Raw genomic sequence first — 55,859 nt, 5'->3', positions numbered from 1 at the left:
TCAACATTGCTGGACTTCGATATCGTGTATTTGAACGGCGGGCGGCGCGGCTATCTGATCAGCGTGGCGGCCGACGTGCTGACGGGCGCGCTGGGTGCCAGACCTGTCCAGGTGGCGCTCGATCATGAGCACTGACGTCTGACAGCCGAATTATGCGGCCCCCCATGTTCGCTGCCAGGCTCCGCTCGCTACGGGTAAAACTGGTTTTGCCCTATGTGCTGCTGGTGGCTCTGGTGTCGGTCGTGCTGGGGGCGACGTACTACTGGTCGGCCAGCCAGACCATCGGATCATTCTCGGATCAGTACATCCGCGAAGTCGCGGCGCGCATCGCGCAGGCCGTGCATTTTCATGTTCGTGGCTCTGCTGCGGTCCTCGAGGCTGCCTTCCCCGACGGGATGCCGGCCACTGCCGACATCAGCTCGGAATTGACCGCCTTGCGGCAGCGCTTCTGGGTGGCAACTTCCGTCTATTCAAATCCGAACGACTATGTGTATTACGGCAACCGGGCTGGCCAGAGCCTGGCGCTCAAGCGTCTGAGCGACGACGAGGCTGAACTGCGACTCAAGCTTCGCCCCACCGAGCATCGTGCGTATTACCGCTATACGGGCATCGCGGGCATGCCGCATTACCTCAGGCGGGAAAGTGGCCTTTTCGACCCGCGCACGCGCATCTGGTTCGAGACGGGTAAGCATACTGAAGGGCACTTCTGGACGTCGGTGTACATCGATTTCACCACCCACGACCTGGTCGTGACCCGTGCCCGCCGAGTCCTGGCGGCTGACGGTACCTTCGAGGGCGTGGTGGCGACCGACGTGCCGCTGAAGGAAATCAACCATTTCATTGCGACGCTGAAGGTTGGTGAGCATGGCCGCGCCATCGTGGTGGAACGCGATGGCAACCTGCTCGCAGGGACTGGGCTCCAGAACCTGGAGAAAAGTAGCGGCGGGCGGGTGACGCGCATCAACGCGCTGGAGACTGGGGATCCGGTGATCCGCGCGGCGTACGCCAGTGTGGCCCCGCTGCTTCACCAGGCGAAGCCGGTGGGCGATGCCAGTCGGGAACAGGCCTATTGGACGACTGCAGTGGACCAGGACGGACAGACGATCGCGGTGGCGGCCCAGCGCGTCATCGACGATGCGGGGCTGGATTGGACGGCGATCGTGGCCATGCCGCGCGACGAGATCTTCCTGGGGATCGAGCGACAGCTCTGGATCGCGCTCGGGGTGGGGCTGCTGGCCGTGGCCCTGACGATTCTGTTCGGCATGCGACTGTTCGGGCGCATTGCGCAGGACATCATTTCTTTGTCCCACGCCGTCACACGCATTCGCCAGGGTGCGACCGATGCCGTGATCGACGTCCGCCGGCGCGACGAGGTGGGGGATCTCGCGCGCAACTTCAAGGCCATGCGTACCGAGTTGTTCACGGACCGGCTGACCGGGGTGGCCAGCCGCACGGCCCTGGAAAGTCTGCTGGGTGCCGCCACACGCACCCGGGCAGGATCACCGTTTACGCTGTTCTTTCTGGACTTGAACGACTTCAAGCCGCTCAACGACCGCTACGGGCATGACAATGGTGACCGTGCGCTGATCGAGATCGCTCACCGGCTGCAGGCATGCCTGCGCCCGAGTGACCTGGTGGCCCGGCTGGGCGGCGACGAATTCGTCGTGTTCGTGTCGGGCGCCACCGCGCCGGCAGCTATCGCCACGCTGACGGCCAAGCTGACAGACGCCGTCCAGGCGCCGCTGCATACCCTGCACGATGTCCCGACCGGCACAGAGGTCAGGCTGGGGGTGGCTATTGGCCACGCCATCTGGCCGGACCACGGGGTTACGCCCGGCGAACTGATGCAGCGCGCCGATGCGGACATGTACCAGCACAAATCGTCTCGTTTCCGGTCGCCATAATGTCTCCGCACTCCGACTTTCCAACGGTAGACACATTCCTGGATGCCCTGTGGCTGGAAGACGGCCTGGCTGCCAATACGCTGGCGGCCTATCGGCGTGATCTGACCGCTTTCGGGCATTGGCTGCAGAAGGAATGCGCGCGCGAGCTCGAATCGGCCCAGCGCGCCGATGTCCAGTCCTGGCTGGCTGCGCAGCACCTGCAGACCAAGGCGAGCACGGCCAATCGGCGCCTGGCGGCGCTGCGGCGTTATTACCTGTGGGCCATGCGTCATGGCCGGTGTACCGAAGACCCGTGTCTGGGTGTACACAGTGCTCGCCAGCCCGCACGCTTTCCCCACACACTGTCGGAGGCCCAGGTGGATGCGCTGCTCTCGGCGCCGGACGTCGAGACAACGTTGGGGCTGCGTGATCGGGCGATGCTGGAAACGCTGTACGCCACCGGCCTGCGGGTGAGTGAACTGGTGCATCTCGCAGTTTCGGATACCAGCCTGAATGACGGCGTGGTGCGGGTGGTGATGGGCAAGGGCGCAAAGGACCGCCTGGTCCCGCTCGGAGAAGAAGCCCTGCACTGGATTACGCGCTATTTGGCCGAGAGCCGGCCGGCCATCCTGGGGCCGCGCACATGCGACGCTTTGTTCGTGACCGCGCGGGCAGCAGCGATGACACGCCAGGCCTTCTGGCTGTTGATTCGCAAGTACGCAGAACTGGCGGACATCCGCGTTCCGTTGTCGCCGCACGTGTTGCGTCATGCCTTTGCCACGCACTTGCTCAACCATGGCGCCGATTTGCGCGTGGTGCAGATGCTGCTGGGACATGCGGACATCTCAACGACGCAGATTTACACCCACGTCGCCCGGGAACGGCTCAAGACCTTGCATGCGCACCATCATCCGCGAGCCTGAGTCTAGGGATTCGGGGTGCTGGCCTGCCGTGCAGAATGTCTCGGCAAGGCCAGCATGGCTGTGGTGTGGTGTCCTTTATAATTGCATCTGGGGCCTCCGGTACGGGCGCCCTCAGGTCTCCTTGGTCTCCTTAGTTAAATGGATATAACTTTCCCCTCCTAAGGGAAGATTGTGGGTTCGATTCCCGCAGGAGACGCCATCTCACCCGAACACACCCCTTCATCCTGTGCCTCTTCGGTGAGGCCCTAGGGGATGACCCTCGTGCCGAAATCGCCACGCACGGATTTCCGGTTGTGTTGCAATCGATTACAAAGGATAAACTGACGCCGCCGCTGCTGTGTCGGATCGACACCTTACCGGCAAGCTGAGGACGGATCGTGCCTTGTTCAGTCTGCGTGAGGGGGTGGTGAACGTGGTGGATTGGAATTTCCCGGTGCTGGATCTCCCGGTAGAGGTATTTGAGCCTCAGGTCTATGCGGCCTGGGATGCGTCGATGTGGGGCCGCAAGCGCCACCTCAGCAGGATGGGCGGGCTGAGTTTCCGGAAGATCCCGCTGGATGTCATCGTCACCTGGGTGGAAGAGTCGTTCAATGATCCGGGTGCCCGGCCGGGGATGATGGCAGGAGTCGCCTATTCCAGGCTGAGTCCCCATGCGATCGACGATCTGTACGAGCAGAGCGACATTGTGCACATCATGCCGAGACTGCGACGGGTCAGGCAGGTTGGCGACGCTTATTCAAGGATGACGGGTGGAACCATGGTTCCCGAGCCAGCCTTCAATCCCGAGGGTATCCGCCGGGTGAATGCTGCCTCCAGCCCGTTCAACATGGGCCGCGCCATCGGGAGAATGGTGGTGGATGCCGAGATCGCATCGATGCGGCGCCAGAGGTGAGCACGGCTTGGCCTGGCCCGGGCCGTCGAAGATTGTTTGGTTCCGGGATTCGCCAGGGTTATGGCTGCATGGCCTTTTCCAGCGCCTGCGCCAGATCCGCCTTCAGGTCCTCGATATGCTCCACGCCTACCGACATACGGACGAAATTCGGCTCGATACCGGCCGCCTGCATTTCCGCTTCCGTCATGGAGCTGGCCCACATGGATGCCGTGTGGACGGCCAGCGTCTCCACGCCGCCCAGGCTGACGGCTTGCGTGGCCAGGCGCAACGCCGAGACAAAGCGCTGGGTGGCTGCGTAGCCGCCGCGCAGCGAGTACGCCACGATCGCACCGAAACCGCGCATCTGGCGCGCAGCCAGCGCGTGCTGCGGGTGACTGTCCAGTCCCGGATACAGGACTTTTGTGATCTCCGGGCGGCCTTCCAGCCACCGGGCCAGCGCCAGCGCGTTGGCATTGATGCGTTCCATGCGCAGCGACAGCGTGCGCAGGCCGCGCAGCAGCAGCCAGGCATCCATGGGCGAGAGCACTGCGCCCAGCGTCACATGCATCTTCCAGATACGTTCGGCCAGTTCGTTGCTGCAGCAGATGGCGCCTGCCACGATATCGGAGTGTCCGCCCAGGTACTTGGTGGCACTGTGCACCACGATATCGATGCCATAGTCGTGTGGACGCTGGTTCAGGGGCGACGCGAACGTGTTGTCCGCCACCGTCAGAATGCCCCGGCTGCGTGCAAGCTTGCCCACGGCGGCCAGATCCGTGATCGACAGGCTGGGGTTGACGGGCGTTTCCACCATGATGAGCCGCGTGTCCGGACGCAGGACCGCTTCCAGGCTGCCCAGGTCGGTCTGGTCGAAGAAGCTGACCTGCACCCCGTAATTCGTGAGCACTTCGGAGAACAGCTTGGAGGTGCTCATGTAGTGGCGCTGCTGGACGGCCACGTGGTCGCCTGCTTTCAGAAGCGCCAGGATGGTGGTGCTGATGGCGCCCATGCCCGAGCCCGTGAGCAGCGCCGATTCCGTTCCCTCCAGCTTGGCCAGGATGGCCTCGACGTGCTTGTTGACCGGGTTACCGTGGCGCGTATAGAACGTGGCCGGGCGGCTGGTGGTTGCCATGGCCGAGAATTCCTGGGCGTTTCGGGCCTTGAAGGTCGCGCTGTAGTAGATGGGCGGCACCACGGACGATTCCTGCCCGCAGCCTTCGTCGCCATGCAGGACCAGCGACTCCTCGCGCCAGTCTGATGTGTCGGGGAAGGGTGACTCGGGCGTGGTCATGAAAAAGGCTCCTGCTGGCTGTCGTGAAAGAGAAGGATTCATCATACGCCGGCGTCCGTGCCGGCCAGTGGCGCTCCCGCGCATAAGCTTCTGCAGCGGATGGGGCGGCGGTTGCTTCGGTGGCTGCGCCGTTCCCTCTCTGGGGGTGGTCCGTTACAATGGAACCCACTTCTTCCGGATCCTTCCGGACCGCTGGGGACGACCCCGGCCGCAAATCGCGAACGCGGTGACGGCACCGCTCTTCACGAATTCCCAATGTCGAATTTCGATCGATCGCCAGCCGAGCGCATGTTCCATGCGCTGGCCTTTGAAGTCGTGGCCATTGTCATTTCTGCGCCGCTGGCCGCCTGGATCACCGGACAATCGGTGGTCAGCATGGGGGTGCTCACCGCCATCATCGCCACCATCGCGGTTGCCTGGAACATGCTCTACAACTGGGCCTTCGACCGCCTGCAGATGTCCCGTGGCTTCGCGCGGACCTATTGGGTCCGGGCTGCGCACGCCGTGGGGTTCGAAGTCGGTCTCATCCTGATCGTCATCCCGCTGATCGCGGTCTGGCTGGACGTGTCGCTTTGGCGGGCGCTGGTCCTGGATATCGGCCTGGTCCTGTTTTATCTGCCCTACGGCTTCCTGTTCAATCTGGGCTACGACAAGATTCGAGAAGGCTTGATGACGGACCGCTAGCGCGTGGGGATGGTTCCGAACGGGCTGCGGTCGAAACAGGGGGTATTCCGGTGCGCCGGTTCGCACACGGGCTCCTGGTTTGGTTATTCTATTCAGGCGCCAGGTATCGGCGCGCAAATGGACGGACTGGACGCTGACTCATGGGAAACTCGATGGATGTCACCACTGTGGCCGCGGGCGGGCCGGACTGGTCGCTGGCGCCGCCGGGCTGGGACTGGACCGCCCAGGATGCGGATGGCAAGTGGTATTGGTATCGCGTCGAGCCCGTGTTGGGAATCGGCGGCGGCATCTGGCGCTCCAATTCGCGCAACCAGCAGTTCGCCACCCAGGGCGAACCCAATCCCGACTGGCTGGATTCGCTGCTGCAGCGGCCCGGCCCGGGCGCGTAGGCCGCGACGTGGGGGCGGTCACCGCGTTCCTGACGCACTACTGGCCCCACATGGTGGCCCTGACGTCGCTCGTCGTGGGCGCGGTGGCCGCTGCCCACGCGGCGATGAACAAGAATGACGTGCGTGCCGCCATTGCCTGGGTGGGCGTCATCCTGGCCTCGCCGCTGCTCGGGCCCTTTCTGTACCTGATTGCCGGGATCAATCGCGTTCGCCGCGATCAGCTTTCCACTCAGCGCAGCCGGCTCATCAAGGATTACGTCCACAGTGCCGGCGAACCCGTCCCCGACGTCAGTCCCATGGCGGGCCCGCAATTTGCCTCCCTGCGGGTGCTGTGCGACCAGATCAGCCGCTTTCCGCTGCACAACGGCAACCACATCACGCTGCTCGACAGCGGCGATGCCGCCTACCCCGCCATGCTGGAGGCGATTGCCTCGGCCAATCATTGTGTGGCGCTGCAAAGCTACATCTTCGACCACGACCGTATCGGATTGCAGTTTGCCGAGGCGTTGCGCCAGGCCCAGGACCGGGGCGTAATGCTGCGTGTCCTGATCGACTCAGTCGGTTCCAAGTACTCGCGGCCTCCTATCGTCCGCATGCTGCGCGAGCACGGAATTCGCGTGGAACTTTTCATGACCAACCCTATGGGCCTGCGCATGGCTTATGCCAATCTGCGCAGCCACCGCAAGGTACTCTTCGTCGACGGTCACCTGGGGTTCATGGGGGGTATGAACATCCGGGAAAATTTCATGCGGTCGCTCGCCGGGCGGCGCGCCAATACGGATACGCATTTTCGGATTGAGGGGCCGTTGGCCACCCAGCTTTTTGCAGTCTTTGCCAACGACTGGGAATTCACGACGCGTGAACGCTTGCGTATCGAGGACTGGTGCAAGACCACGCCACAGGCGCCGCAGCCGCATGTGCCAGCGCGCTGCATCCGCACGGGGCCAGACCGTTTCATCGCGGCCACGCATAATGTGCTGCTCGGGGCGTTGGCTGTGGCCCAGCACCACGTGCGCATCCAGTCGCCGTACTTCTTGCCGGATCAGACGCTGCTGGGAGCGCTCAACACTGCGGCGCGGCGCGGTATTCAGGTCGATATCCTGATTCCCGGGCGCAACAACCTGCGGCTGGTGAATTACGCCATGATGGCGCAGCTCGCGCAGGTGATCCGGGGCGGCTGCCGTGTCTGGCGCAGCCGGGGGTCCTTTGATCATTCCAAGTTATGCACGGTGGACGGCGGCTGGTCTTATGTGGGTTCGTCCAATCTGGATCCGCGTAGCCTGCGGCTGAATTTTGAACTAGACATGGAGGTCTATGACCGGGGGCTGGCGACGCAGATTGCCGATCGCATCGACCGTGAGATTGCACAGTCGGATCCGGTCACCATCCAGTCGCTGGACGCCATCCCGTACCCGAAGCGCCTGCGCAACCGTATCATCTGGCTGGCGAGTCCGTATTTGTAGGGTGGGGGGATAAGGCGCTTGGTGTGCCAAGCTTCACCGGCAAGCGTTTGCTGGCGATATGAAGACGAAGGAATTTTGGGGTGACCGATGGGGCTCGAACCCACGACAACCGGAATCACAATCCGGGACTCTACCAACTGAGCTACGGTCACCGTTGAAGAACCGCGATTCTAACATGTCTGCCGTGTACTTGCAGGCACTGACGGGCCCATCCGGGTCCCCTTGATTGTCGTCCTGTTTTCGTTCATGTTATGGATACGGCCCCGTGTCAATGCTGGGGCTCGTGGTTGCGATCCGGACCTTTTCATAGGAAACGCTCATGGCTCAGATATTCGTCGTTCACCCTGAAAATCCACAATCACGGCTCCTGCACCAGGCGGGGGAGCTGCTTGCCGGGGGGGGGCTGGTGGCCATTCCGACCGATTCCAGCTATGCCGTGGTAGCGCGGCTGGACGACAAGGATGCGTCCGAGCGGCTACGGCGGCTGCGGGGCCTCGATGAGCGGCACCATCTCACGCTGCTGTGCCGCGATCTGGCCGAGATCAGCCATTTCGCCAAGGTCGAAAACACCCAGTACCGGCTGCTCAAGCTGGCCACTCCGGGGCCCTTCACGTTCATTCTCGAAGCCACCAAGGAAGTTCCCCGCCGGGTTTCGCACCCCTCGCGCAAGACCATCGGTATTCGGGTGCCTGATCATCGTGTGGCCCGTGCGCTGATCGATGCGGTGGGCTCGCCGCTACTGTCCACCACGCTGATCCCCGAGGGTGAGGACCTGCCGTTGAATGATGCGCAGGACATTTTTGCGCGTTATGAGCACGACCTGGCGGCGGTGGTCGACGGCGGTGCGTGCCCCTTCGAGCCCACGACGGTCATCGACTTGACGCGAGCCGTACCACAGGTCGTGCGACGCGGGCGCGGGGATCCGGCCAGTCTGGGCCTGTAGCCCGGTACGCCCGCCCCCCGGTTCATCTCGTCCGGTGGGGGTCCCAGACTTCAAATTCAGCGCTCCTGGGCCCCTGCGCGGCGCCGTCAGCGGTTATGCTTGACGTTTACGCCGACGCGGGTCGGCTTCTGATGCCCATTCATGGACAATCTCATCCAGACCATTACGGTCTACGCGCTGCCGGTGCTGTTTGCCATTACGTTGCACGAGGCGGCGCATGGCTATGTCGCGCGCCACTTCGGTGATCTGACCGCTCAAGAGGCCGGGCGGATCAGCCTCAATCCGCTGCGCCACGTGGACCCCATCGGCACCATCGTGGTTCCCCTGGCGCTGCTGCTGGTGACGCGCCTCATGGGCGGCGGCCTGCTGTTTGGCTGGGCCAAACCCGTGCCAGTGAACTGGAGCCGCCTGCGCAAGCCCAAGCAGGACATGCTGTGGGTGGCGCTGGCGGGCCCGGCATCCAATCTGCTGCAGGCCATTGTTTGGGTGCTGATCTGGCGCGCATTGCTGGAAACCGGCACGGTGGCCGGAGGCAGCTTCTGGGAGCTCATGGCGCACGCCGGGGTACAGGTCAACCTGATCCTGATGGCGCTCAATCTGATCCCCTTGCCGCCGCTCGATGGCGGGCGTGTCGTGTTCAGCCTTTTGCCTGCCCGGGCGGCCTGGCAGTACGGCAAGATTGAGCCCTACGGCATTGTGATCCTGCTGGTGCTCATGATGACGGGGTGGCTCTGGCCCATCATGCAACCGTTGCTGGCCTTCGGCGAATGGGTCGTCAGAGCTTTTTTGTAAATTGACGCTCCGAATCCGTTAAACTTGGCTTTTTATTCTGCCCGGCCAGAACCGGGTGACTCTCGGAGCGCGTCTTATCATGTCCGGCTCGGATTCCCGTTTTCCAGTCTTCCAGGGCAGCATGGTGGCCTTGGTCACGCCCATGCACCCGGATGGGCAGTTGGACCTGGAAGCCTATCGAAAACTGATCGACTGGCATATCGAGCAGGGGACTGACGTACTCACCGTGGTGGGTACGACGGGCGAATCCCCCACGGTGACGGTCCAGGAGCAAGCCGAGCTCATCGAACTGGCCGTGCGCCATGTGAATGGCCGCATCCCCGTTGTTGCCGGTACCGGCGGCAACTCGACGGCCGAGGCGATCGAACTCCAGCGCCATGCCTATGCGGCGGGTGCGGATGCCGGCCTGACGGTGGTGCCCTACTACAACAAGCCCACCCAGGAAGGTCTCTATCAACACTTCAAGGCGATCGCCGAATCGGTGGAGCTGCCCAGCATTCTTTACAACGTGCCGGGCCGTACGGTGGCTGACCTGTCCAACGAAACCGTTGTGCGCCTGGCCCAGATCCCCAACATCGTGGGGGTGAAGGACGCAACCGGCAACATCGGCCGGGTGGCCCAACTGATCACCCAGGTCCCCGAAGACTTCGCCGTCCTCAGCGGCGACGATCCGACGGCGGCAGCGTTGATGCTGCTGGGTGGGCGGGGCAATATTTCCGTGGTTGCCAACGTGGCGCCACGCCTGATGCATGAGCTGTGCGCGGCGGCAATCCGTGGCGATGGGCTGGAAACCCGGCGCCTGAACGCAAAACTCGTCGAACTGAGTCGGGTGCTGTTTGTGGAAGCCAATCCCATCCCCGTCAAGTGGGCGCTGGCCGAAATGGGGTTGACCCAGCTCGGTTATCGCTTGCCAATGACGCCACTGTCGGAATCGCATCGCGCGGTCGTACGCCAGGCCTTGATTGAAGCAGGTGCTCTCTAATATGACGAAACGCATGACGGCCCCTTGGGCCAGCCTGGCTCTGCTGAGCCTGTTGATGGTTTCTGGCTGCTCCACCGTCAGCCAATTGACGGGACAGACCGAGTCCATCGAATACAAAAGCACAGTCACGGGCGATCCACTGTCCATCCCGCCCGATCTGACTCAGGCGAACGCGGACACGCACTACAAGGCACCCGAGGGCACTGCGACGCTCAGCGCGTACGCTGCCAGCCAGAAGAACCGGAGCATCAATCCCGCCGATCGCGTGTTGCCACAGTCAGCCAACATGCAGGTCATGCGCGACGGGTCGTTGCGTTGGCTGGTGGTCGCTGAGCCTGCCCAGACCTTGTACCCGAAGCTCATTTCGTTCTGGGGCGATCAGGGTTTCACGATTCATTCCCAGGATCCGCGGGCGGGACTGATCGAGACCGATTGGGCCGAGAACCGCGCCAAGATCCCCGAAGGCTGGCTGCGCAGTGCGCTGGGCAGCATCCTCGACCAGGTCTTCGACAGCGGCGAACGCGATCGCTTCACCATGCGCCTGGAGCGCGACAGCACCAACAAGACCGAGATCTACATCAGCCACCAGCACATGGAGGAAACGCCCACCAGCGACGGTACCGCCTTCAAGTGGGTGTTCGGCAAGGAAGACCCGGGCCTGAACGCGGCCATGATCGCGCGCCTGATGGTGTATCTGGGTGAAGACCAGCAAAAGGCCGCGCAGCAGCTCAAGCAGGCGACCAACGACACGGGGCCCGCCACCACAAGCGACATTACCCGCAATCAGGCTTCGCTGATGGTTGCCGAGACCTTTGACCGGGCCTGGCGCCGCGTGGGGGTCGCGCTGGATTCGGCACGCTTCACGGTGGAAGACCGCAACCGGGATCAGGGTGACTACTACATCCGCTATCTGGATACAGACAACGGCCAGAAAGTCGAGCAGCAGAACATCTTTGGCCGCATGTTCGGGACCCGCAATACCGCCGAACCGCTGAAACTTCGGGTGCATGTGGCGCAGCAAGGCGGTGGATCGGAAGTCACCGTGCTGGACGCCAATGGCAAGCAACTCACCAACGGCACGGCCGATCGCATCCTGACCGTGCTGGCGACCAATCTGAAGGCCAGCCAGTAGCGCCAAAGGCCATCCCGTAGCGTCAGGGCTGGGGAACCCAGTGTACCCAGCCTTCCTGCAGCCATTCGTCCAGCAGGGCGCATACCGGACCGGGCAGCCCCTGCAGGGCGGTCGCACCCAGCTGCCGCTGGTCCGCCAGCGCCTGCAGCTCCGGTAGCGTGGCTGTGGGGGCGACTTCCCCGTTGATGAAGAGCTGCTCGCCGAAGTACATCATGCGAGTACACCGGTCCAGCACCAGGCTGCCGGCAGCGGGGACGGCTTCTTCCAGATTTGCAAAATCGTCCGTCGGGTCGAAGAAAGCGTTGTCCGGCAACGTGGTGAGCCATTGCCCCAGGAATCGAGCCGCGACCGGTTCGTCGAAGCGGATCCGCTGCAGGGTGTCCAGCGTGGTGCGAACCAGAGGGGCCGGGATCTCGGCCGGGTGGTCAGTGGGCTCGGTGCCCGCGTCGGAATACAGGGCGGACAGATCCGTGCCCGGCAGAACGGGGTCGCCATACAACCCCGTGTCGCCCAGGTGTTGCGCCGAGATCTGGTCGGCGGCGGCCTCCAGCAGCCCGCGCGCAAGGGTTGCCTGGCTGGGTACCCGAAAGCCGATGGAAATCGTCATGCACCCGTCGCCCACCGCGATCCCGTCGTGGCAGGCGTTGGGCGGCAGATACAGCATGTCACCGGGCTCCAGCACGTCGTCGGTATCGGGCTGAAAATCAGCCAGGATCTTCAGCGGCAGACCCGGCACCAGGCTGCGGTCGGCCTGCTGGCTGGTGCGCCAGCGGCGGCGGCCATGCGCCTGCAGCAGGAACACGTCATAGCTGTCGCAGTGGGGGCCGACACCGCCGCCGTCCGTGGCAATGCTGATCATGGCATCGTCCAGGCGCGCGTCCGGGATGAAACGGAACAGGCGCATGAGCGCCGCCGTCTCGTCGTCGTGCAGATCCACGCCTTGCACCAGCAGCGTCCAGTTTGGCTGCTCGGCGGACGGCAGCCGGCGGAACGGGCCGCGCTTGAATGTCCAGCCATTTTCCTTGCGGGTGATCAGGCGCGACTCGACTTCGTCGCGGCGCGCCAACGTCTGCACCTCGCGCGACGACAGCGGTGCGCGGAACCCCCGAAATGCCTGGCGGATCAGCAGCGGCTTCCGCTGCCAATAGTCCTGCATGAATTGGCGGGGTGTCAGGCCGCCCAGCAGCGGCGTGGGTTGATCGGGAGTGGGAGGTCGTGTGGATGAATACATGGACGGCTCCTGGCTTGTGATGTGCTACAGGAAATCGCGGCGCAATTGGTAGAGCAGTTCCAGTGCTTCGCGCGGACTCAGCGTATCCGGATCCAGGTTGCGCAAGGCCGTGCGCAGAGGCTCTTCCGGATCGCCGGTTTCGTCCTCGACCCCCTGGACGAACAGGGCCAGTTGGGATTCGGCACGGTTGCGGGCTTCGAGCTCGGCCAGTTCCTTGCGCGCGTGGCGGATCACCACCTGGGGGATGCCAGCGCGTTGCGCGACGTGCAGTCCGTAGCTCTGGCTGGCTGGCCCCGGGCGAACCTCGTGCAGGAAGACGACGCCACCGGCGCTGTCGGCCGCGGCGAGGTGGACGTTGACCACCCCGTGTGTTTTTTCGGGAAGGCGGGTCAGCTCGAAATAGTGGGTGGCGAACAGCACCAGTGCGCGGTTGTGCGTCAGCAGCCGATGCGCGATCGCCCAGGCCAGCGCCAGTCCATCGTAGGTGGAGGTGCCGCGCCCGATTTCGTCCATGAGCACCAGACTGCGCGGCGTTGCCGCAGCCAGGATGACGCTGGCTTCCATCATCTCCATCATGAACGTGGACCGGCCGCCCGCGAGGTCGTCGGCAGCACCGATGCGTGTGAAGATCCGGTCCAGTGGCCCGATGGCGGCACGTGTCGCCGGCACATAGCTGCCGATGCGCGCTAACAGGGCGATCAGTGCGACCTGGCGCATGTAGGTGGACTTGCCGCCCATGTTTGGGCCGGTGATGAGCAGCATGCGGCGTTCATCGTGCAAGCTGCAGTCGTTGGGCGTGAAGGCCTCGATGGTGTGTTCCACGACGGGGTGGCGGCCCGCCTGGATGTCCAGGCGGCTATCTTCGCAGAGCGTGGGAGCCGACCAGCCGTGGTCGCGCGCGTGCAGCGCGAGCGCCGCCAGTGCGTCGATCCGGGCCAGCGCGGCCGCCGATCGGGCCACTGCCGCCGCCTGTGCGGCTGCTTGTTCCAGGATCTGGTCAAACAGCAGTTTTTCACGCGCCAGGCTTCGATCCCGCGCAGAGAGCACCTGGTCTTCCCATGCCTTGAGTTCAGGTGTGATGTAGCGTTCGGCGTTTTTCAGCGTCTGGCGCCGGCGGTAATCGTCGGGGACCTTGTCCGTCTGCCCGCGGGTGACCTCGATGAAATAGCCATGCACCCGGTTGTATTCCACCCGCAGGTTGGCGATCCCCGTGCGCTCGCGCTCGCGGGCCTCGACCTCCATCAGGAATGACCCGTTGTCACCCGCGAGCTGCCGCAGCTGGTCGAGCTCGCCGTCGTAGCCGTCAGCGATTACGCCCCCGTCGCGGATGGCCAGGGCGGGTTCGACCGCGATTGCGCCGGCCAGCAACCCGTGGAGCGATTCGTCCACGGGCACGTCCCGCAGGCTGTCTGCCAGTAGCCCCTGTGCTGAAAAGGCGGCCTGGGTCGCCCGCGCCAGGTCGGGCAGGGTGGCCAGGGCATCGCGTAGGCTTGCCAGCTCGCGAGGCCGGATGGTGCCCAGCGCCAGGCGGGTGGCCATGCGCTCCAGATCCGGCAGGTTGCGCAGACTGTCGCGCAGTGTGCGCAGCGCCGTGTCCGATTCCTGTGCCTGCAGCAACTGGGTGATGGCGTCTTGTCGCGCCTGGGCTTGTGTGTTGGCCCGCAAGGGAGCCTGGAGCCAACGTCGCAGTTGGCGGCTGCCCATAGGCGTGCGACAGTGATCCAGTGTGCTGAACAGCGTTGGTCCGTCGGTCCCGCTCAGCGTCTCGGTGATCTCCAGGTTGCGGCGCGTCGCCGGATCCAGCACCACATAGTCGCCGCCCGCGTCTACGGACAGGGTGTGGACGTGGCTGAGCGCCTGTGCCTGTGTGGTTCCGACATAGCGTAGCAGCGCACCCGCTGCGCGCATGGCCTGCGGCAGGGACCCCAGCCCGAATGCGCCCACGTCGTCCACCCCGAAGTGCTGCAGCAGCGTGTCGCGTGCGCCGCTTTCTTCGAAGTGCCAGTCCGGCACCCGGCTGATGGCCGCAGCTACGTCTGGCACCTGGGATTGTTCTGCGCAGACCAGCTCGGCCGGCGAGATGCGGCCCAGCTCAGTGTCTAACAGGTCGGGCGTACTTTCGCAGGCCCTGAAGTCCCCATTGGCCAAGTTCATCCAGGCCAGCCCGATCACGTCTCGTCCGTGCGTGCGCGTGGCCACCCACGCGGCAATGGTGCGGTCGGCCTTGGCCGGCAGCAGCGCGTCGTCCGTCAACGTGCCTGGCGTCACCACGCGCACGATCCTGCGCTCCACCGGGCCCTTGGCCGTGGCTGGGTCCCCGATCTGCTCGCAGATGGCGATCGATTCGCCCAGCGCCACCAGTCGGGCCAGGTAACCTTCCATCGCGTGGTACGGCACACCCGCCATCGGGATGGGCACACCGTTTGAAGTCCCGCGCTTGGTCAGCGTCAGGTTCAGCAGCTTTGCCCCACGCTCCGCGTCCTCGTAGAACATCTCATAGAAGTCCCCCATGCGGTAGAACAGCAGATGCGAGCCCGCCTGAGCCTTGAGCTTCAGGTATTGCTGCATGACGGGCGTGTGGCCGGAGAGATCGGGGGACATGGGGCGGTGCGAGGACGGGGACAATCAAGGGAATATTATCGTGCATTGGGCAGCGGGTGTCGGACCTGTATCCGGTCCCTCGCCGCCGCTGACTATGACCGTTCTGTGACCGCCCCTCCTAACCCGTTGTCCGACCGAAAGAATCCGGAATAGCGCCCAGCTTGTCCATCGGTTTGTCCACAGGCGGGGTGGATAAATGGGGGGTGGGGGCAAAACTTCTCAGCGTATCTGGGGAAAGAGTCTAGGATCGCGAAGGATCTGGACAGGCTTGGCGTATGCTTAAACATTCACCTCCTGACTTTGAACGAGTCCATACCCATGTCGGACCATAGCGCTGCAACGTCCCCAGGCGATCCATCCCTGATTCCCGAAGCGGTGCAACGCGCGAACCTCTGGCGGCTGTCGGTAGCGCAGGCGCTGGCGGGTGCCAACTCGGTCGTGACCTACGCCACTGGAGCGATTGTCGGCGACCAGCTTGCCCCGTCGCCCATGCTCGCGACGCTGCCGATTTCGATTTTCGTGGTCGGGATGGCGATCTGCACCTTGCCGGTCGGTGCGCTTGCCCGCCGTTATGGCCGGCGCACGGCGTTCCTGATCGGGACGTCCACCGGCGTGCTGGCCGGGCTGGTGGCCGCACTGGCGGTGATGACGGGAAGTTTCTGGCTGTTCTGCCTGGCCACGTTGTTCGGCGGGTCTTATGGCGCGGTGGTGCTGACATTCCGGTTTGCAGCGGCCGACGGGGTCTCACCTGGGCGGCGGGCGCGCGCGCTGTCGCTGGTCATGGCGGGCGGCGTTGCGGCCGGGGTTTTCGGGCCCCAGCTCGTGACCTGGACTATGGATCTGTGGCTGCCGCACCGGTTTGCCACCACATACCTCGTACAGGCAGCGGTGGCAGCAGTTTCGGCATTCGTGTTGCTGGGGGTGCGCATTCCCATGCCCAGCCGTGCCGAGATGTCCGCCGGGAGACCGCTTGTCGTGATCGTGCGACAGCCGCGCTTCATAGCGGCCGCTGTCTGCGGTGCCGTGTCGTACCTGCTCATGAATTTCCTGATGACGGCTGCGCCGCTGGCCATGCACATGCATGGCCAGTCGCAGGTTTCGGCCAATGTGGGCCTGCAATGGCATGTCATCGCGATGTATCTGCCCAGTTTCTTCACCGGCCGGCTGATCAACCGTTTCAGTGCGCGACGCGTGGTGCTGGTGGGCTTGCTGCTGATCGGGCTTGCCGCCATCACCGGGCTGAGGGGAGCAGATGTGTTCCACTTCTGGGTGTCGCTGGCGCTGCTGGGAGTGGGCTGGAACTTCGGCTTTCTGGGCGCTTCGGCCTTGGTCCTGGAATGCCACCGGCCAGAGGAAAAGACACGGGTGCAGTCGTTCAACGACTTCATCGTGTTCGGCCTCATGACGATTGGGTCATTCTCCTCGGGTGGTCTGCTGTCGGCCTATGGCTGGAACATGGTGCTGTGGGTGTCTTTCGTGCCGCTCGTGCTGGCGGTCGCCGTGCTCATGCTGGCGAAGCAGGGTGAGGACGCCTCACTGACGGAACGGACCGTCTAGCCCGGGTGCGCCGCGCATTCCCCGCAGGTGCCGTGGATTTCGATCGAAACACCGCCCATCTGGAACGTGTGCTGGCTGGCCCAGCGCTGCAGGCCGCGCTCGACGGCCGCGTCCGAGGACTCGTCGACACGGCCGCACTGGTCGCAAATGGCGAGCAGGATCAGGCCGCGCGTGTGATCGTGATGGGGCTGGTCGCAGGCAACGAAAGCGTTCAGGCTCTCGATGCGGTGGACGAGCCCTAGTTCGAGCAGCTTGTCCAGCACCCGGTAGATTTGTTGCGGCGCTTTCAGGCCGCTCGCGCCCTGCAGGTATTCGAGCAGCGCGTAAGCGCTGGCCGGGCCGGCATGGTGGGACAGTGCGTCGAGGACGATGGATTGGCGTTCGGTCAGCGTCGTGGAATGGGACATTTCAGCCTCCGATGGGGTGCCGGGTGACGGTTTGCAGCGCAATGCTCCGCACGCTGCTCGCGGCCAGATAAATCCCGACGCTCAGCGCAGAGATCCAGAAGCTGACCGGCCAGTCGGTCAGGTAGGCCAGTGCGATGCCAAGCCAGGCCTCGAGCAGCGCCAGCAGGATGGACAATATGATCCCGTTGCCGGCTCCGCTCGTCAGTCGCTGTGCGGCCGCCGCCGGGCATACGAGCAGCGTGAATACCAGCAGGACGCCGACGATCTGGATGCTGGCGGCCGTGGCCACGGCGACGATGATCAGGTACAGAATGCCTACCGTGCGTAGCGAGACACCTTTGGCTTCGGCCAGTTCGGGCTGCAGGCTCGCAAACAGCAGGGGCCTGGAGATGAACGCGAGCAGCACCAGGCACAGCACCGTGCTGACGCCCAGGATGCGCAGCGTGGATCGATCGACACCCAGCACATTGCCGAACAGCAGTGCCGTCACCTGAGAGGCGTAGGCGGTGAAGAAGTGCAGGAACAGCATGCCCAGGCCCAGTGACAGGGCCAGTACGGCGCCGATGGCGACGTCGCTGCCGCGCAGGCGCTTGCCCAGCGCCCCCATTGCCGCCGCACCCAGAATCATGAACGCCAGCATGCCGAAGATGGGCGGTGTGCCGATCAGCGCCGCTCCCGTGGCGCCGGCAAAGCCCACGTGGGACAGGGCGTGGCCCGCGAATGCCTGGCCGCGCAAGACCAGGAAGTACCCGGCTGCGCCGGCCAGGATGGCGACCAAGCCACCCGCCATGAAGGCATTGCGCATGAATTCGTAGTCAAGCATCGTGAACATGGTCAGCCTCTTCTGCAGCGGTGTTGCCAGCCATGACGAAGATGCGCTCGCGGTGGCGGATGACATCGATCGACGTCCCGTACAGCCGTGAGAGCACGGGCCCCGTCACGACCGATTCGACAGGCCCCAGCACCGCGTGGCTGCGCCCCAGGTAGAGCACCTCGTCGAGTGCGCCCAGCAGCGGATTGATGTCGTGGGCGCTGAACAGCACCGTGGCTGCGAGCTCCTTCCGGATTTGCCCGACCAGGCGCACGACAGCCTGTTGGTGGCGGGGATCCAGGCCCGCCAGCGGTTCATCGAGCAGCAGCAGTTGCGGGCGCCCGATGAGTGCCTGGGCGAGCAGCAGGCGCTGGCGTTCACCGCCTGACAGATCTCTCAGCGGCCGGTCAGCCAGGCCGCTGCCTTCGACCAGATCCAGCGCCCACTGCACTTCGGCCCGTACCTTGCGTGTGGGCCAGAAGATCCCCCACCGGTGGCCTTCCACCGCGCTTGCCACGAAATCGTAGCCGCGCAGCGGCAATGACAGGTTGGTCGTGCGGACCTGGGGCATGTAGCCGATCCGTGCATTGCCCGCCGCGACGTCCGCCCCCAGGACTGAAATCGTGCCGCCGCTGGGCCTGACCAGGCCGAGGATGGCCCGCATCAGGGTACTTTTCCCCGCGCCATTGGGGCCCAGGACCCCCACGAAGCGGTTGGCGGCGATGGTCAGGCTGATGTCCGACAGGACGGTGTGGCCAGACAACTGGATGGTCAGATGGTTCAGGGACAGTGCGTCGTTCATGGCTGACTGGCGAGTTTCGCTTCGATGTCCGAGAGCTGCCCGCTGATCCAGGTTTGAAAGTGCAGGCCTTCCGGCATGGTTTCCGTCACGCCCACGATGGGGATGTGGTGTTCCTCGGCGATGCCTTTGGCCCGTCTGGTGAACGAGTCCTCTTCCTGGCTGTTGTAGAACAGGATTCTGACCTGACGGGTCTTCAGATCGTTTTCGAATGCTCCGATCTGGCTTGGGCTGGGCTCGGTATTGTTCATCACCGCCAGTTGCAAGGGCTGGTTGCGCATCGTCAGGCCCAGGGCGCCGGCCATGTAGCCGAACACCGGCTCCGTGGCGGTCACCGGGGTGCCGGTGTAGCGCCCGCGAATGAGCGCGATGGTGTGCTTCAGTTGCTCCAGTGCCTGCAGGACATGTGTGAGGTTGTCCTGGTAGCTGATGCGCCCCTCGGGATCGATCGCGCTGAGTTGGCTGGCGATTGCGATCGCGACTTTCGGCATGGTCTGCGGGTCGTACCAGAGATGGGGATTGGCACCGGGCGGGGTACCCAGAATCTGGCTGGCTCCGATCGCCCGGCGGTCTGGCGCGGGTGCTGCCGCCAGGAGCTTTGCCATCCATGGGTCGTAGTCGGCGCCGTTGTAGATCACGAGCTGGGCGTGGGTCAGGGCGCGCGCGACTGACGGGCTGGCCTCGAACATGTGCGGGTCCTGTTCGGGATTGTTGAGAATGCTCTGGACTTTCACGCGCGTGCCGCCGATCTGGGACGCAATGTCTCCGTAGAAGTTTTCTGCAGCCACGATCTGAACCGGCAGTGATGCCGCCAGACTGCTGGCTGCAGACGCAATCAGCATCGTCGTTGCAAAAGCGATCTTCGCGAACACCCGCATGGAGACCTCTATCTTGTTTCTTGAAAAGGTTACGTTATAACATAACAATCATCTCGTCGCTTTGCTGAGGCCGGCTGGCGTGTGGGCGCAAAAAAACTCCCCGAACACCGGGGAGCTTTCGTGATGCAGTGTTTGCGTAGATAACGCTCAGTCTTCGAGCAGCGCGTGCAGCATCCAGGCGGTTTTCTCGTGCACGTCAAGCCGCTGGGTCAGCAGGTCGGCTGTGGGCTGGTCGTTGGCGAGGTCGGCGACATCCAGCGCCTTGCGGCACGTGCGGGCCGCTTTTTCGTGACCGTCGACCAGTATCCGCACCATCTTCAGCGCCTTCGGTGGTTGTGCGGGCACGTCGGGCAGGGTGCTCAGCCGGCCGAAGTCCGCATAAGAACCCGGTGCCACGAAACCCAGCGCGCGGATCCGCTCCGCGATGGGGTCGACGGCATTCCAGAGTTCCGTGTACTGCTCCATGAACATGGTGTGCAGCGTGTTGAACATGGGACCCGTTACGTTCCAGTGAAAATTGTGGGTCGTCAGATACAGCGTGTAGGTATCTGCCAGCATCGTGGACAGTTCCTTGACGATTGCCGCCCGGTCGGCCTCCGAGATTCCAGTGTCCATCTTGCGTCCCTTGCGGGATGTGGTTTTCGTGGTTGCCATGGTCAGACTCCTTGTACCGTTGCGTGGTCCAAAAGATGTTGCTTGCTTGAAAAGTGGCGCATCCGTAGGGAGTCTACTGGATTCGATCAAAATGATAAAACTGATTATTCCTATTTTATTGATAGTTCATGTCTATCAAAAGGAAACGCCACGTGAAGCTTCAGTCCACTTCCTCGATCTCCTGACAAAATCGGTCTCCTGCGGGACCGATTCAGAACCAGCGCCCATAGCAGCGGATGTAGAGCGTCTTGATGATCTGAGTCAGGCTGATGTACCCCGCGATCGTTGCAATCAGCCAGAACCAGAAAGTCCCTGGGAGTCGGGTGAACCCCATCGCTTCGGCAAATGGCGAGAACGGCAGCCAGCAACCCACCAGGACGGCTGTGGCTGTGGATAGCAGGACAGGCAAGGCCGCCGTGCTTTGCACAAACGGGATCCTGCGGGTGCGCAGCATGTGCACGACCAGCGTCTGAGATACCAGGCTTTCGATGAACCAGCCGGAATTCAGAACCGCTTGCCCCGCGCTGCCGCCATGGGAGAGATAGAGCGTGCCGGCGCCGAAGACGAACCACATCAGGGCAAAGGTGGTGATGTCGAACACCGACGACGTCGGGCCCAACCACAACATGAAGCGGCGGATATGGTACGCATCCCATTTGCGCGGGCGCTTGAGGAAATCCGGATCCATGCGATCCCAGGGCAGCAGCGTCTGTGACAGGTCGTAGATCAGGTTGAGCACCAGCAACTGCAGGGCCAGCATGGGCTCCCAGGGCAGCAATGCGCTCGCCACCAGTACCGAAAACACGTTGCCGAAGTTTGAGCTGGCCGTCATGTTCAGGTATTTGAGGATATTGCCGAAGGTCTCGCGGCCTTTGATGACACCCGCTTCGAGCACCATCAGGTCCTTTTCGAGAAGAATGATGTCAGCCGTCTCCTTGGCGATGTCCGCTCCGCTGTCCACCGAGATCCCGACATCGGCGTCGCGCAGGGCAGGAGCATCGTTGATCCCGTCGCCCAGGAATCCGACGGTGTGGCCATTGGCCTGTAGGGCCTTGACCACGCGGGCTTTCTGCAGGGGCATGAGCTTTGTGAATACGGCGGCCTGTTCCACCAGGTCGCGCAGTTCGTCGTCGGACAGTCGTTCGATGTCCTGCCCCCGCACCGGGTCTCCGACATTCAGGCCGACCTGGCGGCAGACTTTTGCCGTCACCACCGGATCGTCGCCCGTCAGTACCTTGACCGCCACGCCATGTTCCTTCAGCGCGGACAAGGCAGGCGCCGCCGAATCCTTGGGGGGATCCAGGAAGGTCAGGAAGCCGCGCACGGTCAGACCCGCCTCATCTTCCTTGGCGTATTGATTCCGCACCTCCGACGGGTCGATTTCACGAGTGGCGATGATCAGCACCCTGAAACCGTCCTGGTTGAAGGTGCGCGCGATCCGCAGGAGTTCGGCGCGCTGCCCGGCGTCCATGGGCAGCGTCGTGTCGTCGATCTGCTGCACGCGGGTGCAGATATCCAGCATTTCGTCCACCGCACCCTTGCAGATCAGCAGGTGCTCGCCGCGCGCGCCTTCCAGTACGACCGTGAGTCGCCGGCGCACGAAATCGAAGGGCAGTTCGTCGATCTTCCGGTAATTCTCCGAACTGGCGAACGTCTCCGCCTGGCTGGCATGGCTGATGATCGCCACGTCCATCAGGTTTCGCTGTCCGCTCTGGTGATGGCTGTTGAGCCAGGCCAGGTGCAGGATTTCCGCCTGTGGCCGTGCCGCGGCGTCGAGATACTGATCCAGAATGATCCGGTCCTGGGTGAGGGTGCCGGTCTTGTCCGTGCATAGTACGTCCATGGCGCCGAAATTCTGCACTGAGTTCAGGCGCTTCACGACGACCTTGCGGCGGGCCATCATCACGGCACCGCGCGCGAGGTTGGCGCTGACGATCATGGGCAGCATCTCGGGGGTGAGGCCGACGGCCACGGCCAGGGAGAACGTCAGGGCGCTCAGCCAGTCGCCCTTGGTGAGGCCGTTGATCAGGAACACGACCGGCACCAGGACCAGCATGAACCGGATCAGCAGCCAGCTCACGCTGTTCACGCCACGGTCGAAGCTGGTTTCGACGCGCTTGTGACTGACCACGTTGCGGGCCAGTGCGCCGAAATAGGTCGAGGCGCCGGTAGCAATGACGAGCGCCGTAGCCGTGCCGCTGACGACGTTCGTTCCCATGTAGCAGACGTTGGGCTGATCCAGCGGGCTGGCGCCGGCGCTGGCGGCATCGTGCGCCGACTTTTCGGCCACGGCGCCCAGCGTGTCGTATTTCTCGATGGGCAGCGCCTCGCCGGTCAGCGCGGCCTGGCTGATGTACAGATCCCGGGACGTCAGCAGGCGGACGTCGGCCGGGATCATGTCGCCCGCCTGCAGCGCGATGATGTCGCCAGCCACCACGTCGCTCATGGCGACCTCCTGGCGGACGGGAGGCGACGAAGGCTCCGGGCGCCGCAGTACGGTGGCCGTGGTCCGCACCAGCGCCTTCAGCTGAGCCGCGGCCTGTTGCGAACGGAACTCTTGCACGAATCGGAGCAGCCCGCTAGCCGTCACCATCACCATCAGGATGGCAACCCCCGTGTAGTCGGCGTCTCCCGGTGCGGCGAATTCCACGCCGGTCAGATAGCTGATGGCGGCCAGGGCCAGCAGCACCAGCACGAAGGGGTTGTAGAACGCCTGCAGCAGCTGCAGCGACCAGTGCAGCGGTTTGTCGCGGGCCACCTCGTTGGGGCCGTCGTGCAGGAGACGGGACCTGGCCTGGTCCATCGTCAGCCCGTCGGGTCGGGTGTCGAGCGCGCCCAGTACGATCGGCAGTGCTTCGGTGGCGTAGCGGGCCGTGCGCCGCAGGGCCTGGGTGTCGCGTGCCGATGGCTGGGCGCGCTTCAGGAAATGGAGCCGGCGGTTGCGGCTTTGAGTCAGTTGTGTCATGGCATGCTCCAGACGGTCACCGGAGCATGCCCTGCTGACACGATCGCCTAGGCGTCCGTCAGTGCGGGTATCGGATCCGGTTCGACCGCTTGCGGGGTCGTAACAAATGTCTGTGCCGGCACGGGAGCGCGCGAGCCGCGCGCTGGCGCACCAGCGGTCCTTGGTCGACTACTGTCGGATTCCATATGGACTCCTGTCGGTGAGTTCGTGAATCATCCGTCGGTACGACGCCGCCCATGCCGCATCGCGGCAAATGCCTGGAAAGGGTCGTGACGGGACGGCCATGGGTTCCGGTAGGCTCAGCCACGCGGGCCGCGAGTCTGCGCGGAATCCATTTGAAATGCGGAAGGAACCAAGCCGGGCCCATAAAGCGGCCCTGGAGATGCTGCGCCCAACCTGTCAGGGCACGGCAGAAGACGGGATTCTGCGTGTCCTCAGGCAGCGCTGCCGATCAGTGATCGGCGACAACTGGCGTCGGTTTCCACAGAGGGCTCCCGGAAATGAAGATGGCAGGATTTTACATTTTCGGGCGAATGGAAGTCAATTGCATTCCTGGATGGTCCCCGTCAGAACCCCAGGCCGATCGCCAGGCCGCCGGCCACCAGCCCCGAGACCAGGACGCCTACAATCAGGGTGGCGATTTCCACTCGTCGGAATGATCTGGCCACCATGAAAAGCGACGGCAGGCTGATGGGCGGCAGGGTGACCAGGAGTGCGGCGGCCGGTCCGGCGGCCACGCCCAGCGCCAGCAGCGCCTGGACGATGGGGACCTCGCCGGCCGTGGGAATGACGAACAGCAGCCCCGCGACGGCAGCGGCTGCGATCCACACCAGGCTGTTGTCCAGACCGGCATCCAGCACCGGGAACAGCCAGGCGCGGGCGGCGCCCAACAGCAGAACCAGAATCAGATACTCGGGCAACAGACGGATGGCCATACCCACAAAAGCCTTTGCCCATTGGCGCAGTGCCCGGAGGGGGTCCATCCGGCTGGGGCCGAGCGGCGTTGCCGGCGTTGGCGACTTTGCGCAGGGCTCGTCCGTGGCGCCATGGGCCCGGTTCATGTGATTGAGCACCCACCCCAGGCCAAGCACCATGACGATGCCCAGCCCTAGCCTGAGCCCCACCCAGTGCCATCCCAGCACGAAACCCATGAAAACCAGCGTGGCTGGGTTCAGCATGGTGTTGCCCAGCCAATAGGCGGCTGTGCTGCCGGGGGCGGCACGGCATTCACGCAGCCCGTTCACGACGGGAGCCGAACAGCAGGTGCACATCATGCTGGGGACCGACAGCAGGCTGGCCGCAATCACGCTGCCGGCCCCCGTGCCGCCCAGCCAGCGCTGGATCCAACGCGCCGGCAGCAGCGTCTGCATCGCCGAACCCAGCAGCAGGCCCAGCAGCAGGGCCTTCCAGATGGCGGCGCCGTACGCCAGGGCATAGCCTAGCGCCGCCTGCAGCGACGGTTGGGGCGTGGTGCCGCTGGCACCGGTCAGAATGGACTGGCCGATCGAATGCGTCTGCGCGGCGACGAAGGCGCGTCCGTAGTAGGGGGACCACTTGACGTAGAACAGGCCGATCAGGGCAATCAGCAGAAAGACCACGACGCCCCAAGCGGGATGGATCGTGTGTCGGGTGGCAGCAGGGGGGTTCAAGATGGGGTACCTGAGGCGGATTGAAAGACTGGCCGCATGTTACTGCGATCCCGGCCGTTTTGACTACGATTGGTCATACCTCGTACGTTGGGTAGCAGTATCCTGCCAAGGGATTGCCTACCATGGTGGCCGCACGATACGCTGTCATGGTGGCCGGCGTCACCCGGGCAATGTTTCATCGGCGTGCAATGGAGGTTTTCAGGAATGATAAAGACTGTTCTCTTTGCGGCTGCGCTGGCGACTGTGTCGGTGTCTGCGCAGGCCCAGGTGGGCGTGTCCATCAGCGTGGGCGAGCCGGGCTTCTACGGCCAGCTCAACATCGGTGGCGCGCCGGTGCCGCAGCTCATCTATCCGCAGCCGGTCGTGATCGCCCCCGCGCCGCAGTTCGTGGGTGTGCCGCCCATCTATCTGCGGGTTCCTCCGGGGCAGGCCAAGAAATGGCGCAATTATTGTGGACGGTATAACGCTTGCGGCCGGCCGGTGTACTTTGTGCGCGACGACTGGTATCGGGACCGTTATGTGCCCTATTACCGCGAGCATCACGGGGGCTATGATCGCGAGCGCGGGCGTGGCTACGACCGCGGCGACCGTGGTGATCATGGCGACTGGGGTCGCGGGCGTGGCCATGGACATGATGGTGACCAAGGAAACGGCCGCGGCCGTGGCCACGGACGTCAGGATCACTGAGCGCTCACAGGCCCGGGCACCGCGCCCGGGCTTGCGCTACAATCCGTACCGCTTCACCTTTCGAAGCATGCTAGGGGTGCCGCATGAGCGGCTGAGACAGTCCCTTGGAACCTGATTGAGATCATCCTCGCGCAGGAAAGCATCATGAAAGCACATACGCTCGGCATACTCATGCTGGGCAGCCTGGCCTTTGCCGCCAATACGGTTGCTCACGCAGATACTTCCTTCAATCTTTCCGCTGTTTCGCTCTACAAGAGCCGGGGCGTGGATCAGAATGGCCGAAATCAGGCCGTCGATCCTGCCGTACAGGGGGGCGTGGATTACGCTTCGCCCGGCGGCTTCTACTTGGGCAACTGGAATTCCTCGGGCCGGTTTGGCAACGCCAATGTGGAAATGGACCTCTACGGGGGCTACAAGGCGCAGCTGAACAAGGACCTGGGGCTGGACCTGGGCTACATCCATTATGTCTACCCGAACGAGGGGTCCTGGAACGACGGTGAGGCCTATGTAGGGCTCAGCTATCAGCAGTTGACCTTCAAAACCTATCGCGGCATGCGCCCCAACGTCAACGAGGGCGATCTGTATTACCAGCTCGCGTACGTCTACCCGCTCACCGGTGCGCTGAACCTGAACCTGGGGCTGGGGTATCTGCACTATCACGTGGAGGACCTGAGCAACAAGACCGACTACAGCGCGGGGCTGAGCTATGCCTTCGCAAAGCACTTTACGGTCTCAGGCACGGTGGCGGGCGCCGACCATCGCAACGAGGTGGACGATGGGTCGCGGGATACGCGGTTCATCCTGGGACTAGGGGCGACGTTCTAGCGGTTTGGCCGTCGTTGGCCGGGCGTTTCGCCCGGCCCGTCAGAATGCGTAGCTGCCGCCAATGGAAGAGCGCATCTGGGTCTTCTGCTGAACCAGCGGGCTGTCAGCCGCGTCACCCACGATACGGCTGGTGCCGACGGAGCCGGTCAGACTCAAGCGGTCGGTGACGGCGTACTTCGCTGCGACGCGCAACGACACGTCCTTGATGCCAGAGGACGGCGTATAGGCGCTCAGGCCAGAGTTCCCCGCCACGTCGGCTGACACGCCGAAGTAGCTGTTCATGTATTTCTGGTTGGCCCAGCTTGTGGCCACGCTGGGTGTCAGCGTGAGCGAGTGTGTTGCTGCATATGGGTAGGACAGACGCGCGTTGACCAGCACCCCCCGATCCTGATGGGTCACGGCCCGGGTGGCTGAAAGCCTGAGCACATAGTCGGATAGCCGCGTTGAGACAAAGGCGTTTGCGCCCAGCGCATCCGGGAGGCCGCCGACGCCGTGTGGGACGTCGTTCTGATCGTAGCCCCACATGATGTTGGCGCCGATTCCCATCGTCAGGTTCTGTGTCTGGACCAGATTCAGGCCGACGCCGTCCCCTGTACTGTCGTAGAAGCCGTCGCCAGTATGGGCAAAGAACCGCCCCGATTGCGCGTTGACGATGGGGAACGGACGCGCCTTGTAGTCCCGGGAACCTTCGTAGCCCGGCATCATGGTCATTCCCGCTCCCAGTGCGACCTGACCCGGTCCGTCCGCCTGAGCGATTCCCGGGACTGCCAGGCTGGCGGCGACCAGGGCGCAGCCTATCAGTGCAAGACGGGATCCCTCGCGGACTTCGGGATAGGCAGGACAACGCATGAGCGGCTCGGTGACACATGTAAGATGAGGTGACGGAATCCTAGTCCCCCGGTTGCAGGGCGTCAAGCGGGCCGCCAAGTCCGCCATTTCGGCTCCGTTTACGAAAACACCCGGCGCGGGCCGGGTGTGAGGCTGGTTTCAGGCAAGGATTGGTGGCGCGGCTCAGCCTTTGACCCGGTGCAGCGTGTTGCGGTCAGTGTGGTGCATTTCCTTTCCGATGGCCGTCAGTTTCAGCACCAGCGCGGAGTTATAGGTAAAGGTGTCGTCGGCGTTGAACGTGAAGGTGCTCTCGAAGCTGCGAGCCTCGGCGTGCTGCATCAGATATTTGTTCTGCACCAGTCCGTATGTGGGCGAACCTGGCGTGGCCTTGAAGTGCAGGGTCCTGTCCGAAGGTTTGGCATCGCCTCCAGCCAGAATCGCCAGGCCACGTGGAACGGCGAAACATCGAAGCACTTGCCCGGTGGACGCTTCCCACAGCAGGTAGCCGACTTCGTCGTGGAAGGGATCCATGGCTTCTTCGCCATGGCGCCAGGCCGTCATTTCGTAGTTCAGGCCCTGCATGGTCTGCTTGCCGTTTTCGACGATGGGGATGGGCTTGAACCAGGCCTTTTCGAAGTATCCGGTATCTGCTGTCTTGTCTTCCTTGTTGTGGAAGGACACGTCCAGACCGACGTTGCCTTCCCAGTGGCCGAGGAATGGTTCTAAAGGACCCAGGACGCTCATGATGACACCTTTTACAAAGTGGATAACGCTTGTCAGATTAGCTTTTCGGTTTGCCAAGTGCAATTGCTGTGACCTTTGGCGGTCGCCGGACACTAAAATATCCGAGTAAGCTGCTCTGGTGGGCGCGGCGCATGTCCGCGCGTTCTGTATCGGGTCATTCCAAATGCCTTTGAAATCCATTCTGGTTGTGCAAATGGGCCTGCCGCCCCGTGATCTGGTCACGCGTCAGGGCGAGCCCGCAGACTGGTTTGCGCGGGCCCTGGGCCTGAAACGCACGGACCTGCGGGTCGTGCACCCCGAACGCGGCGATGCTCTGCCATCGCCCGATTCGTTTGCGGTCGCGCTGATCACCGGCTCCTGGGCAATGGTGACCGACCGGCTGGACTGGAGCGAGCGCACGGCGGTCTGGTTGCGTGGGCTGATCGAGACAGGCAAGCCCCTGCTGGGGGTCTGCTACGGCCATCAGCTGATGGCGTATGCCATGGGCGGTCGCGTGGATGACAACCCGCTCGGGCGGGAGCAGGGAACCTTTCCAGTGACACTCACGGCGGCGGGCCGCCTGGATCCGTTGGTGGGAACCTTGCCTTCGCCCTTCATGGCACATCTGTCGCATGCGCAATCTGTTCTGAAAGTGCCCGCCGGTGCCACAGTGCTGGCTGGCACGGCGCATGATCCACACCAGATCCTGCGCTATGGGCCCGATACCTGGTCGTGCCAGTTCCACCCCGAATTCACCGTCGACATTCTTCGGTTGTGCCTGGCTGGGCATCAGCGCAAGCCCGGCGAGCTGCCGGGCCGGGTAAGCGACCCGGCCGATGTGCGGGATACGCCGCTGACGCGGGGGCTGATGCAGCGCTTCGTGGCAGAGCACGCCGTGCTGCAGCCCGAGATCCCGTGACGCTCAGGGTTCTGCATACCGCAGACTGGCAGATGGGGCGCCAGTATGGGCGGTTTGCGCCCGAGGATGCGGGCGTCCTGGCAGAAGCCCGATTTTCGACCGTAGAGCGGGTGGCCGCACTGGCGGCGGAAAAGGGTGCGGACGCCGTTCTGGTTGCGGGAGATGTGTTCGATGCGCAGACGGTGTCGGATCGCACCATCCGGCGGGTATTCAACGCGCTGGAGGGTTTCCCGGGACCCTGGATCATGATCCCTGGCAATCATGATGCGGCACTTGCCGAAAGCGTCTGGACGCGGGCCCGCCGGCTGGGCGCAGTGCCCGATCGTGTTCACGTGCTGCTGGAACCGGCCGTGCGCGAGTTTCCGGACTTGGGCTTTGCGGTGCTGGCGGCGCCGCTGACGCAGCGCCATACCCACGAGGATCTGACAGCCTGGTTTGACGGCGCGGAAACAGCGCGAGGCCTGCTGCGGATCGGGCTGGCGCACGGCGGCGTCCAGGGCATCCTGGCTGAGGACATCGATTCCTCCAATCCCATTGGAACCGACCGCGCGGCGAGTGCGCGGCTGGATTATCTTGCACTGGGGGACTGGCACGGAATGAAGCAGGTCGATGCCCGGACCTGGTACAGCGGGACGCCCGAATACGAACGTTTCAAGGACAACGGCGCAGGGCAGGTGCTGTGGGTCGACTTCACGGAACCGGGACAGCCGCCCGTGGTCATGCCGCAGGCGGTCTCGCAGTACCGGTGGCTCGCCTGGCAGGAAGACCTGTCGGTGGCGTCGGACCTGGATCCGCTGCTGCGGCGTCTGGAACATCTGGCGCCCGAGGTGGTGCTGAGTCTGACGATCTCGGGGCGCATCGATCTGGCCGGAAACCTTCGTCTGCAGCAGGCGCTGTCGGTTGCGCATGGCCAGTGCCGCAGCCTTCAGTGCGACGCCAGCGCCTTGCGGCTGATGCCCACCAATGAAGACGTGGCCGCGCTGCGGGCGGATGGGTATCTGGGGGACGTCATCGCTGACTTGCGGGAACTTCAGGGCAGCGGTGATGCGGCTTCCGCCGAGACGGCGCGTGAGGCGCTCGTGCTCATGGCGGAGCTGCTGCGTGAGCGCATGGATGGCGGGGATTCCGCATGAAACTGCGCCGTTTGTGCATCGAGCAGTTCCGTCAGTTCCGTGAGCCGCTGCAGATCGAGGATTTCGCTCCGGGCGTGAACCTGTTCGTGGGGCCCAACGAATCCGGCAAGAGCACCGTGGTTCGCGCCATTCGTGCGGCGTTCTTCGAGCGCTGCAAATCGAGCAGCGTCGAGGATCTGCTGCCCTGGGGAGATAGTTCCGCATCGCCCAGCGTGACGCTGGAATTCGACTGGCAAGGGGAGCGCTGGAAGCTTGCCAAGCGCTTTCTCAAGCAGAAGCGCTGCGATCTTGAGATCGACGGGCGCCGCTTCAGCGGCGAAGAGGCTGAAGACCGGCTGGCGGACCTGATGGGCTACCATTTTTCCGGAAGGGGAGCCAGCAAGGCGGAGCATTGGGGGATTCCCGGTCTGCTGTGGATCGAACAGGGGATGGGCCAGGATATTCAGTCGTCGGTGCAGTACGCCGGCGACTATCTGAAGTCGGTGTTGGGTGAAAGCCTGGGCGAGGTCGCCAGCAGCGCGGGTGACGCTCTGATCGCCCGGGTCGAGCAGGAATGGCTGAAGCTGGTGACGGCGAAGAAGCACTCGCCAACCGGGGAATACGCGGATGTTCTGAACGATCGCGAGGTCTGTCGCACGCGCCTGGATGCGCTGAATGCCGAAATCGACGGGTATCGTGAGCAGGTGGATCGCCTTGCGGATCTGCGCTCCCAGCTGATTGCGGATGTCGGCCGTCCCTGGGAATCGAGTCGTGCGCAGGCCGCTCAGGCGGCGGCACATCTGGCGGAGGTACAGGGCTGGCGACAGGCGCAGCAGCAGGATGGCCAGACGTTGCAGCAGATGGAGGCCAGTCGCCAGCTTTGCCTCGACCAGCTGGACGCCTTCGTCCGCCAGAAAGACGAGCTCGCCGAGCGTGACCGGACGGTCGAGAGAGCCGTCGCGTCGGTGCAGGATCAGGAAGCCCGCCAACCCGTGCTGCAAGCGTGTCTGAAAGATGCGCAGGACGCGTATGAAGCCGCCGAGGCGGTGTTCGGCCGTGCCCGCCAGCACGAACGGCGCGTGTTGCTGCGGCACTCGCTCCAGCGGCTGGAACGCGACCAGGACGGGGTACAGGATCGCCTGAAGCGGTCTCGCGCGTTGCTGGAGCAGTTGCGCCTGCAGCGCAGCGAATTGCAGACACTCCGCATGGACGCGGCGTCCTTGAAGCGGCTCAGATCTCTGATCCAGGAAGGCAGCCAGCTCGACGTCATGCAGCAGTCGCTGGCCACGCGGTTGCGTTTTGACCTGCAGCCCGAGCGGCACCTTGATTTGGGCTCTGATGTGCTGGAGGGGCAGGGCGAACGCCTGTTGCTCGAACCGACGGATCTGGAGCTTCCGGGGCTGGGCCGCCTTCAGATTCTGCCGGGCGGCCAGGATCTGCCGGATCTGGCACGCCGCCGCCAGGCCGCGCAAGCGGCTGTCCAGGAGTGTCTTGCGGAGCTACGGGTCACGGACCTGCTGCAGGCCGAGGCTGTCGCTGAACGGCGCAACACGCTGCAGGGCGACATCCGGCATGCAGAGACGATGCTGAAGACGCTTGCGCCGGAGGGCGTGGAAAGCCTGGTGGCGCAGCAGGCGAAGTCGCTGGCCGATTTGCAGGCCGCGCGCGCCGACCTCGCGGCGTTGCCCGCGGCAGATGGAGACGATGCTCTTCCGGTCGCCAGCGTGGCCGAGGTGGGGCGCGATATGGCGCGTGAGGCTCTCAAGGCCGCCGAAGGAGCCGCCGCTGGCGGCGAACAGGACCTGAATCTGGCCCGGCAGGCGCTGACCAGCGCCCGCGCCGAGTCGCAGCGGCTGGGCGACCTGCTTCGTTCTTCGGACCGCCAGGCGCAGGAAAAGGCCCTGAACCTGCGGCTCATCGAGCAGAATGCCCAGATGGTCTCCCTGCAGGATGCCATCGATGGGCGTCGCGCGCAGATCGATGCGGCCCACCCCGATATCCTCGAGCAGGACGTGCAGCGGCTGAATGCGTCGGCGGATGCACAGGAATCGGCGGCAGAACGGCGCCGGCAGGATCTGGCGGGTCTGCAGGGCCGGCTCGAAGCCCTGGGGGCTGCCGGCCTGGAGGAGCAGCAGGCGGAATGCGCCCAGCGTTTCCAGTATCTGGACCGGCGGTGTACTGAACTGGAGCAGCGCTCGGCAGCGCTCGGTCTGCTGCTTGAGCTCCTGCAATCCCGGCGACAGGCCTTGACGCTGCGGATCCAGGCGCCGCTGCAACGCCACCTGCAGCACTATCTTCAGTTGCTGTTCGGGCGATCGAATCTGACAGTGGATGAGAATCTGGTGCCCGAGACGCTGGTTCGCGGCGAGCGTGACACCGAGTCGCGTACCGACTATGAATCACTGAGCTTTGGCGCTCGTGAGCAGATGGGGCTCATCAGCCGGCTTGCCTATGCGGATTTGCTTCAGGAAGCGGGGCGCCCGACGCTGATCATTCTGGATGATGCGCTGGTGCACAGTGATGCGACCCGGTTGTCTCAGATGAAACGAATCTTGTTTGATGCGGGGCAGCGGCACCAGATCCTGCTGTTTTCCTGTCACCCGGACAACTGGCGGGATTTGGGCGTTGCGGCGGTGGAGATGGAATCGCTCAAGCGTTCCGTTCGCTGATCATTCATGTTGGCGAGTCTATCGGACACTGACTGTGCCGCAGTACGCTATGTGCTGGATTGATCTTGATGGTGAGGACTTGAGGTATGACTGGCAAGCTGATTTTGTACACCGATGCGAATTTCGTCAGCCCTTACGCGATGGCCGCCTTTGTGGCGCTCGTGGAAAAAGGCGTCCCTTTTGATGTGTCTCCCGTGGACCTGGCCAAGGGTGAGCAGCACAGCCCCAAATACCAGGCGCTTTCCGCGACAGGCAAGGTCCCGCTGCTGGTTCATGGCGACTTTACATTACCGGAATCCCTGGCCATCATCGAGTATGTGGATGAGGCCTTCGAAGGCCCCCGCCTATACCCTGAAGATGTGCGGGATCGTGCGCGGGCGCGCCAGATTCAGGCATGGGTGCGCACGGACTTGGCGGTCATCCGCCAGGAACGTTCGTCGGAAAACTTGTTCCAGAAGCCGGTGCGGCCTCTTCCGGGCCTGAGCGATGCCGCACGCCAGGCGGCCGATCGGCTGATCGCCTTCACCGAGCACCTGTTGCCCCATGGGGCGAAGCAGTTGTTCCGCACCTGGAGCATCGCGGATTTCGAATTGGCGTTCATGTTGAACCGGCTGGTTGCCGTGGGTGATGCGGTTCCGCCCCGCCTGGTGGATTATGTGCATCATCAATGGGATCGTGCGTCGGTGCAGCGCTGGGCGGCGCTGTGGCAATCGCGCGTTCGTTGATTCCGCACCCTCTGGCGAGCTGGCGACGAGCCGGTCCGCCAGTGTCCTACAGTGCTCGCAGCACCATGTAAAGCGCCGTGCCCGTCACGATGCTGAGCAGCGTCTGGCGGGTGCGCCATTGCAGTGTGACCACCAGCGCAACCGCCAGCAGTTCCTGCCAGGGCAGCCCTGTGTGACTGCGCGCCTGGCCCGCCACGGTGTCTACCAGCAGCAGGACCATGATGGACAGTGGCAGGCTGTCTCCCAGCTTGTGCACGACGGCGTGCCGGCGCAGCCAGTGTCCGGCCACGAAAGGTAGCGCGCGCAGTGCGGCCGTCACGACGCCCATCAGCACGATGACGATCAGCACATATGCGGTATCAGTCATGTGCGGCCCCCTGTCGTCCGTGCCGGTCGCACGAAGCTGGCGACCAGACTGAGTCCGATGGCGATCGCCAGCGCCTGGGACGGCAGCGCCACCAGCGCAATCCCGTAGGAGGCCAGAGCAATCCAGATGGGGATCACGTCGCGCCGCGTGCGCCATTGCGCCACCGCCAGAACCGCAAACAGGGCGGCGAGCACGAAGTCCAGCCCGGTCAGGCCGATCTGGGCCCGCGCCCCCAGCACGACCCCCAGGGCTGTCCCCAACACCCACCAGGCCTGGTTCAGGGCGCAGACCAGCGCCATGCGATGGGGGCGTTCGTGAGCGGGCAGCGCGGTCAGCACGGAATAGCTTTCGTCGGTGAGTGCAAAGATGCCGTAGAGACGTTGCCAGCGGTTGACCGGCATGCTGGAGAGCAAGGACAGACCGTAGAAGACGTGACGCAGGTTCAGTACCAGCGTGGCCAGCACGATGGCGCTGACAGGCAAGCTGGCCGCGAGCATGGGCACCATCATGAATTGTGCGGCGCCTGCGTAGATGAGCAGGCTGGAGGCCAGTGCCAGCCAACCGGATCCGCCGGCCTGTACGAACAGGAAGCCGAATACCGCGCCCAGCGGAATGTAGCCCATGGCCACGGGGGCCGTCAGACTGGAGATGGACAGTGGATTGCGAGGACGCCGGGTCATGTGCCGGTTCAGCCCCCGTAGCCGGGAGCCGCTGCTGGAGTTCGGGCGAGCATCCAGTCGATGCCGGGTTCGCCGTAGGCCTGCAGCCAGTCGTTGGCCTGGCGGAAGTGCCCGCAGCCGATGAAGGGCCGGGGCGGCCGCTGTGCGGACAGCGGGGATGGGTGGTTGGCGATCAGGACTTCCACCGGGCCGGCGGGCGGCTGCAATTCCAGCAGTGCGCGGCGGGCTTGGGCGTGGCTGCCCCAGAGCAGCAGCACCTTGGGCCGGGGTTCACGCAGCACGCGCATGATGAGGGCGTCGGTGACGTGCTCCCAGCCAATCCGGGCGTGTGAGGCGGGCTGGTGGGCTTCCACAGTCAGCGCGGTGTTCAGCAGCAGCACCCCCTGGCGTGCCCAGCGCACCAGGCTGTTGCGCGGCGGCTTGCCCGGTGAACCGTATTCCAGGGCCAGTTCCTTGAACATATTGCGCAGGCTCGGAGGCGTCTGGCAGAAGTCCGGGACGGAAAACGCGAGGCCCTGGGCCTGGTTGGGGCCGTGGTAGGGATCCTGACCCACGACGATGACCTGTACGTCTTCAGGCGGGAGTTCCAGCAGGGCGCGAAACGGCCGCAGCGGAAAGATCTGCGCACCTGCGGCCAGACGTTCGCCCAGCAGGGCGTCGATCTTGCCCAGCACACCTTGCAGGTGGGAAGCTTGCAGCGTGTCCCTCCAGGGAGCGGGGAGCGTGGCTACCTGCGCCAGAAGGGAACCCTGGAAGGCATTGAGGACTTCCGGATCCGTGGATTGTGTCGCCATGATGGCGCCAAGCATAACGCTTTTGATTCCCAGGCGGGATGGTGGACTGTCTGTACGCTCGTTTGCGGAACGTCCGTCGGCAGCGAATTGAGGCCGGCAGCGGCACACCGTTGCCTGTCCTGACGCCAGCGTATACTTTTCCCGCCGCTTCCTGGCCCGGTTCGCCGTGATTCTGCGGCGCAGGTGATGATGCTTATGGTGAACCTGATCGATCCGTCCATGACTGCTTCAGACTGTGACCTGGTGGACTTGATATGGAGCCGTCTGCCGCATATCACGTATCTTGTGTTTCAGGCGGCGCCAGGACATGCGTCTCGCACCTTGTGGCGAGGCCGTGGCGAAGCGCAGGTCTCTGTTGAAAGCACGTCCGACACCCGGCGATTCGTCGAATCGGGCCAGTTCTGGCCGGGCGATTCATCCGTGCCGGTGGCGGTCCGTAACGCCTATCTGTGGCGGCGGGATGCTGCCTCGCTGCTGCTGTCTCATGAGCGTCTCGGGCGGGGCTCGCCCGTGTTCCTGCTGCGCCTGGCCCGCGTCGACGACGCGACACTGGAAGGTGGCGAGCCGCATCAGTGCGCGCTGGATCAGTATCGTGCGACCCTGCGCCTGACTGATGATGGCTTCAGCCTGGACTGGGTCGTGACGGGGCCGCTCAAGGACGAACGGCTGTCACATCACTATATGATGAAGTCCATCCCGCGCTAGCGTCCCGAGCGGATCGTCCGCCAGACCACCAGCGTGGCCGTTGCCAGTGCGGCTTTGACCGCGTCTCCGAACAGGAAGGGGACGACCCCGGATGCCCAGGCCGCCTTGGCGCCGATCAGCACGCTCAACCAGGCCCAGCCCGCCAGCAGGCAGATCAGGCCGGCGAACCACAGGCCGGCGAAGACGCGCAACGGGCCAAAGGCCTGCCGACCGCGCATCGTTACCAGCCCCACGATCGCGCCAACCAGCGGAAAAGACAACAGGTAGCCCGCCGTCGGGCCCATGAAGCTGGCCACGCTGCCCGTCCCGTGCGCGAAGACGGGCAAGCCCAGTGCGCCTTCCAGAAGCCAGGCGGCGATGGTGACCGCGCCAAGCCGCCACCCGAAAAACGCACCGATCAGCATGACCGCGTACAGCTCCATGGTGAGCGGTACGGGCCACATCGGTATACTGATTTGCGCCGAGGCGGCGAGGATCAGCGTTCCCATCAGAACCAGCCCGATCTGCGCCGGCTTGATCCGGGTTGGTCGGGCTGCTGCTGAGGCGGGGAATGTGGAATCTTTCAACGACATGGGTTTCTCCGAATCACTCGTTTTCGTTCGAGGCCGTGGGGTGATGCGCCCGGTTCTGATTGTCCCGGCCGCGTGCTACGAGCCTATCGTGTGGCGCCAATTCTGCGGGTGTGAGCATTACTTGTCAACTTCGAATATATATTAATGTTTACGATAAAATTAGGCGTCATGGCCGTCAACCACCCTCTGGTTTCTGACGCACCATGACGGAATCACCACTGGATCGGGCTCTGCTCATGGCGCTTGCGCCGGGGGTGCCCATCTCCGGCGCGGAGCTTGCGGGCCGCCTGGGGGTGACGCGAGCCGCCCTCTGGAAGCATGTGGCCGACTTGCGCGAATCCGGCCTGCCGGTCGAGGCGCGCAGTGGCGTGGGTTATTGCCTGCCGTGGCCCACGCAGCTGCTGGATCGGGAGGAGATCATCCAAGCGTTGGGTCGCCCGCTGCAGGCGCCCGTGCGGGTGTACTGGAAGCTGGACTCCACCCAGAACGAACTGTCGCGGCATCAGGATGAATGGCCGGATCTGTCTGTCGTGCTGTGCGAGCGGCAGACCAGCGGCCGTGGCCGGCGCGGGCGCCAGTGGCTGGTGCCGCCGGCACTCAATATCTGCCTGTCCTGCCTGAAGCGCTTCCCGGGCGGTCCTGCGACCTTGTCGGGCCTGTCGATTGCCGTTGGCGTTTGCGTGGTGAGGGCGCTTTCTCGCCTGGGGGTCGAGGGTCTGCGGCTCAAGTGGCCGAACGATGTCATGGCGGACCAAGGGAAGCTGTCCGGGATACTGATCGAGGTGAACGGGGAAGCCGAAGGCCCCTGTACGGCGCGGGTTGGCATTGGTCTGAACATTCGTCTGCCGGAGGCGGTACGAAAGGCACTGGATCAACCAGCGGCAGACCTGGCCATGCTGTGCCAGGACGCCCCGCCGGACCGCAACCACGTCGCGGCCGCCCTCATCCGGGAACTGCATGATGGCTTGCAATGCTTCGAGAAGCGGGCGCTGGCGCCGTTCATGGAAGACTTCGTGGCGCTGGACTGCCTGCGCGGAAAACCATTGTCGATTCACGCGCCAGACGGCGTCCGGCGTGGCGTGGGCTGCGGCATCAGTGATTCGGGTGCGCTGCTGGTGGAATCGGGTGGTTCGGTGGTTCCGGTTTATAGCGGAGAAGTGTCGGTGCGTCGCGTGGAATAGTCGGTGGGCTTGTGGGTCGAGCGCCCGTTCGCAGTGGGCCATTCACAGTCACTCATTCGCAGTAAAGTGGCAGGACTCGGGCAGAGGCAGGAAGCATTCATGAAGGTGACCACGCAGGGCTGGATCAATGGGTTCGTCGGGGTCGCCATGTTCAGCGGTTCGCTCCCGGCAACCCGTCTGGCGGTTCTGGGGCTGGATCCATTCTTCGTGACGGCGGCCCGCGCGTCGTTTGCAGGCCTGATGGCGGTGGCTGTAGTGCTGCTGGCGCGCATGCAGCGACCCACTCGCGCCGAATGGCGCACGCTGGTCTGGGTGGCGTTGGGCGTGGTGGTCGGGTTTCCGCTGTCTTCGGCGCTGGCGTTGCGGACCATCACTTCAGCGCATTCCCTGGTGTTCATCGGGCTGCTGCCCATGGCGACGGCAATTTTCGGTACTTGGTTGGGCGGTGAGCGTCCATCCAGGGCGTTCTGGTTGTTTGCCGTGCTGGGGGCGGCCTCGGTCGCCGGTTTTGCACTCAGTCAGGACGGTTCGGGGTCGCTGGTGGCGGACCTGCTGATGGTGGTCGCCATTGTGTCCTGCGGCTATGGCTACGCCGAGGGCGGGCGCCTGGCGCGGCGCATGGGTGGATTGCCAGTGATCTGCTGGGTGCTCGTGCTGTCCCTGCCCATCAGTCTACCGTTGTCCATCGTCCTGGTGCCATCGGAAGTCGCCTTGGTGCCGACTTTCGCCTGGGGCGGGCTGGCTTATGTCTCGGTATTCAGCATGCTGGTGGGATTCGTGTTCTGGTATCGCGGGCTGGCACAGGGCGGCATTGCAGCGGTGGGCCAGCTGCAGTTGCTGCAGCCTTTTATGGGACTGCTGCTGGCCGCGTGGCTGCTGCACGAGTCGGTGACGTCCACCATGTTGCTGGTGACAGCCTTTGTGGTCGCCTGCGTGGCGGGTGCCAAGTACACGGCGGCTGCACCAGTGTCGACACCGGGCACCCCCGAGGCGCCACAGCCCTGAAACTCAGGCCTGGCCACCCGTCAGGGTGATCACGAACTGGCGGGTGCGGGCGTCGCTCGGGTTTCCAAAGATCGCCTGTGACGGTCCAGATTCCACGACTGCACCGTCCAGCAGGAACACGGTCTGACGCGCTACCTGAGCGGCCAGGCGCAGATCGTGGGTGGCCATGAGCATGGTCATGCCCTCGGCGGCGAGATCGCTCAGGACCGCCACGACCTCGGCCGCCAGTCCGGGATCGAGCGCTGAAGTGGGCTCGTCGCATAATAGGACCGCCGGTTCCGGCGCCAGTGCACGGGCGATGGCCACGCGTTGCTGCTGGCCCCCGGACAGGCTGTTGGGCCACGCGTCTTCCTTGTCCCGCAGGCCCACCTTGTCCAGAAGTTCGCGAGCGCGGGCGTGAGCGCGGGCCTTGTCCCAGTGCTTGACCGTGACCAGGCCTTCCATGATGTTCTGCACTGCAGTCTGGTGCGGGAAAAGCTGGAAGTTCTGGAACACCATGCCCGTTTGCTGCCGGATACGCTGTACTGCAGCGCGGTCCGGGTGATGGCCCGGGACCAGTTTCAGGGTTTCGGATCCCAGGGTCAGCACGCCCGAGTCCGGGGTCTCCAGCAGGTTCACGCAGCGCAACAGCGTGCTCTTGCCGCTGCCTGATGGCCCGATGAGCGCAGTCACCTGACCTTCAGGAATATCCACTGTGACTGACTTGAGGACCTCGTGGTCCCCGAAGCGTTTCTGGATGGCTTCGAGCCGGATCATCGCTGGCCTTCGCTAAAGACGGCATGCTGGCCGAAGTAGCGTTCCAGCCGCGCCTGCCCGGCAGTGAGGAACGAGCACAGCACCAGATAGATGAGCGCCGCTTCCACATAGAGCGTCAAGGGCTCGTAGGTCACCGACGCGATGCGCTGGGCCGCCTGGAAGATTTCCGGCACCGTGATCACCGCTGCAAGCGACGTGTCCTTGACCAGGGCGATGAAGGAGTTGGCCAGCGGCGGCACGGCCACGCGCGCGGCTTGTGGCAGGATGGTGCGACGCAGCGCCTGGGCCCGCGTCATGCTGAGCGAGTAGGCGGCGTCCCACTGTCCGCGAGGAATGGCCTCGATCGCGCCGCGGATGACCTCCGCGTTGTAAGCACCGACATTCAGCGAAAAACCGATCAGCGCAGCCGTCATCGGATCGAGCACGATGCCGACGCTGGGCAACCCGTAGAAGATCACGAAGAGCTGCACCAGTAGCGGTGTGCCCCGGACCAGCCAGATATAGAACCGCACCAGCAGCACGAGCGGGTGGGGCCCGAACAGCCGGGCGATCGCGGCCAGGAACGCCAGGCCCAGCCCTATCGCAAACGACAGGATGGCCAGCGGTACCGTGAATTCGAACCCCCCGACCAGTAATGGCCAGAGGGATTGCCACATCAGGTGGAGCCAATCAGGCACAGGGGTTTCCTGTCAGAAGCTGAAGCCTGAAAGCTTAGTGGATTTTCGAAGAGAGGTCCTCGCCGAAGTAGCGATCGGATATTTTCTTGTAGGTACCGTTCGCGATGATGGTGCTGATCGCCTTGTCCACGGCGGCCTTCAGGGCCGGCTGATCCTTGCGCAACAGGACCCCCGAGCGGCCGAAGTCGCCGCTGCTGTCGGATGCCACGACCTTGACCTTGGCCTTGGGCTGATGCTTCTTGAAGTCCAGGAAAGACAGGTTGTCGTTGACCGTCGCGTCCACACGTCCCGACGTGAGCAGTGCGATCGCGTCGTTGAAGCCTTGCACCGGGACCACCTTTGCGCCGTGACGCTGAGCGAGCTGGCCGAAGTTGCTGCTGATGGTGTTGGCCGAGGTCTTGCCCTTCAGGTCGTCGAAGGAATGGATGGAGGTGTTGTCGCTGCGCACGATGAGCACGGCTTCTGATGAGACGTACGGTTTCGAGAACGTGTATTTGGCTTCGCGTTCCGGCGTGATGCCCACGTTGTTGATCACGGCGTCGTACCGGTTGACGTTCAGGCCGGCGATCAGGCCGTCCCATTTGCCTTCGACGAACTCGGCCTTCACGCCAAGCTGTTTGGCGATGGCCCGGCCGATATCCACGTCGAATCCCACCAGCTTGTTGTCCGAGGTCTCGTGAAACGAGAAGGGTGCGTAGGTGCCTTCGGTACCGATCCGGATAACGCCGGCCTTCTGGATGGCAGCTAGATCGTCGGTGGCGGCTGAGGCTGCGCCCGGCAGGGCCAGGGACAGGAGCGGCAGCAGTCCTGCGACGAGGAGCGATTTAAGTTTCTTCATGAGTCAGACCTTTTATGAATTAGTTCGCGACGTTATATGGCGTCCACGTTTTATAGGATTTGATTCTAATGACGCCTCTTGCGGGCTGCAAAGTATTTCCGACTCTTTGCATATTACCGGGGTTTCGTTTGGCTCGATGGAAGGTCCTGGGGTGGGGAGGTCGGCTGGTCGCGGACTTTAGGGAAACTCCCTAATTTTTCAGAAGTTAGTCCAGATTTATGATAGGCAACATGTCTACTAACATATATCATTAAATGTTAGATGGCTTGATGGCCTGCTTCCTATGCTGTTTCAGCCATCCACGCATCCTTCCCCCTTTCTTGGGACGTTCAGCATGGAAAACGCAACACGCGGCTTGTACAACGAAGACTTGGCCCCGGCGGTCGTGCGCCGGTGGGGAGCCTTCAGCATCTTCAACGTCTGGACGTCGGATGTGCATAGCCTCTGGGGGTATTACCTGGCTGCCAGCCTCTTTCTGCTGTGCGGCAGCTTTCTCAATTTCCTCATTGCCATCGGTCTCAGTTCGCTGGTGATTTTCGCCATCATGAATCTGGTGGGGTTCGCGGGTGTAAAGACGGGGGTGCCCTATCCGGTGCTCGCCCGCGCTTCGTTCGGCGTATGGGGCGCGAATCTGCCCGCCCTCGTGCGCGCAGTCGTCGCCTGCTTCTGGTATGGCGCGCAGACTGCGGCGGCTTCATGGGCCATTGTGGCGTTGCTCACCCGCTACCCGACCATGATGGCGTTTCACCAGACCTCGCACCTGTTGGGGCATTCGACGCTCGACGTGATCTGTTTCGTGGTGGTGTGGGCGTTGCAGTTGCTCATCATCCAGAACGGCATGGAGACCGTGCGCAGGTTCCAGGACTGGGCTGGCCCTGCCGTGTGGGTGGCGATGCTGGTGCTGGCGGTGGGCCTGACCATCAAGGCCGGAGGCCTGTCGCTGGAGCACGGGATTCCGCGCGATCTGCTGCTGAAGGAAACCCATGACGCGGGGGTTCCCGGAGAACCGGGCTCGCTCTCGGCGCTCTTCGCGGTGGGGGCGACCTGGATCACCTATTTTGCGGCGCTCTATCTGAATTTTTGCGACTTCGCCCGCTATGCCCCGGACAAGTCCGTGGTGCGCAAGGGAAATCTGTGGGGTCTGCCGGTCAACCTGATCCTCTTCTCGCTGGTCGCCGGCGTGACCACCATTGCCGCTTACCAGGTCTATGGCGAGGTCCTTTTGCATCCCGAACAGATTTCCGCCAAGTTCGACAGCTGGTTCCTCGCGCTGCTCGCGGCGCTGACCTTTGCGATCGCAACCCTGGGCATCAACGTCGTGGCGAATTTCGTGTCGCCTGCGTTCGACATTTCCAACGCCTTCCCGCACAAGATCAGCTTCAAGGGCGGTGGCTACATCACGGCCGTGATCGCGCTGTGCCTGTATCCCTTTGCTCCATGGGACGGTAATGCGGCCGTGTTCGTGAGCGCCATAGGCGCAGTCATGGGACCGCTGCTGGGCATCATCCTGGTGGACTACTACCTGATCGCGAGGGGCCAGGTCAGCGTCGAGGACCTGTACCGCGAATCCGGCCGGTATCAGTACCATCGCGGCTGGAACATGGCCGCCTTGATCGCCACTCTGGTTGGGGCCCTGTTCTCCAGCGTGTTGCCGCACCTCACGAACTGGCTGCCGGAGTGGTGGGGGATCTATGGCTGGTTCTTTGGTGTCGTCATCGGCGGCGTGCTGTATTTCTTCCTGTGCCGCCTGCCAGCCATGAAGCATCCGTACGTCAATGTCGAGGGTGGCCTGCGCAAGGATCAGGGCGAGGAAGTGGCGTGATCAATAGGGCGGCTTTCAAGAAACCCAAGGGGCAGGATCCCTTGCTGGCCGACCAGGCGTTCCTGGCATTCAGGGACCTGTTGTTCAATGGCGAGGTCCGGGCCGGCCAGATGGTGTCGGTGGCTGAACTGGTCGAGCGCTCCGGGCTGCCCCTCGCGCCCGTGCGCGAGGCGGTGAAGCATGCCGAGTCGGTGGGGTTGGTCAGGATCCTGCCCAAGCGTGGCGTGCTCGTCATCGAGCCGACTCCCGACACGGTCCAGGCCTGTTTCCACTTGCGCTGCATGCTGGACCAGGAGGGTGCGAGGGTGCTGGCGGAACGGGGACCCGGAAACGGCCTGGATGCGCTGCGCGACGAGCACGCAGCCGTGCGGGCACAGGCATTGGAGGGCATCACCCCCAAGCTGCAGCGCTGGGCCATGGACGTGGACTGGAAAATGCACCTGACGCTGGCGGATGCGCTGGACAACGAGCTGGCGGCGCGCGTGTATGCCAGCAACCATGATCGCATCACCGTCTTGCAGCTGTCGCGCCGGTTCCTGCCAGAGCGCATCATCCCTGCGATGGACGAGCATCTCGTCATCATGGACGCCATTCTCGAAGGACAGCAGAGCGGCTCCATGGAAGCTGTGCGTCGTCATTTTGCCGGCACCATGCGCTGGTGGGGGGTTGAAACACCAGCGTCATGAACGGTTGCAGCGCCAGAGTACCAGCGCCTTTTGAGGATGGCAGAAAGCAGGGATGTCGGCATCGCCATCTGCGGGCAGCGCTGAATGCCGTGTCAGGCATGCCGGATCGTATCCAGCACCCGTTCGATGGCCGATCCTACGTTCAGGATGTGGCGGTCGCTCATGGCCGGTCCCGCGACCATGAGTCCTACGGGGGCCTGGTCCTGCGGGTGGCATGGGATCGACAGCGCGCAGCCGTCCAGGAAATTGATGAATGTCGGATTCCGCAGAATCAGGCGGTTGGCGGCGAAGTAGGCCTCATCGGAATCCACCAGCGCCTGGATGGCAGGCGCCACGATCGGAACCGTGGGCATGAGCATTGCGTCGTACCCCTGGAGCCGCTGTTCCACGGCTGCGATCCAGGCCCGCCGCGCCGCGATCAGTTCGATGTAATCGGCGGCTGTCATGGTGCGGCATCGCAGGATCCGCGAGGCGACTCTGGGGTCGTATTCCTGTTCGCGGGTGGTTACCAGTGATTGATGCCAGGCCCAGGCCTCGGCACCCGTGAACCCGCCTTTGGCGTTGATGTCGGCCAGTCGGTCGAATTCCGGGATGGTGATGGTGGTCACGGTGGCGCCTGCCTGTTTCAGGCTTTGGATGGCGCGCTCGAATGTCGCCCGCACCGTTTCGTCGGTGCCGTCCAGGGCCCCGTTGGCGGGGATGGCCAGATGCAGACGGTTGATCGGCAAGGGGGTGATGATTCCGAACGAATGGTCCCCGGCTTCGGTGCTGTCGCTATCGTTGGGGGGGTCTCGATCCAGAGTGTCCGACAGGATCGCGTCGACCACGGCGCAGCAGGCCACGGACGGCGCCAGCCCGCCCAGCGAATCCAGTGTTGTGGACAGCGGCAGCGCGCCCCGGGTGGGAACCCGTCGTGCTGTGGGCTTGAAGCCCGTCACGCCACAGAAGGCCGAAGGGATGCGCACGGAGCCGCCTGTATCCGATCCGATGGACACGACGGACAGGCCGTCGGCTACGGCCACCCCCGCTCCGGACGAGGACCCGCCCGGAATGCGGCTGGTCTCCCGGTCCCACGGGCTGCTGGGCGTCCCGTTGTGCGGATTCAGACCCACTCCCGAGAAGGCGAATTCGACCATGTTGGTCTTTGCGGTGAGGATCGCTCCGGCGTTCAGCAGGCGCTGCACGACCACCGCATGGCGCCGGGCCGCGGGCGCATCCCGCAAGACCCGGGACCCCGCGAGGGTGGTTTCGCCCGCCACGTCGAACAGGTCCTTCACGGAGATCGGCAAGCCTTCCAGTGGCGAACGGCACAGTCCCGCCTGGCGCAGTGCGTCCGAGGCGCGCGCTGCGGCCAGAGCCCGCTCACGGTAGATCCGCGTGAAGACTGTCTTTCCCTGGCCCGCAGGATCCTCGGCACGGTCCAGCGCCTGTTGGGTGAGTGTGAGCGACGTGGCGGTACCCGATGCGAGTGCGGCCTGGAGATCGAAAATGGTCGGCGACATGATGATGTGAGGGATCAGGCGACTTCGGGCCGGGCAGTGCAGCGTGGGATCGTGGGGCCGGCTGATGGCCGCCCCGCGTCCCCCGGTGTCATTCCAGCCGCTCCCAGATCGTGAGTTCCGAGAGCGTGTGCTGGAATTTGTGCCGCGTCTCGCGGATGACGAACGGTATGTCGGTGGGCTCCGAGATCAGGCGGAAGTGAGCCCCCAGGTGCGCCTTCAGGCCGTCCAGCGTGGTGTAGTTCTCGGCGTCTTTCTTGAAGCCGCCTATCCACGCGTCGCGGGGCGTATGTTCCTCGAGCCAGGTGTAGGGTGAGGCGATCATCAGCAGGCCGCCGGCCACGATGCGTTCGTGGATCTGGTCCAGGAAGCGGGCGGGGTCGTACAGCCGGTCGATCAGGTTGGCGGCCAGCACCAGGTCATAGCCAGTGAACTGTGGCTTGAGATTGCAGGCGTCGCCCTGGAAGAATTCCACACGCGTGGCCGCATCCTTCAGGTCGAGTTCAGCCAGGCTGCGCGACTTGTAGGAGACGAGTTGGCCTTCGTCGGTCAGGGTGTAGCGCAGATGGCCGGTCTGGACCAGGTGTACGCCCTGGTTGATGAAGCGCGCCGAGAAGTCCACGCCCGTCACGTGCTCGAAGGCGCGGGCCAGTTCGAACGTGGCGCGCCCGGACGCACACCCCAGATCCAGCGCCCGCCGGCGGGGCCGCTCGCCCATGGCCTGTACGCCCAGCTTGGCCAGTGTCTGCGGGAAGTTGGGGACGTCGAAGTAGGTGTCACCGTAATGGAATTCGGCGTATTCCGACATGAGCTTGTCGGTTTCGTAATAGGCGGCAGGCGCCTCGGCCGGCGCGTGCGAAATCACATAGCGGAAGCCTGCATGCTGGAAGAAGTGCCGCCGGAAGGCGTAGCGTGAGGCGCGCACGGCCTCGTTGCCGCACGCAATCCAGGAGCCGCCCTTCATCAGGTTGTGGCGTCCGTCGAACGTGGGCGTAGTGAAATCGTCGTAGATGGGGTGCACGTCGAACCCATCGAACGGGTAGGTCGGCGTCTCGGTCCACTGCCAGACGTTGCCCACCACATCAAACCAGTCACCCTGTGCATAGATGTCGACCGGGCAGGAAGAGGCCCCATGGTCCAGGTGCAGGTTGGCTGCGCACGGCGCATCGGAGGGATCCTTCAGGCCAGCCGCATCGTACAGCCGGTACCATTCGTCTTCGGTGGGCAGGCGCACGGGTTCGCCTGTTTCCGATGCCTTCCAGTTGCAGAAGGCCTTGGCTTCGAGGTAGTTGACCTCGACGGGCCAGGCCCACGGCATGGGGACTTCGTGGGTCATCAACCGCAGCGACCAGCCCTGGGTCTTCTTGACCCAAAACGTCGGGTGTTCGGCGTGGCTGAAGTCCAGCCATTGGCGGCCTTCTTCCGTCCAGTTGTGGTGGTTGCGGTAACCGCCGGCCTCGACGAAGGCCAGGAACTCCTGGTTGCTGACCAGGTATTTGCTGGCGAGGAAGGATTCGATCCTGGCGCTATGTCGGCCGTATTCGTTGTCCCACCCATATTGCGGGTCGCTGAAGGATTTGCCCAGCGTCACGGTGCCGCCCGGCACGCGCAGCGGTGTGTTCTCGGGCGCATCTTCTCGGGTGTCCGTGCGCGGCGCCCAGGCGTCCACGGGCCGCACATATTTCAGGGCATGTTGGCGGATGAGCACCGACGAGGTCTCCAGGTGGATGCGCTCGTGCTCGATACCCATGATGATGGCCCACCAGGGGTTCTGCCAGTCAATGGGTGATTTCAGCGGGGCGTGGTCGATCAGATCGCAAACCAGAGTACGGACCCGGTCGCGATAGGCGCGGACCTCGGCCACGGTGGGCCATTCATAATGGGCATCGTCCAGATCATCCCAGCTCATTTCGTCCACGCCGACCGCGAAGACCGACTCCAGCCGATGATCCAGGCGTTGATCGATCAGGCGCGTCAGCAGCAGCTTGTTGACGAAGAACGTCGCGGTGTGGCCAAAGTAGAAAATCAGTGGGTGGCGCAACGCGATCGCCTTGACGTAGTACGCTTCATCATTGGCCAGGCACTGGAACAGAGATTCGTAGCGGTCGAAGGTCGACAGGAAATATTGGCGAAGCGTGGCGCGCAGATGGTCGGTGTCCGGGTCCGCCAGATTGGGTGTGCGGGGGAAAAGATCCTGGGGCGCAGTCGCTGGGTGGGTGGCAGAAACGGGTGTGGCGGAAGAAGACATGGTCGACTTTATATGGACTTTCGGTAACCTGACAAGCCTACCACGATGACGCGACGATTGCGTATGGCGCTGCGCTGTTGAGCGGGACAAGCCGCAAAATCCGATCGTATGGTGCATTGACCATGATCATAAAATGGTTAATATCCATGTGTACTTTGCTGTACCGCACAATAAACGTTTTTTTTGACTAGCCGTAAAGGGTTGAGATGACACGCATCGTTCTGTTCGAAAACATCCACGCCAGTGCCAAGGAAGTCTTCGTGGCGGCTGGGTTCGACGAAGTTGTGACGTATCCGGGTGCGCTCACCGGCGACGCCCTGCGCGAAGCCATGCAGGGGGCGCATGTCGTGGGAATCCGTTCCCGGACGCATCTTGACCAGAAGGCACTGTCCGGCCTGCCGGATCTTCGCGCCGTCGGCTGTTTCTGTATCGGTACCAACCAGGTGGATCTGGAGACGGCCGCATTGCGCGGGATTCCGGTCTTCAACGCCCCATTTTCGAATACCCGCTCGGTGGCCGAGCTAGTGCTGGGTGAAACCATCCTGTTGCTGCGCCGTATTCCGGAAAAGAATGCGCGCGTGCACGAGGGCTTCTGGGACAAGACCGCCGACGGCGCCTACGAGGCGCGCGGCAAGACGCTGGGCATCATCGGCTATGGCAACATCGGCTCCCAGGTCGGTATCCTGGCGGAGTCGCTGGGCATGCGTGTGCTCTACCACGACATCGAGGCCAAGCTGCCTATCGGCAATGCGCACGCCACCAGTTCGCTGAAGAAGTTCCTGGCGCAGGTCGACGTGGTGACGCTGCATGTGCCGGGCGGCAAGGAAACGGCCAACCTCATGGACGCGGACGCCATTGCAGCCATGAAGCCGGGCAGCATTCTCATCAACGCGTCGCGCGGCACGGTGGTCGATATCCCGGCGCTGCACCGCGCCCTGAAATCAGGCCATCTGTCTGGGGCGGCCGTCGATGTGTTTCCCACCGAACCCAAGAGCCGTGAAGAGGGTCTGGACAGCCCGTTGCGCGGGTTGCAGAACGTGATCCTCACGCCCCACGTTGGCGGCAGCACGCAGGAATCCCAGGAAAACATCGGCCGTGAAGTCGCCGAAAAGCTCAAGCGCTTCATCGGCAGCGGCACCACCAAGGGCGCGGTGAATTTTCCCGAGATTCCCTATCACGAACTGGCGGGCACGGCGCGCATCATCCACATTCACCAGAACGTGCCGGGCGCCATGGGCGCGCTGAGCAATCTGATGGGCGAATATGGCCTCAACATCGTCAGCCAGCAACTGCAGACTCGTGGGAAGATCGGCTATGCCGTTACCGACGTGGACGGGGATGTGACCGATCAGGTGATCGAGGGCCTGCGCAATCACCCAATCACGATCCGCTGCGATCGCGTCTGATTGGGGGATTTCCGGGGTTCAGGCTCTGCGGCGTGCGTGCACGACCGCAGGCGCCTTGCCCTGGGATGACGGCGAGGACAGGGGCAGCACGTCGGCCAGTGTGTGGGCGTTCAGGGTATCCATGAAGGCCTGAAGCGCCTTTGTCACGATGGCGGTCAGGCCGCAGCGGCCGCTCAGAATGCAGTGGTTGTCTGTTCCCATGCATTCGACCAGCGTCAGATCGTTTTCCATATCGCGGATCAGGTCGCCCAGGCGGATGTCATCGGGCTCGTGCGCTAGCGCCATGCCGCCGTTCTTGCCGCGCACCGTACGGATCCAGCCACGCTGGGCCAGACGGTGCGTGATCTTCATCAGATGCGGTTCTGAAATGTCATAGGCTCGGGCGATCTCGGCGATGGTGCACAGGCGGTCGCGGTGTCCACTGAGGTAGATCAGCAGACGCACCGCGTAGTCGCTCATGTTCGTCAGACGCATGACGCAATTCGCTCAGTGGGCCTGAGGAGCTGGCACGATGGGTTCCCGGGGCACCGCCGCGGGTGCGGGTTTGGCGGGCCGCGGGCGGATGAGCAAGGGCGCGAAGCGCCACAGATACAGCCCCATGCACAGGATCCAGGCTGCGGCTGCCAGATGCAACAGATGCACGCTGACCGTCGATGGCCAGAGTGCGGCCAGCCGCAGCAGAGCGGCCAGGATCATCAGCCAGTAGCTGGCGAGCATGCTGCGATCCAGCGCCAGTGGCCGCCCCAGGTGTCCCAGTGCGGTCCGCGTCACCATGCCGATGATGAGTACGCAGAAGCCTGCCAGACCGATCAGATGGACGTGGGTCGCGGAGCGTGCGAGCACGCCGTGCAGCAGCGTGGGAGCGAACAGGCCGCTGATTTGAACGGCCGCCGCCAGCAGGCCCAGGGCGATGAATGTGTACCCCAGATACAAGATCCAGAGCATGGGCTTGTGCAGCACGGCTGCTGGGTTCCAGTAGGCGATCTGGACCAGGCTGATGAGGCCGGTGAGCGCGAGAGCGGCTGCCATGGCGACGGGCCAATGCAGCAATCCGGCCGCCAGCGCTGCCACGCTGAAGACCATCTGTGCCTGGCCGGATCGGGTCAGCATGGGAATCTTCAGGCCGGGCACCATGCGCATGGAGAAGAACGGGATCACGCGACGGGCGATCAGCAGGGCAATGGTGGCCATGCCGATGAGTCCCAGATCGAAGCGCTGCATGAGCACGACGTAGTCGCCGCGCAGTGCGGCCAGCAAGTACAGCAGGTCGGCCACCCCCAGCGCCAGTACCAGCAGCGGCAATCCGTAGTTGCGCTGGCTATGGCCCTTCAGGACCACGCGGGCCAGGCAGACCGCAGCCGTCAGGAAGAACAGCAGTTCCGCAGCCGTTGCGAACCAGAATCCAGTCACGCCACCGAACAAGAAACCAATGCGGGCGATCAGCCAAAGCACCATCAGTCCGCCCAGGGGACGGCCGTGCAACGGATTGAAGCCGGTCCAGGTAGCGCTTGCAGTCAGCAGGAAGCCGACCGCAATGGTGATGATGAAGCCCCACAGCATTTCGTGCGCGTGCCAGGCCACCAGTGAAAGTGGCGCGCCCAAGAGCTGTGGCGCGTAAATCCACAAGGCGATCGAGATCAGTGCCCAGGCCGTGCCCGCCAGGTACAGCGGACGAAATCCCAGCGCCAGGAAGGCGGTCAGGGACGGGTGTGCGGGTTCGTGGGCGGGGTGCTCTTCAATATTGACCAGGCGAGACATTTGCAAGTTCCATCGGGGGTTGGTCGGGTTGGTGGCTGATTTGGTATCCGTACCAGAGGCTGCGCGCCACCCGCCGGGCGAATTCCTGGGCCTGTTCGACAAAGGGAGGGTTGTCGAATTCGGTCAGTGTCTGGCCGAACAGATCCAGCCAGCGCAGGAACATGGGGCCTTCCAGGTCGGGCAGTGCCACGTGGCGCGGCATTGGCGTGCCGCTGTACGTGCCCGTGCGACGCAGCAACGAAGACCAGAAGCGCACCATGCGTTCCAGGTGCTCGTCCCAGTCGGCTACGTGGGCCTCGAAGATAGGCCCCAGCACGTTGTCCTGGCGTACGCGCCGATAGAAATGATGGACCAGGGTCGTGATTTCTGCTTCGGTGCAGATCTCGGCGTCAGCCATGCGGATCTTTCCGTTGGTGAGGATGGATGGGATTTTTAAAGGTTCATATTATAGTTATCTTCATGCGGTTGCGGAACCCCCGGGGGCAGCGGCCATGGCATCGCAGGGGGGGCTTCAGTTATGATCAGGGCTCTTCGAAGCGTTTCGAGAATGCCCTCCGTGCCCGCCACCCTGTCTTGCGTCATCCCATGCCTGAACGAGCAAGCCAACCTGGGTGTGCTGCTGCCTGAGCTGCTGGCGACGTTGGCCGGCGAAGACTGCACACCAGAGATCATCGTGGTCGACGATGGCAGTACCGATGGCACGCCGGACCTCATGCGTCATTGGGCCAGCCTGCATCCTGAAATCGTCTATCTGCGCCTGTCGCGCAATTTTGGCAAGGAAGCCGCGCTGACGGCTGGCCTGGAGGCGGCGCGCGGGCAGGCCGTGGTATGCCTGGACGCGGACATGCAGCATCCGCCTGCAATGATTCGCACCATGCTGGCCCGCTGGCGGGCCGGCGTGCAAATGGTCTACGCCGTACGCACGACACGTGACGACGAGAGCTGGTTCAAGCGGCTGGGGTCGCGGATGTTCTACGCATTGATGCGCACGTCTCATGGGCTGCGGGTTCCGCCGAATGCCGGGGATTTCCGCCTCATGGATCGCGTCGTGGTGGATGCCTTGCTGCGGCTGCCCGAGCGGGACCGGTTCATGAAGGGACTGTTTGCCTGGGTGGGCTTCGACGCTGAAGCATTGCCTTACGTCCCGCCCCAGCGCCTGCACGGAGTGAGCAAGTTCCGTCCGGTGCGTCTGTTGCGTTTCGCGGTGGACGGGCTGACGGCGTTCACGACCTGGCCCTTGCGGCTGCTCAGCCTTCTGGGCGCTTGCCTGTCCCTTCTGGCGTTTCTGTATGGCCTCGTCATCATCAGCCATTGGTTGTACGGTGATCCGGTCCAGGGCTGGGCGACGCTCATCACTGTCGTCCTGTTCTTCTCGGGTGTGAACCTGATGTCGCTGGGGGTGGTGGGAGAATACGTCGCCCGCATTTTCACCGAGGTCAAGGCGCGGCCGGTTTATCTGCTGCGAGAACGCACGGGTCAGGGGCTTGTCGATCCGGACCGGGATCAGCCATGAGATTCCGGGCGGCGGGTTGCCGGCTGGTCGATGGGGTTCAGCGGGTCGGGATCGATCTGTCCACGCGACGTTCCTGGGTCTGGGTGTTCGTGCTGAGCTTCATCTGGCTCGCAACGACCACCTGGATGTATCCGCTGTTGCTGCCCGATGAGGGCCGCTATGTGGGGGTGGCGTGGCACATGCTGGCTTCGGGCGACTATCTGACGCCGCGCCTGGACGGCCTGCCGTTCTTCCACAAGCCGCCGCTGTTCTACTGGCTCACGGCCGCTTCGCTGCACGTTTTTGGTGACAATGCCTGGGCTGGGCGCCTGTGTTCGGTGTTGGCCGCCGCTGTCCTGGTGACGCTCTTCTACGTCTTCCTGCGGCGCTATGCGCGCCGGCGCGCAGCGGGGCTGGCGGTGGTGATCCTGGCCGTGCAGCCCTTCCTGTTCGGCGCTGCGCATTATGCCAATCTGGACATGCTGGTGGCCACGCTCATGAGCCTGACCATCATGGTGGGAGCTGATGCCGTCTTCCGGCACGACCAGATCCTCGATGACCGCGCGTCGCTGACCGGCATGTATGTAGCCGCGGCTGCCGGCTTTCTGGCCAAGGGCCTGATCGGCGTGGTGCTGCCGGGTGGGGTGCTGTTCTTCTGGTTGCTGGCCAGGCGTCGGTTCGACGCCATTCTGCGCCTGCTCTGGTGGCCGGGTATCGTCCTGTTTCTGGTCCTGACGCTGCCCTGGATGGTGATCATGCAGGTGCGCCATCCGGATTTCTTCCACTACTACATCGTAGTCCAGCATTTCCAGCGGTTCCTGGACCCGGGGTTCAACAACCCACATCCGTTCTGGTTCTACGTCCCGGTAGTGCTGGTCCTGACGCTGCCCTGGTCGATCCAGCTCTGGCGCTGGTGCCAGCCACAGGGGCCGCTGAATGCGGCCTTCGTCCCGCCGGTGCATCGGCTGGAACAGGTCGATCGCCGGGTCTTGCGCGGCCTGATGCTGTCCTGGTTGCTGGTGGTGCTGGTGTTTTTCTCGATTCCTACGTCCAAGCTCGTGGGTTATGTGATTGCGATGTTGCCTCCGCTGGCCTGGTTCATCCAGGAAGCCTTCGAGCAGCGGCAGGAACGAGGCGCGGCCGGCGTGGGGCGATCCATTGCACGCCATGTCGTCATTGCGGTTGTCATCTGCTGGCTCGCGGTGGCGGCCCTCCTGGTGTTTCCGCAGCGCAGTACGAAGCCGCTGGCCCAGGTGCTGGCTGCGCAGGCCCGGGCCGGCGACCAGCTCGTGATGCTGGACCAGTATGCCTATGATCTCCCGATGTACGTGGATTGGCGCGCGCCCATTGCCGTGGTGTCGAACTGGGATGATCCGGACCTGAAGCAGGCCGACGACTGGCGGCTGGAACTGTACGATGCGGCGCAGTTTGAGCCCGGTCTGGGTCATCAGTTGCTCTGGCTGCCGGCGCGGCTGCGAAGCTTCCTGTGTGCGCCCGATCACCCCACCACCTGGCTGGTAGGGTATCTGGACGAGGCGCATCGTTTCCCAGTGCTTGCCGGGCTCGATCCCCAGGCATCGGCTCGCAAGATGGGGTTGTGGCGAGTGGCCGCCGGTCAGACAGTCAGCGGCTGTGGCGAAACGCCCAGAAGCGCCCCAGAATGAAGGTCATGCCCGCGATGACGATGAGGACCAGCGCCAGCAGGATGTCGTAGCGCAGGGTGGTCCATTTCAGGAGAATCGCGTAGGCTGTCTCGTTGACGGCGAAGCCCAGCGCCGAAACCATGAAAAAGCGCACGGCCGACTGTACCAGCGGCGCGTGCTGGTGGCGGAAGGTCAGCTGGTAATGACCGGTGAACGATACCCCGAACGCCACCAGCCAGCCCACGACGTTGGCGACCAGCGGGGGCAGGCCGCCGCCAGCTACGCAGGCCACGACTACGGCCCAGTGAGTTGCTGCCGCCGCGCAGCCTACAATGACGAACCAGCCGATCTGGGCAGCGAGCTTCTTCAACATGGATCCGGACTCTCATCCTGCGTTAGATGAACACCGGCGCATTGTATTGTGTGCCGACGACTTTGGCATGAATGCGGCGGTGGATGCCGGGATTCTGGCGCTGGCGTCGCTGGGCCGGCTGTCGGCCACCAGCCTGCTCGTGGATGGACCGGCAGCAGCCTCCGACGTGCCGGCGCTGGTCAGGACATCGCTGCAGATCGGGCTGCACCTGAACCTGACGGAGTCCTTCGGACAGCCAGATCGGTGCTGGCCGTTGCGCCGTCTGATTCTGGCTGCGTATGGGCGGCGGCTCCAGCGGCCGATGCTGCAGACGGCTATTCGACGTCAGTTGGCGCTGTTCCAGGCATTGGTCGGACGGCTGCCGGATTACATTGATGGCCATCAGCATGTGCATCAGCTCCCGGGTGTGCGCGAGGCCTTGCTGGACGTCCTGCGCGAATCCCCGGGCTACCGGCCGTGGCTTCGTCACACGGGCCGCCCCAGAATGCTTGGACTGCCGCTGCGCCTGCGCCTGAAGGCACGAGTGATTGCCGGCCTGGGGGCATCATCCTTGCGTCGACAACTGCAGGCGCAGGGGTATTCCTGCAATCCGGGGTTTCTGGGCGTGTATGATTTCCAGGGGGGCGTTGCGGCCTATCAGCGCTGGGTGCCATACTGGTTGTCGCAGTGCCGGACAGGGGATGTCTTCATGTGCCATCCCGCGTCTGGTGCGGATCCTGCCGATTCGCTGTCGGAGCAGCGCCAGGCCGAATTTTCGGTTCTATCCGGTGCGCCCTTCGGCCAGTGGCTGGCAGACTATCATTTGATCGTTGCCGGAGCCGGCGAATTGCGCGGCGCGGCGTCTCGGGAGACATTCGCATGAGCTTGCCCTATCGTACCCTGACCCCGGATTTTGCCGTGTCGCCTCAGCTCCAGCCGGCCGACATGCAGGCACTGGCCGACGCCGGCTTCAAGTCGGTCATCATCAATCGGCCGGATGGCGAGGGCGGTGCAGAGCAACCGCTGTCGGCCGATGTGCTGAGCGCAGCCCGCGAGGCGGGCCTGGACGCCCGCTATCAGCCCGTCGTCAGTGGTTCCATCACTGAAGCCGACGTCGTGGAGTTCGCCCGCATTTTGCGCACGCTGCCGGCACCGGTCTTGGCTTTCTGCCGCACGGGCGGGCGCTGCACCAAGCTGTTCGAATCAGCGCACGATCTAGGAAAACTCTGAACGCGGCGCGCAGGCCTGGCGGTCTCTGAAAGAGGCGCCCGATGACTGCGTTTGCCCCCTGATTGATCCGTGTCAAACTGTGTCATGACTCAGGGCTGATACGAATATTCTTTCGCGCCGTCAGCGGTTATGCTGAGCATTGTGGATAGTTTTTTGGAGGTCTGCATATGTTCAAGAAAATCCTGATCCCTACAGACGGCTCCAAGCTCTCGGCCCAGGCCGCCAACAAGGGTGTCTGCTTTGCGCGCACGATCGGGGCCGAGGTTCTGGCGCTACACGTGACGCAGCCATTCGCGGCGACGGTGGGCTTCGATGGCATGGCTGCGGCTTATGCCATCACCGATGAAGACTACGACCGCTCCGCTGCCGAGCAGGCGAAAAAGTACCTGCAGGCGGTGCTGGACCGTGCCGCGACGGCGGGTGTGAAGGCCCAGGCAAAGGTCGTCTCCAACTTCAATGTCGCTGACGGCATCGTCCACGCGGCAAAGGAAGAAAACTGCGACCTGATCTTCATCGGCAGCCATGGCCGCAGCGGCCTGTCGCGGCTGCTGCTGGGCAGCGTCACCGTGAAGGTCCTGGGGCTGGCCAAGGTCGCCACCCTGGTGTACCGCGTCAAGGAAAACGATTGATTGGTTGATCTGACCCGGTGCGGTAGCCCGAGTCGATCGTGATTCGGGCCGTCGAATGAGTCGTGTGATTTTCCATGAAGAGAACGGGGTGGATCGCCCCGTTCCCACGCTTGCCCCTGGGCAGGC

At 63.7% G+C, this 55,859-nt stretch carries 55 protein-coding genes, 2 tRNA genes and 1 riboswitch (2 of these 58 only partly in view); of the genes, 31 read left to right on the top strand and 26 right to left on the bottom strand.

Features of this window, described 5'->3' with window-relative positions:
* From EPN31_RS00840 to EPN31_RS00820, 5 genes are all read left to right on the top strand, one after another.
* A protein-coding gene (locus EPN31_RS00840) for an aminoacyl-tRNA deacylase (RefSeq protein WP_291768131.1) crosses the window boundary here: on the top strand, nt 1-135 show its 3' portion. It extends 366 nt beyond the left edge of the window; 135 of the gene's 501 nt are visible here — the last part of the coding sequence; the start codon falls outside the window, past its left edge; the stop codon is at nt 133-135.
* A 29-nt stretch (nt 136-164) separates the two neighbouring features.
* Nucleotides 165-1,904 (top strand): sensor domain-containing diguanylate cyclase, encoded by a 1,740-nt coding sequence (locus EPN31_RS00835; protein ID WP_291768129.1) that lies wholly within the window; start codon nt 165-167, stop codon nt 1,902-1,904.
* Entirely contained in the window at nt 1,904-2,806 is a 903-nt protein-coding gene (xerD, locus tag EPN31_RS00830) for a site-specific tyrosine recombinase XerD (protein ID WP_291768127.1), read from the top strand. The genes EPN31_RS00835 and xerD overlap by 1 nt, the downstream gene beginning before the upstream one ends.
* Before the next feature lie 124 nt (nt 2,807-2,930).
* Nucleotides 2,931-3,005: transfer RNA gene (locus tag EPN31_RS00825), tRNA-Arg, on the top strand.
* A 183-nt stretch (nt 3,006-3,188) separates the two neighbouring features.
* Nucleotides 3,189-3,698 carry a hypothetical protein gene (locus tag EPN31_RS00820; RefSeq protein ID WP_291768125.1) on the top strand — a complete coding sequence of 170 codons (510 nt, stop codon included), beginning with the start codon at nt 3,189-3,191 and terminating at the stop codon, nt 3,696-3,698.
* A 58-nt stretch (nt 3,699-3,756) separates the two neighbouring features.
* On the opposite strand, the gene EPN31_RS00815 is transcribed toward EPN31_RS00820, so the two are convergent.
* A complete protein-coding gene (locus tag EPN31_RS00815) occupies nt 3,757-4,968 on the bottom strand; it encodes a PLP-dependent aspartate aminotransferase family protein (RefSeq protein WP_291768123.1) in 1,212 nt (403 codons plus the stop codon).
* Nucleotides 4,969-5,223: 255 nt separating this feature from the next.
* Between EPN31_RS00815 and EPN31_RS00810 the strand changes: the two genes are divergently transcribed.
* The 3 genes from EPN31_RS00810 to EPN31_RS00800 all read left to right on the top strand — a co-directional run bounded on the left by EPN31_RS00810 (nt 5,224) and on the right by EPN31_RS00800 (nt 7,504).
* Entirely contained in the window at nt 5,224-5,652 is a 429-nt protein-coding gene (locus tag EPN31_RS00810) for a multidrug/biocide efflux PACE transporter (RefSeq protein WP_291768121.1), read from the top strand.
* A gap of 152 nt (nt 5,653-5,804) precedes the next feature.
* Nucleotides 5,805-6,041, top strand: coding sequence for a hypothetical protein (locus tag EPN31_RS00805; protein WP_291768119.1), 237 nt, complete (start codon nt 5,805-5,807; stop codon nt 6,039-6,041).
* A 50-nt stretch (nt 6,042-6,091) separates the two neighbouring features.
* Entirely contained in the window at nt 6,092-7,504 is a 1,413-nt protein-coding gene (locus EPN31_RS00800) for a phospholipase D-like domain-containing protein (RefSeq protein ID WP_291768146.1), read from the top strand.
* Between the two features lie 76 nt (nt 7,505-7,580).
* On the opposite strand, the gene EPN31_RS00795 is transcribed toward EPN31_RS00800, so the two are convergent.
* Nucleotides 7,581-7,656: transfer RNA gene (locus tag EPN31_RS00795), tRNA-His, on the bottom strand.
* A 167-nt stretch (nt 7,657-7,823) separates the two neighbouring features.
* On the opposite strand from EPN31_RS00795, the gene EPN31_RS00790 reads away from it, so the two are divergent.
* From EPN31_RS00790 to bamC, 4 genes are all read left to right on the top strand, one after another.
* Entirely contained in the window at nt 7,824-8,447 is a 624-nt protein-coding gene (locus EPN31_RS00790) for an L-threonylcarbamoyladenylate synthase (RefSeq protein WP_291768118.1), read from the top strand.
* A gap of 141 nt (nt 8,448-8,588) precedes the next feature.
* Entirely contained in the window at nt 8,589-9,239 is a 651-nt protein-coding gene (locus EPN31_RS00785; protein ID WP_291768116.1) for a site-2 protease family protein, read from the top strand.
* Nucleotides 9,240-9,318: 79 nt separating this feature from the next.
* Entirely contained in the window at nt 9,319-10,221 is a 903-nt protein-coding gene (gene dapA / locus EPN31_RS00780) for a 4-hydroxy-tetrahydrodipicolinate synthase (RefSeq protein WP_291768114.1), read from the top strand.
* Between the two features lie 13 nt (nt 10,222-10,234).
* Nucleotides 10,235-11,353 carry an outer membrane protein assembly factor BamC gene (gene bamC / locus EPN31_RS00775; RefSeq protein WP_291768112.1) on the top strand — a complete coding sequence of 373 codons (1,119 nt, stop codon included), beginning with the start codon at nt 10,235-10,237 and terminating at the stop codon, nt 11,351-11,353.
* Nucleotides 11,354-11,375: 22 nt separating this feature from the next.
* On the opposite strand, the gene EPN31_RS00770 is transcribed toward bamC, so the two are convergent.
* Together EPN31_RS00770 and mutS are read right to left on the bottom strand one after the other, a co-directional pair.
* Entirely contained in the window at nt 11,376-12,584 is a 1,209-nt protein-coding gene (locus EPN31_RS00770; protein ID WP_291768111.1) for a cupin domain-containing protein, read from the bottom strand.
* 24 nt (nt 12,585-12,608) lie between these two features.
* Nucleotides 12,609-15,185, bottom strand: a complete 2,577-nt coding sequence (gene mutS / locus EPN31_RS00765) for a DNA mismatch repair protein MutS (protein WP_291768110.1) — start codon at nt 15,183-15,185, stop codon at nt 12,609-12,611.
* Between the two features lie 318 nt (nt 15,186-15,503).
* On the opposite strand from mutS, the gene EPN31_RS00760 reads away from it, so the two are divergent.
* Nucleotides 15,504-16,742, top strand: a complete 1,239-nt coding sequence (locus tag EPN31_RS00760; protein ID WP_291768109.1) for an MFS transporter — start codon at nt 15,504-15,506, stop codon at nt 16,740-16,742.
* Here the strand turns inward: EPN31_RS00760 and EPN31_RS00755 are convergent.
* The 7 genes from EPN31_RS00755 to EPN31_RS00725 form a co-directional block, all read right to left on the bottom strand.
* Complete coding sequence (locus tag EPN31_RS00755; protein WP_291768108.1) at nt 16,739-17,149, bottom strand: Fur family transcriptional regulator; 411 nt, start codon at nt 17,147-17,149, stop codon at nt 16,739-16,741. The genes EPN31_RS00760 and EPN31_RS00755 overlap by 4 nt on opposite strands.
* Nucleotide 17,150: 1 nt before the next feature.
* Entirely contained in the window at nt 17,151-17,972 is an 822-nt protein-coding gene (locus tag EPN31_RS00750; protein ID WP_291768144.1) for a metal ABC transporter permease, read from the bottom strand.
* Nucleotides 17,965-18,762, bottom strand: a complete 798-nt coding sequence (locus EPN31_RS00745) for an ABC transporter ATP-binding protein (protein WP_291768107.1) — start codon at nt 18,760-18,762, stop codon at nt 17,965-17,967. The genes EPN31_RS00750 and EPN31_RS00745 overlap by 8 nt, the downstream gene beginning before the upstream one ends.
* On the bottom strand, nt 18,759-19,637 hold the full coding sequence (locus tag EPN31_RS00740) for a zinc ABC transporter substrate-binding protein (protein ID WP_291768106.1): 879 nt from the start codon (nt 19,635-19,637) through the stop codon (nt 18,759-18,761). The genes EPN31_RS00745 and EPN31_RS00740 overlap by 4 nt, the downstream gene beginning before the upstream one ends.
* 147 nt (nt 19,638-19,784) lie before the next feature.
* Nucleotides 19,785-20,291, bottom strand: a complete 507-nt coding sequence (locus EPN31_RS00735; RefSeq protein WP_291768105.1) for a DNA starvation/stationary phase protection protein — start codon at nt 20,289-20,291, stop codon at nt 19,785-19,787.
* 211 nt (nt 20,292-20,502) lie between these two features.
* Entirely contained in the window at nt 20,503-23,256 is a 2,754-nt protein-coding gene (mgtA, locus tag EPN31_RS00730) for a magnesium-translocating P-type ATPase (RefSeq protein ID WP_291768104.1), read from the bottom strand.
* Nucleotides 23,257-23,822: 566 nt separating this feature from the next.
* Nucleotides 23,823-24,905, bottom strand: coding sequence for a permease (locus EPN31_RS00725; RefSeq protein WP_291768103.1), 1,083 nt, complete (start codon nt 24,903-24,905; stop codon nt 23,823-23,825).
* A 204-nt stretch (nt 24,906-25,109) separates the two neighbouring features.
* Here EPN31_RS00725 and EPN31_RS00720 point away from each other — a divergent pair, with 204 nt between their 5' ends.
* Both EPN31_RS00720 and EPN31_RS00715 read left to right on the top strand, forming a co-directional pair.
* Entirely contained in the window at nt 25,110-25,592 is a 483-nt protein-coding gene (locus EPN31_RS00720; RefSeq protein WP_291768102.1) for a hypothetical protein, read from the top strand.
* Nucleotides 25,593-25,654: 62 nt separating this feature from the next.
* Nucleotides 25,655-25,747, top strand: a riboswitch (TPP riboswitch).
* Complete coding sequence (locus tag EPN31_RS00715; RefSeq protein ID WP_291768101.1) at nt 25,737-26,417, top strand: TorF family putative porin; 681 nt, start codon at nt 25,737-25,739, stop codon at nt 26,415-26,417. Its footprint overlaps the riboswitch before it by 11 nt.
* Before the next feature lie 39 nt (nt 26,418-26,456).
* Here EPN31_RS00715 and EPN31_RS00710 read toward each other — a convergent pair whose 3' ends face one another.
* Together EPN31_RS00710 and EPN31_RS00705 are read right to left on the bottom strand one after the other, a co-directional pair.
* Nucleotides 26,457-27,266, bottom strand: a complete 810-nt coding sequence (locus EPN31_RS00710; protein ID WP_291768100.1) for a MipA/OmpV family protein — start codon at nt 27,264-27,266, stop codon at nt 26,457-26,459.
* Between the two features lie 162 nt (nt 27,267-27,428).
* Nucleotides 27,429-27,989, bottom strand: coding sequence for an FABP family protein (locus EPN31_RS00705; protein WP_291768099.1), 561 nt, complete (start codon nt 27,987-27,989; stop codon nt 27,429-27,431).
* Nucleotides 27,990-28,152: 163 nt separating this feature from the next.
* On the opposite strand from EPN31_RS00705, the gene EPN31_RS00700 reads away from it, so the two are divergent.
* The 4 genes from EPN31_RS00700 (at nt 28,153) to yfcF (ending at nt 33,393) form a co-directional block, all read left to right on the top strand.
* Nucleotides 28,153-28,887 (top strand): glutamine amidotransferase, encoded by a 735-nt coding sequence (locus EPN31_RS00700; protein ID WP_291768098.1) that lies wholly within the window; start codon nt 28,153-28,155, stop codon nt 28,885-28,887.
* Nucleotides 28,884-30,020: a DNA repair exonuclease gene (locus tag EPN31_RS00695; protein WP_291768097.1), complete on the top strand. Its 1,137-nt coding sequence runs from the start codon at nt 28,884-28,886 to the stop codon at nt 30,018-30,020. The genes EPN31_RS00700 and EPN31_RS00695 overlap by 4 nt, the downstream gene beginning before the upstream one ends.
* Complete coding sequence (locus EPN31_RS00690; protein ID WP_291768096.1) at nt 30,017-32,668, top strand: AAA family ATPase; 2,652 nt, start codon at nt 30,017-30,019, stop codon at nt 32,666-32,668. Before EPN31_RS00695 ends, EPN31_RS00690 begins: the two co-directional genes overlap by 4 nt.
* An 86-nt stretch (nt 32,669-32,754) precedes the next feature.
* On the top strand, nt 32,755-33,393 hold the full coding sequence (yfcF, locus tag EPN31_RS00685) for a glutathione transferase (protein WP_291768095.1): 639 nt from the start codon (nt 32,755-32,757) through the stop codon (nt 33,391-33,393).
* A 46-nt stretch (nt 33,394-33,439) separates the two neighbouring features.
* Here the strand turns inward: yfcF and EPN31_RS00680 are convergent, their stop codons facing one another.
* From EPN31_RS00680 to EPN31_RS00670, 3 genes are read right to left on the bottom strand one after another with little or no spacing between them, the layout of a single operon-like run.
* A complete protein-coding gene (locus EPN31_RS00680) occupies nt 33,440-33,760 on the bottom strand; it encodes a branched-chain amino acid transporter permease (RefSeq protein ID WP_291768094.1) in 321 nt (106 codons plus the stop codon).
* Nucleotides 33,757-34,440, bottom strand: coding sequence for an AzlC family ABC transporter permease (locus EPN31_RS00675; protein ID WP_291768093.1), 684 nt, complete (start codon nt 34,438-34,440; stop codon nt 33,757-33,759). The genes EPN31_RS00680 and EPN31_RS00675 overlap by 4 nt, the downstream gene beginning before the upstream one ends.
* A gap of 8 nt (nt 34,441-34,448) precedes the next feature.
* Entirely contained in the window at nt 34,449-35,234 is a 786-nt protein-coding gene (locus tag EPN31_RS00670; RefSeq protein WP_291768092.1) for a uracil-DNA glycosylase, read from the bottom strand.
* A gap of 219 nt (nt 35,235-35,453) precedes the next feature.
* On the opposite strand from EPN31_RS00670, the gene EPN31_RS00665 reads away from it, so the two are divergent.
* A complete protein-coding gene (locus tag EPN31_RS00665) occupies nt 35,454-35,939 on the top strand; it encodes a DUF6314 family protein (protein WP_291768091.1) in 486 nt (161 codons plus the stop codon).
* Here the strand turns inward: EPN31_RS00665 and EPN31_RS00660 are convergent.
* On the bottom strand, nt 35,936-36,511 hold the full coding sequence (locus EPN31_RS00660; protein WP_291768090.1) for a biotin transporter BioY: 576 nt from the start codon (nt 36,509-36,511) through the stop codon (nt 35,936-35,938). The two genes, EPN31_RS00665 and EPN31_RS00660, sit on opposite strands and share 4 nt — an antisense overlap.
* 203 nt (nt 36,512-36,714) lie before the next feature.
* Here EPN31_RS00660 and EPN31_RS00655 point away from each other — a divergent pair, with 203 nt between their 5' ends.
* Both EPN31_RS00655 and EPN31_RS00650 read left to right on the top strand, forming a co-directional pair.
* Entirely contained in the window at nt 36,715-37,692 is a 978-nt protein-coding gene (locus tag EPN31_RS00655; protein WP_291768089.1) for a biotin--[acetyl-CoA-carboxylase] ligase, read from the top strand.
* Between the two features lie 99 nt (nt 37,693-37,791).
* Nucleotides 37,792-38,697, top strand: a complete 906-nt coding sequence (locus EPN31_RS00650) for a DMT family transporter (RefSeq protein WP_291768088.1) — start codon at nt 37,792-37,794, stop codon at nt 38,695-38,697.
* A gap of 3 nt (nt 38,698-38,700) precedes the next feature.
* On the opposite strand, the gene EPN31_RS00645 is transcribed toward EPN31_RS00650, so the two are convergent.
* Genes EPN31_RS00645 through EPN31_RS00635 form a run of 3 tightly spaced genes read right to left on the bottom strand, consistent with a single transcriptional unit; the run spans nt 38,701 to nt 40,968 of the window.
* Nucleotides 38,701-39,453: an amino acid ABC transporter ATP-binding protein gene (locus EPN31_RS00645; RefSeq protein WP_291768087.1), complete on the bottom strand. Its 753-nt coding sequence runs from the start codon at nt 39,451-39,453 to the stop codon at nt 38,701-38,703.
* Nucleotides 39,450-40,130, bottom strand: coding sequence for an amino acid ABC transporter permease (locus EPN31_RS00640; protein ID WP_291768086.1), 681 nt, complete (start codon nt 40,128-40,130; stop codon nt 39,450-39,452). The genes EPN31_RS00645 and EPN31_RS00640 overlap by 4 nt, the downstream gene beginning before the upstream one ends.
* 34 nt (nt 40,131-40,164) lie before the next feature.
* Nucleotides 40,165-40,968, bottom strand: coding sequence for an amino acid ABC transporter substrate-binding protein (locus EPN31_RS00635; protein ID WP_291768085.1), 804 nt, complete (start codon nt 40,966-40,968; stop codon nt 40,165-40,167).
* A gap of 334 nt (nt 40,969-41,302) precedes the next feature.
* On the opposite strand from EPN31_RS00635, the gene EPN31_RS00630 reads away from it, so the two are divergent.
* Nucleotides 41,303-42,790 (top strand): cytosine permease, encoded by a 1,488-nt coding sequence (locus EPN31_RS00630; RefSeq protein ID WP_291768084.1) that lies wholly within the window; start codon nt 41,303-41,305, stop codon nt 42,788-42,790.
* A complete protein-coding gene (locus EPN31_RS00625; protein WP_291768083.1) occupies nt 42,787-43,476 on the top strand; it encodes a GntR family transcriptional regulator in 690 nt (229 codons plus the stop codon). The genes EPN31_RS00630 and EPN31_RS00625 overlap by 4 nt, the downstream gene beginning before the upstream one ends.
* Before the next feature lie 92 nt (nt 43,477-43,568).
* Here the strand turns inward: EPN31_RS00625 and EPN31_RS00620 are convergent, their stop codons facing one another.
* Both EPN31_RS00620 and ovoA read right to left on the bottom strand, forming a co-directional pair.
* Complete coding sequence (locus tag EPN31_RS00620; protein WP_291768082.1) at nt 43,569-44,978, bottom strand: amidase; 1,410 nt, start codon at nt 44,976-44,978, stop codon at nt 43,569-43,571.
* An 88-nt stretch (nt 44,979-45,066) separates the two neighbouring features.
* On the bottom strand, nt 45,067-47,223 hold the full coding sequence (ovoA, locus tag EPN31_RS00615) for a 5-histidylcysteine sulfoxide synthase (protein WP_291768081.1): 2,157 nt from the start codon (nt 47,221-47,223) through the stop codon (nt 45,067-45,069).
* A gap of 206 nt (nt 47,224-47,429) precedes the next feature.
* On the opposite strand from ovoA, the gene serA reads away from it, so the two are divergent.
* Nucleotides 47,430-48,629, top strand: coding sequence for a phosphoglycerate dehydrogenase (gene serA / locus EPN31_RS00610; RefSeq protein ID WP_291768080.1), 1,200 nt, complete (start codon nt 47,430-47,432; stop codon nt 48,627-48,629).
* Between the two features lie 18 nt (nt 48,630-48,647).
* On the opposite strand, the gene EPN31_RS00605 is transcribed toward serA, so the two are convergent.
* From EPN31_RS00605 to EPN31_RS00595, 3 genes are read right to left on the bottom strand one after another with little or no spacing between them, the layout of a single operon-like run.
* Nucleotides 48,648-49,103, bottom strand: a complete 456-nt coding sequence (locus EPN31_RS00605) for an Rrf2 family transcriptional regulator (RefSeq protein ID WP_291768079.1) — start codon at nt 49,101-49,103, stop codon at nt 48,648-48,650.
* A gap of 12 nt (nt 49,104-49,115) precedes the next feature.
* Entirely contained in the window at nt 49,116-50,387 is a 1,272-nt protein-coding gene (locus tag EPN31_RS00600) for an NnrS family protein (protein ID WP_291768078.1), read from the bottom strand.
* Nucleotides 50,365-50,784, bottom strand: coding sequence for a group III truncated hemoglobin (locus EPN31_RS00595; protein ID WP_291768077.1), 420 nt, complete (start codon nt 50,782-50,784; stop codon nt 50,365-50,367). Before EPN31_RS00595 ends, EPN31_RS00600 begins: the two co-directional genes overlap by 23 nt.
* A 150-nt stretch (nt 50,785-50,934) precedes the next feature.
* Between EPN31_RS00595 and EPN31_RS00590 the strand changes: the two genes are divergently transcribed.
* Together EPN31_RS00590 and EPN31_RS00585 are read left to right on the top strand one after the other, a co-directional pair.
* Complete coding sequence (locus EPN31_RS00590; RefSeq protein ID WP_291768076.1) at nt 50,935-51,900, top strand: glycosyltransferase family 2 protein; 966 nt, start codon at nt 50,935-50,937, stop codon at nt 51,898-51,900.
* Complete coding sequence (locus EPN31_RS00585) at nt 51,897-53,543, top strand: glycosyltransferase family 39 protein (protein WP_291768075.1); 1,647 nt, start codon at nt 51,897-51,899, stop codon at nt 53,541-53,543. Before EPN31_RS00590 ends, EPN31_RS00585 begins: the two co-directional genes overlap by 4 nt.
* Here EPN31_RS00585 and EPN31_RS00580 read toward each other — a convergent pair.
* Complete coding sequence (locus EPN31_RS00580) at nt 53,503-53,892, bottom strand: GtrA family protein (RefSeq protein ID WP_291768142.1); 390 nt, start codon at nt 53,890-53,892, stop codon at nt 53,503-53,505. The two genes, EPN31_RS00585 and EPN31_RS00580, sit on opposite strands and share 41 nt — an antisense overlap.
* Before the next feature lies 1 nt (nt 53,893).
* Here EPN31_RS00580 and EPN31_RS00575 point away from each other — a divergent pair, with 1 nt between their 5' ends.
* The 4 genes from EPN31_RS00575 to moaA all read left to right on the top strand — a co-directional run.
* A complete protein-coding gene (locus EPN31_RS00575) occupies nt 53,894-54,757 on the top strand; it encodes a ChbG/HpnK family deacetylase (RefSeq protein WP_291768074.1) in 864 nt (287 codons plus the stop codon).
* Nucleotides 54,754-55,104, top strand: a complete 351-nt coding sequence (locus tag EPN31_RS00570) for a TIGR01244 family sulfur transferase (protein ID WP_291768073.1) — start codon at nt 54,754-54,756, stop codon at nt 55,102-55,104. The genes EPN31_RS00575 and EPN31_RS00570 overlap by 4 nt, the downstream gene beginning before the upstream one ends.
* A 167-nt stretch (nt 55,105-55,271) precedes the next feature.
* The gene (locus EPN31_RS00565) at nt 55,272-55,733 is read left to right on the top strand and encodes a universal stress protein (protein WP_291768072.1); all 462 of its coding nucleotides are present in this window, start codon (nt 55,272-55,274) and stop codon (nt 55,731-55,733) included.
* Nucleotides 55,734-55,788: 55 nt separating this feature from the next.
* Nucleotides 55,789-55,859, top strand: partial view of a GTP 3',8-cyclase MoaA gene (gene moaA / locus EPN31_RS00560; protein ID WP_291768071.1) — the beginning only. 1,012 nt of this gene lie beyond the right edge of the window; the window shows 71 of its 1,083 coding nt (coding positions 1-71); it begins with the start codon at nt 55,789-55,791; its stop codon lies beyond the right edge, outside the window.

The organism is Castellaniella sp., from assembly GCF_004321985.1.
GTDB lineage: Bacteria > Pseudomonadota > Gammaproteobacteria > Burkholderiales > Burkholderiaceae_B > Castellaniella.
This window is presented reverse-complemented; position numbering and strand designations above follow the sequence as displayed.

Coding starts and splice junctions, on each gene's coding strand:
- EPN31_RS00595 (WP_291768077.1), bottom strand. CDS start 50,784: ATGGCTGACGCCGAGATCTGCACCGAAGCAGAAATCACGACCCTGGTC.
- EPN31_RS00655 (WP_291768089.1), top strand. CDS start 36,715: ATGACGGAATCACCACTGGATCGGGCTCTGCTCATGGCGCTTGCGCCG.
- EPN31_RS00800 (WP_291768146.1), top strand. CDS start 6,092: ATGGTGGCCCTGACGTCGCTCGTCGTGGGCGCGGTGGCCGCTGCCCAC.
- ovoA (WP_291768081.1), bottom strand. CDS start 47,223: ATGTCTTCTTCCGCCACACCCGTTTCTGCCACCCACCCAGCGACTGCG.
- EPN31_RS00575 (WP_291768074.1), top strand. CDS start 53,894: ATGGATCCGGACTCTCATCCTGCGTTAGATGAACACCGGCGCATTGTA.
- EPN31_RS00600 (WP_291768078.1), bottom strand. CDS start 50,387: ATGTCTCGCCTGGTCAATATTGAAGAGCACCCCGCCCACGAACCCGCA.
- mgtA (WP_291768104.1), bottom strand. CDS start 23,256: ATGACACAACTGACTCAAAGCCGCAACCGCCGGCTCCATTTCCTGAAG.
- EPN31_RS00720 (WP_291768102.1), top strand. CDS start 25,110: ATGATAAAGACTGTTCTCTTTGCGGCTGCGCTGGCGACTGTGTCGGTG.
- EPN31_RS00815 (WP_291768123.1), bottom strand. CDS start 4,968: ATGACCACGCCCGAGTCACCCTTCCCCGACACATCAGACTGGCGCGAG.
- EPN31_RS00570 (WP_291768073.1), top strand. CDS start 54,754: ATGAGCTTGCCCTATCGTACCCTGACCCCGGATTTTGCCGTGTCGCCT.
- EPN31_RS00740 (WP_291768106.1), bottom strand. CDS start 19,637: ATGCGGGTGTTCGCGAAGATCGCTTTTGCAACGACGATGCTGATTGCG.
- EPN31_RS00635 (WP_291768085.1), bottom strand. CDS start 40,968: ATGAAGAAACTTAAATCGCTCCTCGTCGCAGGACTGCTGCCGCTCCTG.
- dapA (WP_291768114.1), top strand. CDS start 9,319: ATGTCCGGCTCGGATTCCCGTTTTCCAGTCTTCCAGGGCAGCATGGTG.
- EPN31_RS00700 (WP_291768098.1), top strand. CDS start 28,153: ATGCCTTTGAAATCCATTCTGGTTGTGCAAATGGGCCTGCCGCCCCGT.
- EPN31_RS00630 (WP_291768084.1), top strand. CDS start 41,303: ATGGAAAACGCAACACGCGGCTTGTACAACGAAGACTTGGCCCCGGCG.
- EPN31_RS00680 (WP_291768094.1), bottom strand. CDS start 33,760: ATGACTGATACCGCATATGTGCTGATCGTCATCGTGCTGATGGGCGTC.
- mutS (WP_291768110.1), bottom strand. CDS start 15,185: ATGTCCCCCGATCTCTCCGGCCACACGCCCGTCATGCAGCAATACCTG.
- EPN31_RS00675 (WP_291768093.1), bottom strand. CDS start 34,440: ATGACCCGGCGTCCTCGCAATCCACTGTCCATCTCCAGTCTGACGGCC.
- EPN31_RS00670 (WP_291768092.1), bottom strand. CDS start 35,234: ATGGCGACACAATCCACGGATCCGGAAGTCCTCAATGCCTTCCAGGGT.
- EPN31_RS00760 (WP_291768109.1), top strand. CDS start 15,504: ATGTCGGACCATAGCGCTGCAACGTCCCCAGGCGATCCATCCCTGATT.
- EPN31_RS00705 (WP_291768099.1), bottom strand. CDS start 27,989: ATGAGCGTCCTGGGTCCTTTAGAACCATTCCTCGGCCACTGGGAAGGC.
- EPN31_RS00785 (WP_291768116.1), top strand. CDS start 8,589: ATGGACAATCTCATCCAGACCATTACGGTCTACGCGCTGCCGGTGCTG.
- yfcF (WP_291768095.1), top strand. CDS start 32,755: ATGACTGGCAAGCTGATTTTGTACACCGATGCGAATTTCGTCAGCCCT.
- EPN31_RS00645 (WP_291768087.1), bottom strand. CDS start 39,453: ATGATCCGGCTCGAAGCCATCCAGAAACGCTTCGGGGACCACGAGGTC.
- EPN31_RS00585 (WP_291768075.1), top strand. CDS start 51,897: ATGAGATTCCGGGCGGCGGGTTGCCGGCTGGTCGATGGGGTTCAGCGG.
- EPN31_RS00565 (WP_291768072.1), top strand. CDS start 55,272: ATGTTCAAGAAAATCCTGATCCCTACAGACGGCTCCAAGCTCTCGGCC.
- EPN31_RS00810 (WP_291768121.1), top strand. CDS start 5,224: ATGTCGAATTTCGATCGATCGCCAGCCGAGCGCATGTTCCATGCGCTG.
- EPN31_RS00650 (WP_291768088.1), top strand. CDS start 37,792: ATGAAGGTGACCACGCAGGGCTGGATCAATGGGTTCGTCGGGGTCGCC.
- EPN31_RS00755 (WP_291768108.1), bottom strand. CDS start 17,149: ATGTCCCATTCCACGACGCTGACCGAACGCCAATCCATCGTCCTCGAC.
- bamC (WP_291768112.1), top strand. CDS start 10,235: ATGACGGCCCCTTGGGCCAGCCTGGCTCTGCTGAGCCTGTTGATGGTT.
- xerD (WP_291768127.1), top strand. CDS start 1,904: ATGTCTCCGCACTCCGACTTTCCAACGGTAGACACATTCCTGGATGCC.
- EPN31_RS00805 (WP_291768119.1), top strand. CDS start 5,805: ATGGATGTCACCACTGTGGCCGCGGGCGGGCCGGACTGGTCGCTGGCG.
- EPN31_RS00690 (WP_291768096.1), top strand. CDS start 30,017: ATGAAACTGCGCCGTTTGTGCATCGAGCAGTTCCGTCAGTTCCGTGAG.
- EPN31_RS00790 (WP_291768118.1), top strand. CDS start 7,824: ATGGCTCAGATATTCGTCGTTCACCCTGAAAATCCACAATCACGGCTC.
- EPN31_RS00590 (WP_291768076.1), top strand. CDS start 50,935: ATGCCCTCCGTGCCCGCCACCCTGTCTTGCGTCATCCCATGCCTGAAC.
- EPN31_RS00605 (WP_291768079.1), bottom strand. CDS start 49,103: ATGCGTCTGACGAACATGAGCGACTACGCGGTGCGTCTGCTGATCTAC.
- EPN31_RS00620 (WP_291768082.1), bottom strand. CDS start 44,978: ATGTCGCCGACCATTTTCGATCTCCAGGCCGCACTCGCATCGGGTACC.
- EPN31_RS00735 (WP_291768105.1), bottom strand. CDS start 20,291: ATGGCAACCACGAAAACCACATCCCGCAAGGGACGCAAGATGGACACT.
- serA (WP_291768080.1), top strand. CDS start 47,430: ATGACACGCATCGTTCTGTTCGAAAACATCCACGCCAGTGCCAAGGAA.
- EPN31_RS00660 (WP_291768090.1), bottom strand. CDS start 36,511: ATGTCGTTGAAAGATTCCACATTCCCCGCCTCAGCAGCAGCCCGACCA.
- EPN31_RS00745 (WP_291768107.1), bottom strand. CDS start 18,762: ATGAACGACGCACTGTCCCTGAACCATCTGACCATCCAGTTGTCTGGC.
- EPN31_RS00710 (WP_291768100.1), bottom strand. CDS start 27,266: ATGCGTTGTCCTGCCTATCCCGAAGTCCGCGAGGGATCCCGTCTTGCA.
- EPN31_RS00665 (WP_291768091.1), top strand. CDS start 35,454: ATGACTGCTTCAGACTGTGACCTGGTGGACTTGATATGGAGCCGTCTG.
- EPN31_RS00750 (WP_291768144.1), bottom strand. CDS start 17,972: ATGCTTGACTACGAATTCATGCGCAATGCCTTCATGGCGGGTGGCTTG.
- EPN31_RS00835 (WP_291768129.1), top strand. CDS start 165: ATGTTCGCTGCCAGGCTCCGCTCGCTACGGGTAAAACTGGTTTTGCCC.
- EPN31_RS00770 (WP_291768111.1), bottom strand. CDS start 12,584: ATGTATTCATCCACACGACCTCCCACTCCCGATCAACCCACGCCGCTG.
- EPN31_RS00715 (WP_291768101.1), top strand. CDS start 25,737: ATGAAAGCACATACGCTCGGCATACTCATGCTGGGCAGCCTGGCCTTT.